Source organism: Halomonas qinghailakensis (genome assembly GCF_025820815.1).
In the GTDB taxonomy this organism is placed as follows: Bacteria; Pseudomonadota; Gammaproteobacteria; order Pseudomonadales; family Halomonadaceae; genus Vreelandella; species Vreelandella qaidamensis.
Genome location: NZ_CP096973.1, coordinates 1,953,674 through 2,011,344, shown reverse-complemented (window position 1 = coordinate 2,011,344; position 57,671 = coordinate 1,953,674). Strand labels below are relative to the sequence as shown.

Here is a 57,671-nt window from a genome sequence, read left to right as displayed (position 1 = left end):
ACATGATGAAGCGATGGTTAGCAGAAAAAGGCATCCCCTTTTTTCCCCTAGGCTGGTACGTACTTCACTATGTGGAGCGAGTGATTGGATATCGGTTCGATGCTATTGCTCCACTGCATACATTAGCGCACATCTCTTGCCCTGTACTGTTAGTGCATGGCGACAGTGATTGCGTAATACCTCAAACAGACGCTTATAAATTGGCGAACCAAGGGGGTAACGCTGTTCTGCGTTTAGTGCGTGGAGGGCACGACTTAACACCAAGCATGACGCAGCACAGTGATGAACTGGTGGCATTTTTACAGGCATCTGTCGCTTCGAAGGAAGCGATGTGCCTCGCAAGTTAGCCTTCAGTTCATCACTTTCTTGCTAACGTACTATCTACACCCATTATCAGTCGCCTGGGCCACATTCCATGCAACGCTCAGTAATGCTTGGCCCTTGCTTTAGATTAGCCTGCAAATCACGCAGCCCCGACCTTACGCCTTCTTCAATAACAGGATGATAAAAGGGCATTGCCAACATTTGGCTAACGGTCAGCTTTTGCTCTAAGGCCCAGGCAAGCAAGTGGGCAATATGCTCCGCGCGAGGCCCTAACATTTCAGCCCCTAAAAAGAGCCCGCTGCCGTGCTCTGCGTAAAGCGCTAAATAGCCATGGTTTTCACCCATTACGAGCGCCCTGCCTTGGTCGTCAAACGACACGCCGCCTTCGGCAATACAGTCACACCCGCCGTAGCGCGCCTCTAGCGCTGCACGGCTCTCCCCCACAATGGCCATTTGCGGCTCGGTAAACACCACCGCGAGCGGCACATTACGCTGCCCCACTTGCACATCATCTAGGCGGGCGGCATTGCGTCCGGCAATTTTGCCTTCGGTGATCGCTTCATGGAGTAGCGGAACGGACTGGTTGGCATCGCCCGCGATGAAGATAGGGCTATGTGTGTTGTCCTGAGCTAAACACTGCGTGGTGAAACGATTAAACCGAGGAACACCACGCTCATCTAGCGCTATGCCTGCTTTCTCGATATCCAGCTGATCGACGTTAGGCTTACGTCCTGTTGCGGCTAGCACGTAGTCAAATATTTCCGTGATTTTTTGTCCGCTGTCCCGCTCATAGAAGGTAATGGCGACGCCATCGCCTTGGTGCTCAACCTGCTCAATGGTGGCATCAGGGTCTAGGTAGAGCTCTCGATTGAATGTTTCATCGGCCAGTTGCCTAAGCTTGTCAGACTGAAACGGCCCCACAGCACCGCCAACACCAAAGGTACGTGTGCGCACACCTAATCGACTAAGCGCCTGCCCTAGCTCCATTCCAATAACGCCCGGCCCCACCACCGCCACGGAGGCTGGCAGCGCATCCCAATCAAACACATCATCATTGATGATTAAGCGGTCTCCCGCCCCTTCCAGCAAACGTGGCCACGTTGGTCGAGAGCCGGTGGCAATGATAATGGCGTTGGCTGTCAGTTGGGTATGGTCACCAATGGCGAGCGTGTGTGGGTCGATAAACCGCGCGTGCCCCTGCAGGCGGTGTGACTCGGGAATCGACTTCATGGAGGACAACACATTGCCAACGAAGCGGTCGCGCTCGCCTCTAACCCGAGCCATCACCGCATGCCCGTCAACCGCCACCTCGTTAATGGTGACACCGAACATTCCTGCATTTCGAGCGCTATGGGCCGTGTTTGCAGCTGCGATCAGTAGCTTAGAGGGCATGCACCCCACCCGAGCACACGTGGTGCCATACGCACCGGACTCTATTAAGACAACATCATCGGTGTGCTTACGCGCAGCATGCCAAGCACTAAGCCCAGCGCTGCCCGCACCAATAATGGCGACCTTCGTTTGCTGTTGTTGCATAACGCGTGTTCCTCTTCCTTCAGCACAGTATGTTTAAGCGGCGGGTAAAGGGCGGCCGACACGGGGTATTAAAAACACTCACAGAGACATCATTAGTCACTGTGTTAGGCGCGCACAGTAAACTAGCAAGTCGCCCCACTCGCCGACTTAAGGGAACGAATCTCGAAACGTTAATCCCAAGCAGCTCCCTCCAGCGCATCCAGTGGAATTTTTAAATAACGCTTACCGTTGGCCTCTGGCTCTGGCAATCGGCCACCTCGGGCGTTCACCTGCAAAGAGTGTAGGATTAGCTTAGGCATCGGTAATTCGCTATCACGTTTATGACGTAAAGCGACATAGTCCGTTTCACTGACACCTGCTAGATGCGGGTTGCAATCGCGTTGCTCCGCCACCGTACTTTCCCACTGAGGCTCTCGACCATCGGGCATATAATCATGGCCGGTAAACAAGCGAGTAGCGGCTGGAAGCGCCAGAATTTGCTGAATAGACGCCCATAGCACGCTGGCATCTCCGCCGGGAAAGTCCGCTCGTGCAGTGCCGAAATCAGGTTGAAAGAGCGTATCGTGAACAAATGCCGCATCGCCGATCACATACGTAATAGACGCAAGCGTATGGCCTGGGGAGTACATAACTCGAGCCTTTAGCTCGCCAATTGTGAATGTATCGCCTTCGGCAAACAACGTATCCCACTGGCGTCCATCGGTGGGCATATCAGGCCAGTGGTAAATCTCTTTCCACAGCGCCTGCACCTTGGTGACGTGCTGGCCAATCGCCGTTGGAGCGCCGGTTTTTTCTTTCAAATATTGTGCTGCAGAGAAGTGATCAGCATGAGGATGGGTATCCAGTATCCACACCACTGATAAACCTTTTTTATTGATATAGGCCAGCAATTCGTCAGCATGGTGGGTCGCCGTTGCCCCTGATTTCTCATCAAAATCTAAGACAGGGTCGATAATGGCACACTGCTTCGTTGCGGGGTCACTGACCACGTACTGGACGCTAAAGGTGCGCGGATCAAAAAAACCGGCAACATCAGGCGTCCCCATAGCGGTATGATCAGAATGCGCAAAAATATTCATGCGTTATTCTCCCTAAGATTGGCTGAAAAGCGGCGTAATGACTGACCGTAGTCAGCCATTTGCTCATCATCAACAGCGGTTAAACGGATTTCTTGCAGAAGTACCAGTCGGTGTATTCGTAGCCTTCTGATTGACGAGCCTCAGCATCGTGAGTCGTGTGGGGAGGCGGCACGATAACGGGTTGACCCGGCAACCAAGCTTCAGGCGTTGCAACGCCATGCTCGTCACTGGTTTGTAATGACTTAACCAAGCGAAGCACTTCCTCTACGGAGCGGCCATTACTCATTGGGTAGTACAGCATCGCCCGCAAAACGCCTTCTGGATCAATTACAAAGGTGGCACGTACCGCCGCTGTATCACTAGCGCCTGGCTGAATCATGCCGTAGGCGTTGGCCACTTTCATGCTCAAATCAGCAATGATCGGGAAGGTAATCTCAACACCAAAGTTCTCCTTGATGCTGCGGGTCCATGCGATATGCGAATGGATACTGTCGATAGACAAACCCAGTAACTCTGTATTCACCGCGTTGAACTGATCAGCGTAGTTTGCAAAGGCCGAAAACTCTGTGGTGCATACCGGCGTAAAATCAGACGGATGGGCAAAAAGAACTAGCCACTTCCCACGATAGTCACTTAACGACTTTTCACCGTGTGTTGTTTTAGCCGTGAAATCCGGAGCCGGACGGTTAATCTGGGGCATAACGGGCTGAATAGTATCGTTCGACATCATCAATTCCTGTAGGATCAAATCTATTTGCAGGAATAACGATAGCTCATTTTGTTATATATAGCGAATAGACACGCCCTATTGCTGCAATAGAGATGCTCGTCTCCAGCATGCACTACGGCTAACGTCTTTTTACCTATCAAATGCAGCCAGCACAGATCCAGCCTTGCTAAAGCCTAGTCAAATGGAGCTAACATAGCTTTTTTATTAGAAATAACGCTGCTGTGAAGATGGTTGGAGAAGCATCTCATAACGATATCTACCACAGACAAAAATTTAGCGCATGCTGATGCGGGACTTTTAGCGTGGGTATTAATCGATACTAAGGTGTGTCTAAATGCCTCATGCAAAAAACTTATGTATGCCCTAAGCTTCCTAAAGAGAAAATAATATTATTTCCTTAGGTCATTTTGGCCTTAATATCGAACGTCTTACGAAAAGCACTATGGTCGAGATAGTAAATCTCTTTTTCAGTGCCGTGCTAGCTCTTAGTAGCATGAGCTAATAGTAGGCGTAGATACCTACAAAGTAACCAAGTAACCAAGTAACCCACAGATTGGCTTTCGATAGGAATAATATGTACGGCGCTGTAGAGAGTGAGTCGCTATTATTTTTTAGGGAGACTAAGCAGACGCCTTGCTTATTCTATCCCTATCAATAGAACGTAATTCAGCATTAGTACTTATTTTATGATAAGGAGATGATCGCATGAGCAGTAACAATACTATTGGCCTGAAAAAAGCTAGTGCTAGTCAGGTGGCCAAGAAGCTCAACGAGCTACTTGCTAACTATCAAATTTTCTATATGAACGTGCGTGGATATCATTGGAATGTAAAAGGTCGTCAGTTTTTTCAGCTTCATGAGAAATTTGAGGAGCTTTACACAGACCTGCTAACTAAGGTCGATGAAGTTGCTGAGCGCATTCTCACTCTTGGCCACCAACCAGTACATGCCTACAGTGATTACGTCAAAATTGCCAAGATCCAAGAGGATAAAAATGTCCAAGACGGCGAGACATGCGTACGTGGGGTACTCCAGGGCTATCAGGTCTTAATTGAGCTACAGCGTGAGCTTCTATCATTGGCTTCAAATGCTGAGGATGAAGGAACAGCTGCCCAAGCCGGTGACTATATCCGCGAGCAGGAAAAGACCGTGTGGATGCTTACTTCTCACCTCTCGTAGTAAAAGTAAAAATTGATCACAACCACGCCCGACTCAATATTTTTCGTGGTTGTGGTCGAAGAAAGGTAAGACTGTAAGATTAAAAGCAATGAGGATTATCACCTCATGCTAGAAACCTTTATTAATTTATAAAAAATAGCTGTTAACCTATTAATGGAAACTAGAGTGAATTTTTCAATGGGGAAATAAAATGAATTCTAGCGTTCACGCTTCTCGACTACAAAACTTTCCAATCTCATGGTTTTCTCTTATTATGGGAATGACAGGATTTACTATTGCTTGGCACCGAGCAGAATCCTTGTTCAATATTACAATAAAAATTAGCCCAATTCTTCTTACCACCACTTTAGTCATTTTTGTTGTCTTGCTAGCACTTTATATTACTAAAATAGCAAAGTATCCAAGCCAGGTTAAATCTGAGCTTTCTCACCCCATAAAGCTTAACTTTTTTCCAACTATATCTATTGGAATAATATTATTAAGCATTGCTTTTTTGCCATACAGCAACCGAGCTTCCTTCATTTTATGGTGTGTTGGTGTAGTACTTCATCTTGGTTTCACGCTGTATGTTCTATCAGCTTGGTTGCATCAGACCCATTTTGAAGTTACCCATATAAACCCAGCTTGGTTTATTCCTATCGTGGGAAACATTCTTGTACCTATTGCTGGCATAGAGCATGCATCACTTGAACTTTCATGGTTTTTCTTCAGCATCGGGCTTATTTTCTGGGGTGTACTTCTGACCATCATTTTCTATCGAATGTTCTTTCACCAGCCCTTGCCCGCCAAGCTGCTGCCTACGTTATTCATCCTAATTGCACCACCAGCGGTGGGATCCATGTCGTGGTTTCAACTGGTAGGGGAAATCAACGCATTTGGCCGTATCCTCTATTATATCGCTCTATTTCTTACCTTAATGCTACTAACTCAAACAACGCGATTTATAAAGCTTGATTTTTTCTTATCCTGGTGGGCTTATTCATTCCCAATGGCAGCTATTACCATTGCTAGTTTTTTGATGTTTGAACAGCTACAACTACCATTTTTTAAAGTGCTAAGTCTCAGTCTTTTGGGGTTATTAACACTTTTGATTAGCATGCTTACAATAAAGACTTTCCAAGCTGTACGTATACGGTCAATCTGTGTTGAAGATTAAAATAAACGACATCACAGCCATATTAGCGATAGCGGGCTTCAGCGCCGTCTTGAGCCGAATACTGACATACTGACGCCCGCCCACCTGCAAAAGCATGGTCTATGATCATGAGACGCGAAATGACTCATCATGTAGAAATCACCCAAAAAAACCGGCTTCGCCATTTGTTTTTACGATCCACATAAACCGTGGCAACGGAGCCCATAAGAGAGTATTGATGGCTCTATTCGCCAATATTTACCGAAAGGAACTGATCTCTGTGTGTAACCTAGGGCGAGCTAGATGAGATTGCTTTCGAGCTGAATATACGCACCCACAAATACTTTGAACCCGAAATATCCAATGGAAGTGAAGAGCGAGCTAATGGCTAAGCACCGTGAAAGTCCAATCCACCCGCTATTTAATAATGTGTGTTGCAATCAGAGTTTGCATCCGCCCCGGTAAAACGTTTTAGGGTGGCTAGCAATGTGCCGAAAATGCGCATCTACCCAATTTATATTGCTTAACCTCAATATACCAAGAATGGATAAATTTGCCTTTTTTGAGCAAGCTAATAATAACAAAATGTTACGATCGATTCCTGCAGTGTTATTAGCCGCATCAGCTTTACAAGGAAATGTTGATAGTAATAAGCCACTTAGGAGGGCTGGGCGGACTATACGGTTAAGTTGATCAACATCGCTGACGCTACTCGTTACATGCAACAGCTGCATGGATGCTTGTTAAATTTGGTAAAGTGGCTCAATCATAGCAATTTTTCTTAGGTTACATTTTATGCAAAAGCTCTCCATCATCTTGGTTGAGGATGAGCCAGGCGACGCTGGCTTAATTCGCTATAACCTAAAGTTCAGCGGTGGGGAGCACGATTTCCACTGGGTCACTAGTCTCGAAGAACTCGACACGCATCTTAGAGCAATGACAGCTGCTCCTGACGTTATTCTCCTCGACTTGAATTTACCTGATTCAAGCGGGCTTGCTACTGTCTCACGCTGCAAGGCAATGGCTCGCGAGACCCCTATTGTGGTGTTAACTGGCCACGATGATATGGATTTCTCTCTTCAAGCCTTAGAGGCCGGCGCTCAAGACTATCTGATCAAAAACGACATAGCGGCAGCCGCCCTTGTACGTGCTATACGCTACGCAATGGAGCGACACCAGCTAGAACGGCGCTTACAAGAATCTGAACAGCTGACGATGGCCGCTATTGAAGGCGGCAACCTTGGCATTTGGGAGTGGAACTTAAAAACAGATGCCTGCTATACCAGCGAGCGACTGCTGAATAATCTTGGGTTCGATGCTGACGACGAAACCGTACCGCAAACGTTAGCGCAGTGGGTGGTACGCGCGCACCCTGATGATGCAGCCTCTATCAACCTAGCACTCGAACGCCATGTTAATGGAGAGGAGAAGCGTTACCAAAGCGAATTCCGTGTGAAACACAAGCTAGGACACTGGGTCTGGGTATTCGAATCTGGTCATTTGATTAGCTGGGATGCAGGAGGGAATCCGGAGCGTGTGGTCGGTATCCAGCAAGATATCACCTCACGTAAAGACATGGAGGAACAGCTGCGCAACCTGGCTATGCATGACCCACTAACAGGGCTTTTCAACCGACGTAGTTTCATGGAAGCCATGGACAGCGAATACGGCCGTGTCAAACGGAGTGCCAATTATCACACCACTATTTTAATGCTGGATATTGACTACTTTAAGTCCGTTAACGACACCTATGGCCATTCAGCAGGCGATGACATTCTCAAAGCCTTTGCCCATACAATCGCCGATAAGCTGCGTGAAAACGATGTATTCGGTCGTTTAGGTGGTGAAGAATTTGCTATTTTACTTCCCGATACGGGTTATGACGGCGGCACTCATGTAGCAGAAAAAGTACGCGCCGTCGTTGAAGCCATGCGCGTGCAGTCAGGGGAAGAAGTCATTGGTGTCACTACCAGCATTGGTGTCGCCCTGCTATCTACTGACGACAAGCGGCCTGATGGCGCCATCGCCCGTGCAGATGCGGCGCTTTATCGCGCCAAACAGAGCGGCCGCAATCGCGTTGAACATGATGAAGGTACAACTGACGCGCCAACAGCGCCGGCATAACACATTGATATTGCACCTTGACACATCGAAGGACACCTCATGCCTTTACCTGCTCGCCATTGTTCGCTGATAAGGTGGTTGTTGGCTGCAGCGTTAATATTTTCACAGGCTGTTGTCGCAGCTCCTTCAACAACGCTAGGTGTGTTTGCCTACCGTGATGTTGGGACAGTTCGCGAACAGTTCTCTCCCATTATAGAGGCAATACAGGGCGCACTTCCCCACCATCAAGTGCGCATGCAAGTGTTATCACTTGAAGCGCTGGATGACGCGCTTAAAGCGGGCGACATAGACTTCATCCTCACTAATCCACGCCATTTCTTGGCCGTCCGCCAGCATTATAATGTCAGCGGCGCGTTGGCGACACTTCAGACATACCAGGGGGGGCACCACCTAAGCTCTCTCGCGGGAGTTATTCTATCTCTAGCGGAGGACAATATAGAAACGTTGTCTGCGCTGGAGGGGCGTGTCATCGGCGTACCCGGCAAACGCTTTCTTGGGGGATTTCTCGCTCAAGCTTATGAGATCCATCAGCAGGGATATGATCCTGAGCAATTTGCTAACTATCAAGAATTAGGGTCTCACGACGCTGTTATGCAGGCACTTCTGAACGGCGAAGTTGACGCCGGCTTTGTGCGCAGCGGTATTTTGGAGGACTGGATAGCAAGCGGACTTTTAGCGCAAGATACGCTCACTGTCGTGCAAGCTCACGACTTGAATCCAGGCTTTCCACTTGCTCACTCCACCCGACTCTATCCAGAGTGGCCGTTTGCTGCTATGCCACATGTCTCCATAGACGATATCCGGCACGTCAGTCGGGCCCTGCTTAGCCTGGAAGATGCTGAGCCGAAGGAGAGCGAATCCATTGGGTTTAACCCACCCCAGGACTATTTACCAGTTGAGCTGGCAGCGCGTACGTTAGGTGTTGCCCCTTTCGCAACAACGCAACTATCTCTCTGGCAGCAGCTGAACGCTCGCTTTGGCGATGCTATCTGGCTACCGGTCGCTCTGACAGCAGCATTCGTGCTGTTGCTCGCACTTTTTATTGTGCTTTATATACGCAAGTCCCGCCTCTTTGAACGCTTTACCGCTCTTTTCTATTACTCACCCAGTGCCAAGCTACTTTTGCATACCGACGAGAGGGGACATTTTGTTATTGCAGAAAGTAATTATGCCGCACACACATTGTTTAAAGCACACAGCAGTGACGATTTAATTGGTAAGGACATTGTGGACCTTTCGCCCAAGACGCAGCCGGACGGGCAACTCTCCACCACTCGTGCGAGGGAATTACTGACGCTTGCGTGCGATGAACGTCAGCAGTTCATCTGGGAACATACGGATTTGCAAGGCGCCTCCGTTATTGTTCAAGCAACGTTAATTAAGTTTACAAACAGCAAATTACTAGCTGCGTTGCAGCAAAAACCGATATTTTTAGTTGCTCTGCACGATATTACCGAACAGGAGAGCGCCCGTAGAAGACTAGAAGAAGAGCGTAACGCACTGCAGAACATCCTTTGGGGCACTGCCGCTGGCACTTGGGAGTGGAATATCCAAACGGGTGAAACACGTTTCAACGAACGCTGGGCTGAAATGGTAGGGTATCGCCTAGATGAGCTAACACCCACCACTATTGATACGTGGATGGCCTTCTGTCACCCAGACGATCTCAAGCGTTCAGAGACACTATTAACTGAACATTTTGAAGGCAAGCGTGACGCTTACGATTTTGAAGCCCGCATGCGCCACCGTAACGGTCATTGGATCTGGGTTCAGGATCGCGGTCGCGTTATCACACGCAATGAATTCGGCGAGCCGGTATGGGTCGCTGGTACCCATAGCGATATCACTGCACGCAAAGAGGCCGAAGCAAGGGCCAAATCGGCTATGGATCAAACGCGTAAGCATGCGGCGCTGCTGCCTGGCATGTTATATCAGTTTTGGCTCCACCCAGATGGTCACAGCGCCTTCCCTTACGCTAGCACAGGCATTGAAGATATCTACGGCGTCTCGCCTGAAGAGGTTCAAGAAGATGCTAGTGAGGTGTTCAATTTTATCGCCCCCGAAGACTTACCAGCAGTTGCTCATAGCATTTCTACCTCGGCCGCCAAGTTAACGATGTGGCGCCAAACATATCGCATCAACCATCCTGGCGGCCATCAAATCTGGGTCGAAGGCATCGCTACACCTGAACGGCTGGAAGATAGCAGCACCATGTGGCATGGGTACTTGCGTGATGTCACCGACGAGCACACAACGCAGTTGCAACTTGAACAGTATCGCGAATCGCTTGAGCGCTCCAATAAGGAGCTTGAGCATTTTGCGTACGCCGCATCGCATGACCTCCGTCAGCCATTACGCATGGTGACAAGCTACGCGCAACTGCTTGAACACCATCTTGGCGGGCTCGATGAAGATGGAGAGATGATGCTGCACTATATGCGCGATGGCGCAAAGCGAATGGACAACATGCTGCTATCACTGCTTGATTACTCTCGCGTTGGGCGCAAGGGACAACCAATGCAAGAGATGTCGTTGAGAAATGCCCTTGATGAAGCGCTGCACTTTTTGACTCCTGATATCAAGCAAGCCAATGCCGCAATCGAGGTGACAGGCGACTGGCCCACTGTTTATGCAAGTCCTGACGAGATGACACGGCTATTCCAAAATCTAATCAGCAACGCTCTGAAATACCGCTTAAAAGAGAATGAAGCCGTTAAAATCACTATCGATAGCACAGCATTAATCGATAGCGCAGCATTAATCGATAGCCAGCAATGGCAAATCAGCGTAACGGATAATGGCATTGGCATCGCCCCGGATCAAATAGACCGCTTATTCAAGGTTTTTCAACGCCTACATACCCGAGAGCAGTACGAGGGCACTGGCGTGGGTTTAGCCATATGCCGCAAAATTGTTGAACGCCACGGCGGGCAAATTTGGGTGGAATCCGAAGGGGAAGGCAAAGGAAGTCGTTTCACGCTAACACTCCCAGCGCACCACACCTCAGAAGGAAAACATGATGCGGTGTAATGTGCGCCTTCACTGTATTCTGTGCGCCCTCTACCTCTCTTGGTTGCCAGTAACGGGGTGGGCCATGCCAGACTTTAACGCGTTTTTTGAGCATCACTCGACGCCTATGTGGATGCTGTCAGTCGATCGGGGAGAAATTTTGGCCGCTAACCGAGCCGCAGAGGAGTTTTATGGCTTCGAGCCGCTAACAGGCATGAACATCAACCAAATCAATATGCTCACGCCAAAGCAAATAGAAGACGAGCTCCAACGCGCTGCCAAAACCGAGCGTAACCACTTGTACTTTCGACATAGGCTAGCCAATAACGACATCAAGGTAATGGGTGTCTACACCAGTCGCTTCATAGTGGATGGACGCGAGGTTCTCATCTCTTCGCTTTATGATACCAGCGACTTTGAAAGCTCTGCCGAAAGGCACTATATCGAACGTGTAGAAGAGCAAGTTGATCTGCAGACACAGCAGATTCAAGCTTCAAAGCAACGTACGCTTTGGCTAGCGATGGGGGCGACCCTCCTGCAATTTTGTGTCATTGCCATTCTGGTGATTATTTTGCATCGCTTACGTCGTTCTCAACAAGACAACCGTCGCTTAATCAACGAACTCTCCTTTCGTAATCGGGAGCTTGAGCGATTAAGTCACGTTATGGCACATCACTTCCAGGAACCTAGTCGGCGACTCGTCAGCTTCGCCCAGCAGTTATCTCAACAGCTCGCCCAAAAACAGCGTCATCATCTGTCCCAAAAGAGTGCTCACTCGGTGACAGAGGAAGATAACAAAGAGATGCAAATGGCTGTTGACTTTATAGAGAGTCAGGCCAAAAAGCTGAAAGAGCTGGTGAATGATATTCAGCGCTACCTTAGTCTTGACCTCCAGCCGAAGCTGGAAACAGTGGAACCAGATTGCCTCATTGATGCGGTCTGCCACTCTACCCCTGAGCTTGCAGAGCTAAGGCGTAAGGGCGCAATAGAAATTCCTCAGCGACTGCCGTCAGTAAGTGCAGATGCGCGTCAGCTCAAAATGATTTTTCACGCGCTTTTACAGAACGCCTGGCTATATCGTGCTCCAGAGCGCAATTTAAAAGTTCGTATTACGGCACGCACGATGGCCGGTCGCGTTCAGTTTCGTGTTGAGGACAATGGTAGCGGGATTTTGCCTGAGTATCGTGAACAAGTAATGGAGATCTTCACGCGCTTGGTACCGAGCAGCAAACAGTATCCTGGTACTGGGATGGGGCTCGCCCTGGTAGTAAGAGCCCTACGCAATATCGAAGGGCATATCGCTATCGAAGAAGGTATCTCAGGCGGCACAGCAATTATTTTTGATCTACCACTAGCAAGGTGATGCGTTTTGGAAATTAAAAGTGATTTTACCGTTCTTCTTGTTGAGGACGAGGCAGCCGATGTTCATTTAACGAAAATGGCCTTCAAGCAGAGTCGCCTACTGGTCAACGTATGCGATGTTGGTGACGGCGTTGAAGCGTTAGCTTTTCTTCGGCGTGAAGGAAATTACCATAGCGCCCCATGGCCAGATATTATTCTGCTTGATCTCAATATGCCACGGATGGACGGCAAAACTTTTCTTACTCACTTAAAGCAGGACGAAAAGCTAAAGCGCATTCCTGTGATAGTCCTTACCACCTCAGAGGCGGAGTCAGACATTGTGGAGTCTTACGAACTTGGTTGCTCTGGCTTCGTAACAAAGCCTATGGATCTTTCACAATTTCTGAGGGCCATTCAGAAAGTGGAAGATTATTGGCTGACGCTGGTTAAACGGCCTTAAATGAACTTGCTCCAAGAATATCGACGAGTGATAGCTTGATCATGCCGTTCAAACCACACTAGTTAGTCATCCATGTTGAGTTTAGGCCGTACTATTTTCACCTTATATCACAAAGTTATTTAAGCTTAGCAATAACATCTTTTCGATGCCTATCTTAAAAACTTATTGCCCAGGGCAAAGATAGTTGTGCGGCGAGACTGTTACCATCAGGTTCACATCGCCGCTCTCTCAATTAATTGCCGTCTATTATATATTCTCAAATAATCACCTCTTCTAGAGAGCTTCTATGCTTTAGTGATACTAGCCTAGGCGAAAGTCTACTCCAAGCCATCAAGTAGCCACGCCCTCTATCTAGCAATTAGAAATCTCTTGCAAGAGTTCCTGCAGGGCCTAACTAGTAAGTACCTTTATCAGAATATAGATACCGAGTGGTTAACCACTTTATCCTAAGATTCAATACAGAGTTGCAAAATGCAAGAAAATCGCACTTTGCAATTAAAGACTTGCAAAACGCGAAACAATCCTAGATTTAAAGGCCTTATAAAGAGATTACCACCATCAAAAAAAATTAAGCCATTGTTAGTATTAAAAAAATATAAAGATGGCACTACTCCTGCTATTAGCTATACAACAACAGGAGGAACAAACCATGAAGTTCCCATCACCTCAAAAGATAACCGCCGCCATCGCGTTAAGTGCTTCAATTAGCGGCTGTGCTTCGATTGGGACTGCTCCTATCGCACCCCGCGAAGGCTCCCCTGTAATGACCAATCACACACCTTATAGTCGCTGCCTCAGTGCCCTAAGCCAGCAAACAGGCACAAATCTCCCCACTGTCAGCGTCGGGCAAATTCTCGATCAAACAGGTCAAGTCAGCTACTCAACCATTACCGATAGCCGCACATTAACGCAAGGCGTATCAGAAATGCTGATTAGCGCGCTGTATAAAACACGCAAAGTTAGGCTGGCAGAGCGCCTAGATATTCGTATTCCTCTGGCTGAGCGTCAGTTACAAGATGCCGGGGCAATGCAAATACCTACTGCACCTCTTAATGTACAACCAGTTAATTTTGTCATTTTGGGTGCGCTTACGGAGCTTAACTATAACATTCTCACCCAGGGAGCCCGCCTTTATGTCGGTTTAGTAGGAGGAGGGACTCGGGAAGCGGTGATTAATGTCGGTTTAGACCTCAGAGTCATAGACACCAATACTTTCCAAACAGTTTATGTCACCAGCTTACAAAAGCAGATTGTGGGCAACCAAGTAGAAGCCGGCATTTACCGCTTCTTTGACAATCAGCTTGTTGAATTCGATGCCGGGTCAGTGAGGAATGAGCCTCTTCAACTTGGTGTTCGATCCGTCGTGGAAATGGCTGCTTACCAGATCCTGACGGAAGGTCTCGGCCTGCCCATTGCTGACACTGAAGAGTGTCAAGTGGCAGACGGGCATTATCCAGCGGCTTACTAAGAGGACGCCGTCATGAAAACTCTAAATAAAACTGCACTGTCCGTAGCCATCGCCTTTGCTGGCATCACTGTGATCTCAAACGCCCAGGCCTTCGACTCAGTCACCTGGGTATGGGATGCCACCGTGAACAGCACGGTAGATACATCAGCGCTCTCGGATGTAAATGTGACACCAGCCGGCTTAACGCAGACTGAAAATGATCAGGTTGGGTTTGGCGCGATGACCTCAACCAGCTTAGTCACGGCTGTTGACAACTTAATCGTTCCCATCATCAGCGGTAATGCCATTGACGACTTAGGGTCAATTGAGAGCGTGGCCACCTCGGTAGGTAACAATGCCTCGATCGAGTCCGATGTTTCAATGCAAACGGATAGCAGCCAGCTGTATGCAGGAGCCGGACTGAGTGTAGACCCCCTCATCACCACTGCCCTCGTGCCTGGCAGTATTTTAGCAACGTCTTCAGTGTTAGGCGCCACTAACCTCACCGTTGATAGCACGGCCACAGGTGTAGGCAACAACTTGAGCCTCGATCTAGCTACCACGTCAGACCAAGATGCTTTCGCCATTGCTAACAACGAACAGCTCTCCGTAGCCCTTGTAACCAGCACGTCAACGGTGGACGCGGTGCTATTTAGCGGCATCACTGGCATGGCAGGCACTACGGTGCCCTCGGTCTCTTCGGCCGCCACCTCTGTGGGCAATAACCTATCCGTTAAAGTGGATGGAAACTTCTGAGCTTAAACACCACCAAAGGCGCCTATGCCGCGCATGGGCGCCGAGGAGACAACATCATGCAACGTTTCTCTGGAAAAAAACAAGCTCAGACCGCGGTTATGCTGAGTGCTGGGCTAATGCTCCTCTTAGCGTTTGGCCATTCACTAGAAGCAAGAGACCGTGACCCGCTGATAGGGCCATATCCCTATGACTTTCCAGAGCGAGCCAATACTCAAAGCTCGCTAATTTTACAGGAGGCACGTTGGAGGCAAGCCCGTGAAAGAAATAGCAACGCGCCTGCCGCTAACCGACAGAATACCGTTGCAGGCCTTGAACCAGTGGCCGCTGATTCCTCGGAAGATACTATTATTGTAAATTCATCTACCTCAATTGCTGTGGGTAACTGGCAGCAGATTGAAATGACTCTTGGCGATGGAGCAGAAGGATTAATCATGACAGAAAATCACCAAACCAACAAAGCAGAAGCAAACTCTTTATCCAAAATAAGAAACTTACTCAACATGCAAGAAAACAGCAGCGACTTAATACTTTTAGATGAAAACATTGAGGAATAAATTACTATTAATTGATGATTTTTAATTAGTTAAAAATGTGAACAAGTGTGTCCCAACATGCCCATGTTAAAAATAGTGATATGCTGAAAGCAGATTTCATTTAATCTGGCAGCAATCAGTAGGGGCACCATTATGGGCACTCTTATTTCTACTAAAAAAAACCAACAACCGATTAACCCTGCCCACAGTATTAACGTTCTAGAAAATCAAACAGATCGTAAACAGCAATATCTTGTGCTGATTGTTGAGGACGATGAAGATGCCGCCTCACTTTACCAAGCAATACTAATGCCTCACTACCAAAACGTAAAAGTAGCGAGAAATGGTTGTGATGCAGTCTCTACGCTAATGACACATCAAGGTCCAGCAGCGGTTATCTTAGATTACCAGTTACCGGATATGACCGGCATTGATGTCATGACCACATGTCGAGATCTAGACATCCCTACTGCTTGTCTGATTATTTCTGCCAACGATTTATCAGCAGAAAATGCGTCTTGTGGCGAGATCGTTCGCCTTGTAAAACCGCTGGGTTGCAAAGCACTATTGGATTGGACGGGAAGGCTAATCGAAAAACTTCATCAACAACCATCTCATTCTGCTTCGAACGATGCTTCCCCCGAAGCCTTATTACTAGGTAAAAGCAAGGTAATGCATAATTTACGGCGGCAAATCCCACTATTAGCTCTCTCCAGTGCTCCGCTCTGGCTACATGGGGAAAGCGGTACCGGGAAAGAGCTGGCGGCACGTAGTATCCACTATTGCAGCTCTCGCTCAAATGGGCCGTTTATTGCTGTTAACTGCGCAGCTTTTCCTGAGTCACTGATTGAATCCATGCTTTTTGGACACATCAAGGGGGCTTTTAGTGGTGCCACACGCGACCAAAAAGGTTTTTTTGAAGCTGCCGATGGTGGAACTCTGTTCCTTGATGAAATAGGTGATATGCCACTGACGTTTCAAGCGAAGCTATTGAGAACCTTACAAACCGGTACTATTTTACCTGTAGGCAGTACCAAGCCAATTTCAGTTGATTGTCGTATTGTGAGTGCTTGTCACAGAGATCTCACAATAGCGGTAAACCAGGGTGAATTTAGAGAAGATCTTTATTATCGGCTTAATGTACTTAGCATCAAGCTCCCCCCCTTAAGAGAGCGCGATAATGATGTTGTCATAATTGCCAATAAGCTATTGTCTAATATTACAAATGAAGAACATACCCTTCCCTGCAAGCTTACAAACAGTGCTATTCATTTCTTGAAAGAACATTCTTGGCCCGGAAACGTAAGAGAACTTGAAAACACTCTCAGACGCGCAGCCATTCTTTATCAAGGAGTCGAATTACAAGAGAAACACTTAATCTCCGACATAACCCGTGGGGCATATCATTTATCTTCAGGACCAGACATTATGTCTTTTAGCACATCGGGTAAAACTCTAAAAGAAATTGAAAAAAATATCATTGAAACCACAATTTCAGAACATAACGGATGTATCGAAACTGCTGCTAGAATTTTAGGCGTGGCCCCCTCGACACTTTATAGAAAGCGTAAAAAGCCAATGTGAAACGATATATTTTTAATGCTGAAAAATCTACCGCAACCCACTGATATCCAGAGCATCCACAGTTTTTATTTTGGCAACTTTTAGATCATCAATTAAAGAGAGCAAATATTCTTCACTATCATCGTCATATCTTTCAAGTCTTTCGGCACAAGCCGCTATAGAAATGCAGCCTAAAGACAACGCAGCCCCTTTTAGAGAATGAGCCTCATTGCGAAGTAACCCATAATCTTTTAACACACATGTATTATGCAATTTGACGATCCGCGTCTCTAAACGAATTAAAAAATTATCAATGAGAGCACTGAGGGCAATTGGATCAAGCATTTCTTTTAGCTCTTCACACACTTTATAATCCAATACACCTCCCTCTTTAGGAGTATAAAAAAGTTTGGCATTTTCTACACAGAGTGAGTTGTTAGGTCCACACGGCTCATCTCCAAGGGCAATGTATTGTTTGATTAAATTATGCAATTCTACCCGAGTGAACGGTTTAGTAATGATATCGTCCATACCGCTCTTAAAACAAAGGTTACGGTGTTCAGGCATGACATTGGCAGTCATCGCAACAATGGGTAATCTCACCAATGAGTTTGCGGCTTCAAAGGCACGCCAACGTAACGTAGTCTCAGGGCCATCTAGGATTGGCATCTGCATATCCATTAAAACAAGATCAATTGTCGAGTATTTTTCTTGAAGAAACTCTAGCGCTAATTGGCCATTATTAACAATTGCAACGCGTAGCCCTAACTGTTCCAGCATTGCTTTGGCCACAGTTTGGTTAATCGCATTATCCTCCACGACTAATATGTGGTGATGGTTCGCCAGAATCATTTGTTGTTCGCTACAACAATAATCATCAACACATTCCGCTTCAACTAGTGGTAGCCAAAACCAGAAGTGGCTACCCCGCGCTACTTGGCTGGTCACGCCTATTTCTCCACCCATTGCATGAACAAGACGCTTACAGATGGCAAGTCCCAGCCCCGTACCTTCATGACGACGCGAAATCGACGAATCCACCTGAGAAAAAGCTAAGAAAAGGCGCTTCTGATCTTTAACAGCAATACCGCCCCCTGTGTCATGCACCTCAAACAACAACCGACCATTTAAATCTACTGAGGCGTAAAACTTAACAAATCCCTTATCTGTAAATTTTAAAGCGTTATTAATCAAGTTCATGATGACTTGACGTAGGCGAGCAGCATCACCCGCTACATAAGTCGGCAACGACGTATCAATAGAGTAACTGAATACGACTGGCTTAGTATTATCCTGCAGCGCATAGCCTACACAAAGTGACTCTATACACTCTTTTAGATCAAAAGGCCGCGTATCTAAATCCAGCTGACCGTTCTCTATTTTGGTGTAATCTAAAATATCGCTGACAACAGCTCGTAAACTATCAGCGCTTCTCTTAAGCGCCGACAGATAAGAATAGGCCTTCGCCGTATGGACTTCTTCACTCAACAGATCAGCCATCCCTACCACGCCGTTCAAAGGCGTGCGAATTTCATGGCTCATAATGGCCATAAATTCAGACTTAGCCTGGCTGGCAATTTCAGCACGCTTAGCGGTTTCTCTAAGCTCTTTACTCTTTTCTTCCAGTGCTTGAGCTTTGTGAAGACTTGTCTTTACCTCTCGAAATAATGCTCTCACCAACACCCCACCAGAGATCGTTAATGAAAGCAATATGATCAACGCCAATGCATACAGCCGTGTCATTGCCTGTCGTTCAGATGCTCTCAGCATAGCAACATTGGCATTAGTATCTATTAGTATATTTCCTGTATAACGCTGTAGCTCGACTACTTTGATCAAAAGTTCTTCAATCGTAATTTCATTAACAACGTCTAAACTACTCCATAACGGTGAAACAATAACATCTATTTCTTCAATCAGCTCACTAGCTTTCTCTACTAACTCATTTACACCTTCAATTTTAGAGACCGCTAAATAAATATCGCCACGTTGAAAAAGAGTCTTTCTGCTATATAATATTTCAAACCGGAGTAGAAGATCATCAACAGAGTTGTTACCAACTTTCATATCTACTAGTGTAAGATGAAGCTCTCTAACTTCTCTATCAAATTGATAGCTTGTCCACACCAAATTTGCTAACAATCTATTTTCAATTGCATGCTGGCGTTGATAAATAACACCACCAATAATAATCGCAGAAAGGAAAAAAAGGATCGCAGAAAAAGTAGCGCCTCTCACTCGACGAGAAAAATAGTGCTTCAGAATAGGCAACATAATGTATACCTGACAACATCTCTCCCGCTACTCAACCTCTATCCGCTTAACCTGCCATACGGAACGGGTGAGGATCTCTTCGCTTAACAGGGAAGGGTTATCATCAAAAGGATAAATAACAAACAGCGGTCCATGGTCTCTGATTCTGAGTAGCTGACCATTCACACGCATGGCTAAGATGACTTCGTAGTCATAAAAATCACTGACCGGTACCATCGCGAAGTAGTCATTCAACGCTACGACCTTCAATAGTTCACCTTCAACACCGACAGCTTCTATTAGCGCCTTCCCTAAGGGGCCTTCAAAGCTCACGACGCCATCATGCCAAGGCGTGCTAGTCTGGGTAGTATGCTGAGTCAACGCTTCTAGCATCTCGCTATCGAAGTGAGCCTCACTTCCCACATTGGTCTGAGTAATATTGCCTGTCACTTTCAGAATGACGCTGCCCGTAGGAGCATCGAGAGCTTGTGCATTGTTGGTAGTCAACGCAGCCAATGACAAAAAAAGTGCGTTTATAGTAAAAAACTTAAGCATCACTTAACCTCCAAAGCTGTAAAACCAGTACAGGCTGTGACAGAAGCACTAACTATAACCACTTGTGTCGCGCACCCACCAACCTAACCACTTGAAATTTATGTTTTTTCAGCAGATATCAGTTAGCAGATTTTTTTCATAAAAAGACACACTACTTCGAAGAACACGTCATTGGCGCACCATACCTAAAATAGTACGGTATTTTTAAACATCATAGCAGCAAATAGCGTTGATGCTCCCAAGACACCACCTTGCTGTAAATGGACAGCACAGTCTCATTAGCCTCCCCACAACGTGACTATTTTGCGTCCTGCTTTTGGCCAGATTTGACCTCTTGACAACGCAAACTATTTGCTCGTTTGATTGACCTATTGAAAAAGCGCGGAGTGTTCACCCCTCAACTCAACACTCTTCAGACACAAGCGCAGCTGTTAGGCCGCTTCGATGTGGATGATAGAGTTCTCCAGTGTACAGCGACAAATTGTGACGTTTGAGGTGGAGACGCTGTAGTGCACAGCTGCTTATCGCTAGAATCACACAAACTGCCAGCCCCTGACCGGAGAACACCATGCCATCCCCCCTCGTGACGACCCAATGGCTGCAAGACAACCTAGACAACGAACGGTTAGTGCTTATTGATGCGAGCATGGCGACTGTCATTGGTAAAGACCCGATCGTTTATGACCGCCCGATGTGGATACCGGGTAGCCGCCAGATCGATCTCGAAGGCGTGCTCTGTGACACCGGCTCTTCTCAGACCCACGCCTTTCCAGCAGAGGAACAAGTCACTGAGGAAGCTCAACGGCTGGGCATTACGACCGACAGCCTCGTCGTACTGTACGATAATCAAGGCATCTATTCGGCGCCTCGGGCCTGGTGGATTTTCCGGTCAATGGGCGTTAAACACGTTTTTGTTCTGGATGGAGGACTGCCACAGTGGCTAGCCGAAAAGCGGGACGTTGTTTCTACTATCGCTGAGAATACCGCCACACCTAGCAACTTCGTCGCCAACCTTGATCGCAGCCGGGTGCGAGACTCAGCGTACGTTTTGCACCATCTGGACGATAGCCGGGTAACCGTTATTGATGCCCGATCACGTTCACGCTTCTTGGCACAGGTGCCTGAACCCCGCCCTGGGGTGCGCAGTGGTCATATCCCCAACTCTCACAACCTGCCGTTTACAGAGGTGCTAGAGGGAAATTGTTTTAAACCTGCTAGCGAGCTGAAGGCCATCTTTATAACGCTTGCTCCGCCCCTCCAATCTAGCAGTGAACCCCAATTGGTATTTTCCTGTGGCTCGGGCATCACCGCCTGCATCATTTTGCTGGCTGCCGAACTGGCGGGATACCATCAGCTATCGCTGTACGACGGTTCTTGGGCCGACTGGGGACGCGATGAATCACTCCCAGTGGCTTAGGTTTTGTATGAATGGCTCTGGCCAATAGCAATGGATGCTTCAAAGAGGTAATACATGACGACGGGTAAACCAAAAGAGCATCACCGTACGAGTAGAAAACAAAATCAAGCAATACGAGGTCTCATTGAAGTGACTACAATCACTTTTTGGCATGGGATCAAGACCACTACGTCTTTGAATGGCTAGTTATTTATAGGCGAGAGATTGCAATGCGGATGCTGCTAATTGAAGACCACCCTGCTCTCGCTGAAGCCGTTGCCAGCGCTCTGGTGAAAGCTGGATTTGCTGTGGACAATGCGTATTCTGCAAACAGCGCGCTGGCGATGCATCAAGCGGCTTCCTACGATCTAGTATTGCTGGATCTGGGTCTGCCAGATGGAAATGGCTTGGACCTGTTGCCTTCCCTTAGTGCTAATGGACAGACACCCATAGTTGTACTGACTGCACGTGACCAGCTCTCTGAGAGGCTGGCCGGGCTAGATAGCGGAGCTGACGACTACATTGTCAAACCTGTTGAAATGCCAGAACTTATTGCACGCTGCCGTGCCATCTTGCGACGGCCAGGCAAGCGCATCAATAAAGTCTTAACGTATGGCCTCCTGGCCTTTGACACCTCAACGCGAACAGCAACCGTTGGCGATATTCCTTTGCCTTTGGGCCAGCGTGAAATAGGCGTCCTGGAGCAGCTTATGCGAGCGCAGGGGCAGGTGCTATCACGCGAAGCGCTGGAGGCTTCGGTGTACAGCTTTGATGATGAGGTTGGCCCCAACGCATTAGAAGCGGCCATATCGCGCCTTCGGCGAGCGCTCAAGCCAACAGACTGTGAACTAACGATTGTAACCATTCGTGGTGTCGGCTGGATGCTGATAAAAGAGCAAAACCAATGAGCTCCCGCCAGCCCACACTGGCCAAAAACCTAACGTATCGGCTTACCTGGATATTGCTGTTTGCCATCGTGATCAATGTCATCGTGGTCGGTATCTACTACAGCTCTGATCGAGAGTCGCTAGAAAGAGAGGCTATTGAGAAACAGCTGTCTTTGTTGACTAAAGCCTTTGATGACACTGACCTAAACATCCGCTCCCAGGCAAAAACACTCTTCCGTTCGCATCCGCAGGGGTATGCCTTTGCATTACTAGATCATCAAGGCAATCTGCTTGACGCTGAAAACGAAGCATTGATTCCCCAACAGGCATTGCACACAGATCTCTTTGCTCAACACTGGCAAACACGCCTGACGACCCCAGAAGGGGTTACCCTCCTGATGTCTCAGCCTGTCGAGCTACCGTCAGGTACGGCAAGACTTATATTTGCCATGCACAATGATCCTGGCCATCTCATCCTACGCGCCCTCGCCAGCGAATTTCTAACCCATATCTGGATACCCATTTTGCCGGTTGCCGTAATGATGATTGGTGCCAATCACTTCATGATTCGTCGCGGTCTCAGGCCGGTCAGACATGCTGCCAACTGGGCACGTACCATTCAACCTGGCATACCCGCTCCTCCCATTGAAGAGGAAAATTTGCCTGCTGAAATTGACGACCTGGTTCACTCTACGCAGCGCACCCTGGAGCGTTTGAATATTGCCCTTCTGGCCGAGCAGCGCCGGGGGGCAGAAATTGCTCATGCATTACGTACTCCTATTGCCGTCTTGACCGCACGACTCGCACTGCTGCCTGCCGGAGATAACACCGAAAAGTTATGCACTGACCTAGCGTCACTTGCCAGAACCGTTCATCAAGTATTGGCTTGCTCAAAAGCGGACGCGCTTGATATATCGTCAGAGTCTCGTTGCGAACTCAACCAGATTGCTACCCGAATAACCGCGAACTTAGCTCCTTTCGCCTATGAAAGAGGAGTGACGCTTTCATTACGCCCGCATACCAATCCGGTTATTGTACGTGCCACTCAGGAAGGTGTTGAACTGGCGCTGGTCAATCTAGTTGAGAATGCAGTTTTGCATTCCGGTACTCAAATCATCGAGATAACGGTGGGCCCCGGTGCCACGCTCAGCGTACGTGATGAAGGCCGTGGTATTCCAACTGAATCTTTTCACCATGTCTTTGATGCCTTTTGGAGAGGCGAAGAGGCTGCTGAAGGAGGCAGCGGTCTTGGTCTGGCTATTGTGCAACGCTTACAGCTCGCACAGAAAGGCAGCGTGACGCTTTCCACGTCTCCTAAGGGCGGTGCTGAATTCACGCTTTTCTACAGCACTGAGAATGACGCTAGAAAATAGGGAGTCGTCAGGTTCCCGTCAGCTTGACGCAGTAAGCTGCAAGGGTCAGTCACGATTAGCCCACAATCCGATTTAGGGGGCACCATGAAAGACTTAAAGCAAATCAATTTACGAAATACCAACGAGTGGCTCTCCGGCGATATTGACATCCGAGTACCTAAAAAATGGCTTGTCATTGCCGCCGCCGTTTTTGTCATTCTTGTTTTGCTTGCCCTGAATTAAGCGAGGAACTAAAAAATGAAGGCATTCACTATCGCCATATTGGCATTGCTACCTCTATCACCACTGATGGCAAATCAGATAACACCGATAAGCGAAGCAGAAAAAGGCAGCATAGTGACATTGTCAGGCACGATAGAACGTATTTCTGACACTGATGAATTTCGCCTGTCAGACGATACGGGCAGTATTAATATTTATGTAGGTCCTAACTGGGTGCCTGCCCAAATAGGCGAAGCCATTCAGGTGATGGGATTTGTAGATGATGGCTTTGGCCCACGAGAGGTATATGCACGTCAATTGACACGCGCCGATGGCAGTGTGGTCGAGTTTGAACATCGGTACGATTAATTTGTTGATTTTTCCTATACGCCTATGACAGCAGTCAGGCTAACGCATATAGCCTGACTGCTTCATGGCTAATACGTCTATATCAATACCTCTTGGCCGCAGAAACTGAGTGCAACACCTGAGCATTTCGCTAAGGTGTTGTCCCATGTCTTACCTCGAACTCAGTATTGAAGAACGTGCCAGCATCCAAGTGGGTCAAGCCCAAGGGATGAGCCTTCGGCATATTGCCCAGCTCCTGGGGCGAGCTCCTTCAACCATCTCTCGTGAAATACGCCGTAACCAAATGGCCCAGAACGGTTACTGCGCCCGGTACGCCCAGCGTCAGCGAGAAAAGCGTCGAGAGGTCTGTCGTCCTGCGCGTAAGCTTTTGCCAGGCACCGAACGGTTTGATCTCATCGTGCATATGTTGCGGCGACGCTTGTCTCCCGAACAAATTAGCGGCAAGCTCAAGACGATGAAACTACCTGATTTGCGCGATGCCTACGTCTGCCGAGAGACCATCTACACGGCCATTTATGCCTTGCCTGTTGGCCACCTTCGCAAGGAACTGATTCACTGCTTGCGACAAGGTAAAACCACACGCAAGCCTCGTCGTGGCGAAGTGGATCGACGTGGACAGATCCCTGACATGATCAGCATTCACTTACGTCCGCCCGAGGTCAGTAAGCGTGAAATGCCTGGCCACTGGGAAGGCGATCTGATCAAAGGTAAGAATAACGCGTCCGCGGTAGGCACCTTGGTAGAGCTTAGCAGTGGCTATCTGATCCTCGCAAAAATGGACGACGCCACCGCCACATCCGCCGTAGCAGGTTTTAGTGCCGCCCTGAACCGAATGCCGACCACCGCTCGAAAAAGCATGACCTATGATCAGGGGCGTGAAATGGCACAGCATGCAAAAATCACTCAAGAAACGGGCGTTGCGATTTATTTTTGCGACCCCCACAGCCCCTGGCAACGTGGGGCCAATGAGAATATCAATGGTCTTATCCGTCAATATTTACCGAAAGGAACGGACCTTTCAGCACATAGCCAGGAAGAGCTGGACGCCATTGCCTTTGAGCTGAATATGCGACCTCGAAAACGCTTTGGATTTAAATGTCCGATAGAAGTGATGAGCGAGCTGATGGTCAAGTACCATGAAAGCCCATCAACCATCCAATGAGTGTGTTGCACTCAGAGTCTGCATCCGCCCCTTATTAATTATAATATCTACCTATCGAGAGGACACCGCTAAGACAGATTGGAGTGCTACTGCCGAACTATACAGCTCATCAGCACGGCTTGGCGTAAGCGTCTTGAACCAAAATTGCGCCACTAAGTGGTCTTGGTAATCCCAAGACACGGCCTTGCCATAAATAAACAGCACGGCCTCACTAGTCTCACCACAATGTGAGCACGTCTGAAGAGCTAACGTGGCATGGCAATCGGGCTTTGTATTATTGGAACGAAAGAACACTCCACCACAAGAACAAGCTATCCCCCCTTTCATCGACAAAGATTTAGACAAATTTGCCTCCATCACTGGGCCTCGCCACTAATCTAAGGGGAAGGTCACAAGCTGCAACCAGTACCTAGACCTGAAAAAACGCAGCACACTGCATTCACGATTTTTTAAAGCATAGTCGATTATTATGCATATTCAGTTGGCCTAATATCGCCAAATTTCATCGCTCGCCTGTCATCCCAGCCAGATTCCTTGTTCGATGGCCAGATTTACGTTTTATGCCATCTGGCTATATAAAACCGATTGCTAGTGACTCACAAGGTGTCTATAGTTGTTGTTAACACGGCCCCTATCGGTGAGACTGCTATGCAGTAACATCGCTTAGGGGTTTTTTATTGCTGTTCTAGCCATTCCCACTGCTGCCAACCTTCTATTACTCCCATGCCTTGTAGGTTTAGGCCTACGGCGTGCAAGTCTGGAAAACTGCTTAGTAAATCTGCCAAGCGAGTCCACCATGTGCTTGTAGGATTCACCGTCATCAATAGAAACTGAACAATGCAGAGCAGCAGGAAAGGGCGCGCTTGAACGTGGGCATCCTGCCATCCCTGAAAAAACAAGTTAGCTTCACCATGGCTAGGCTTGCGCGGCTGGTCAGCCATATTGCGGTTCCATAACCGGCTGTGATGGGCACACACATTGCGTAAATAGTTCAAGCTGCGAAGCCAGGAAGCGAATACGCGCCCATTGCTAATGCCATAGCGTGCCGCAATAGCATCCTGCTCCCGTTCACGCATTCCACCGAACAGATGGGAAAGCGTACCGAAGTCCCACACTTCACTGGCTATCCATATCGGCAACGGCAATCCGTACTTCTTTTTATGGTGATCGATAAACGTTTCCCGAGAGCGGTTAATCAGGCGCGCATGGCTTTCCTGCCATTTATGCAGAGGAGTTACGCCTGTTTTCTGGTCAATTTTATAGGCGAACTCATCATGCAACAGTGAAGGGTTCAAATAGGCATACGGATCTAGCCGCCCCAGCGTATGGGCGATGTCTACCCGCAGCGCCACTTCGATACGCTCAAGGCCATCCAGTGCCAGTAGTCGCAACCGCTTATCAAACACATACAGGTCGACGGCTTGCTGAAAGGTAGTGCCATGCTTAAACGCATCTAACGCTAGGTAATCCGTTTTGCCTTTTTTGAGCAGGCGCTTACCGCTTTTATTTAAAGGCGTGCATACGCCTGAGCGCTGACGAAAAGCAAACCAATACCCGCTCAACCGGTAATAGCCAATCCGTTGGAGATGCGCCAGAGCCCGCTGGTCGTCTGTCACCGTTAGGCCACGATCTTTTAGCTGTTGTAATTGCTCCAGGTGGCTGAGCCAGGGCTTGGTGTAGTCGGTCATCCTTCCAGCGCTCCTTCCACCACCGCCCCCGCCAACTGGCAGCGGGTGTCGCTGGCCTGGGTCAGGCGCTCCTTGAGGTGGTCGCAGAGGGCCATCAGCTCATCGACTTTTTGGACGATGCGGTGTTGTTCAGCTAGTGGAGGAAGTGGAACAGGTATGCTCCTGATTTTTCCAACGCTAAGGTTGTACAAGCCGCTTGAAGTTACAGCCAAGCGCTTCATCTCAACTATTCCCGATGGCGAATTCAAATATAGAGCAATGTAGTCACTGGTTTCAGGAACGATAGGCCGAACTCTCATCAAATGATTCTGATATATGCAATCAGGCACTCGACCATCCCAGATGGCGCACCTTCCAATTTCCTCAGCACTGCCGTTTCCTTCGACTACGAGAATGTCACCTTTCTTTAAGCCGTATTGGCTCAGCTCATCGTTAAACAGCTCGAATTCTGGAAGATCCGAACAATCCATCAAAAAGCCTCTTTGGACATCTGCAACACGAAGATATGGATACTTGTTCTCGAGAGGACGGCGCTTCGGTTGCTTTTGAATGCCGCCTTGGACGTGGCTCAATTCGTCGAGACTAGTTGACACCCAATGCATAGGCACCCGCTGGTGGGGGGCATCCCCCTGATAAGTCAATTTCAACTTTGCCTGCGCTTTAATCTTTTTGTTTTTTATCAGAAGAGCTTTGTCGGTCTTGATACGTTCCACAAGTTTGGCTACCGACTCATCTCCCGCATCCTGCTCCACCAGCCGCCCCATTACCGCCAGTTGCAGAATGGTCTGCTTGAGCTTATCGATGCTCTGTTCGGTGGTAAACAGCGTATCGAAGTGCTCGGCGAGGCGCGCCCAGTTGTCGGCCAGTTCGGTGGCGTCCTCGGATTGGGTTAAGGTGCAAAGTAGTGTATCCACGAGGGTTTCGTGGGCGTCAAGTTGGTCGCTGGCGTGCTGTTCCAGCCGGTCACAGAGGGCCATCAACTCATCGACTTTTTGAACGATGCGGTGTTGTTCTTCTAAAGGGGGGATGGGAATCAACATCTCTCCCATATCGCTCAAGCGAAAACTATTTTTTACACCACGTTGTGGCTCATCAAACTGGTTTTTTGCACATGGGCTTCTCAAAAACTCTGCATAATAGCGGTTCCTGCAAAGTGAACTGATTCGAACTAAACAAGAGTGCTGATTTATATAAGCCTCGCCAAAGCCTTCAGGTATAAGGCCAAGGTTACCTACATCTCCTGTGATAGAAACCACCAAGTCACCACCCTGAAGTGATGTTCGTGCTCCCTCACCACCAGTGGGTGGTGAAACGTATTTTACATTGTCCAACCTAAGTTTATAGTCAACGCGAGAAAGGTTGCCCATGGTGATGAATATTGCGCCGGATTCGGAGTAATACTTTGCCCAGTCACGAGACCCTGAAGTTATCAATTCAGAGATTTCCCATATTCTTGCCCACTGCCAGAAATTGGGAAGCTCAAAAGGTACATCTTCCTTCGTTACTGCAGGCAGCCTTTTGGGCTTCTTGACCTTTCCTTGTCTAGCGAGCGTCGCTTTCTCTTGGGAAATTTTTTCGAGCAGAACACTGGCGTGTTCATCATTTGAATTTTGATCGACGAGCTTTCCCCTGACAGCCAGCTCCAGAATCAGCTCCCGTAGCTTCTTGATGCCAGTCAATTTAACTTTACCGTTGCTCCCTCGGCCCGCCATGGATTTCTGGGTGACGGCTTGCGTCCACAGATCCAGATGGTCGGTGATCAGTTCATGCGCGCTCATACCGGCTCTCCTGCATCGCGGGTCAACGCATCATCGAGGATGGTTTTCAGCTGGTCGCGCAGTTCCTGAATCTCCGCCTGCTGCTGCTGGTACTGGGCCAGCAGTTCCTCCGGGTCGTGGGTGATGGTTTCACCCTGCCAGGGGTTTTTGATATCCAGGTTGTAGTTGCGCGCCTTGATCTCGCCCATCGAGACCTTCCAGGCCTGATGGGTCTCCTCACGACTGGCAAAGCCATCGGCTTCATCGCCCCACCAGTCAATTTCAGCCTGGAATTCGGCAAATTTCATCGGGCGGGTCTTGCTGTAGTTCTTGTAGCCTTCCGGGTAGGGGTGTTCGTAATACCAGATGTTCTCGGTCGGCTGGCCCTTGGTGAAGAACAGCAGATTGGTCTTGATGCCGGTGTAGGGATTAAACACGCCGTTGGGCAGGCGCACGATGGTATGCAAGTTGCACTCCTCCAGCAGCTTTTCCTTGAGGCGGGTTTTCATGCCCTCGCCAAACAGAAAGCCATCCGGCAGCACCACGGCGGCGCGGCCGGTGTTTTTCAGCAGTTGGATAAACAGCGTCATGAACAGGTCAGCGGTTTCCCGGGTGCGGAAAGCGCTGGGGAAGTTGGTTTCAATGCCATCTTCTTCCATGCCACCGAACGGCGGGTTGGCCACAATCACATCCACCCGCTCTTTCGGCCCCCAATCGCGCAGCGGGCGGGCCAGGGTGTTGTCGTGGCGGATCTGGTTGGGTACTTCAATGCCGTGCAGAATCATGTTGGTGGTGGCCAGCAGGTGCGGCAGCGGCTTTTTCTCAACCCCGTGGATGCTGTTCTGCAGGGTCTGTTCGTCCTGCGGCGTTTTCACGTAATGGCGGCGCTTGTGCTCAATGGTGCACGTTAAAAACCCACCGGTGCCGCAGGCCGGGTCCATCACGCTTTCTTCCAGCTTGGGATTGACCCGGTTGACCATAAATTCAGTCACCGCCCGCGGGGTGTAGAACTCACCGGCGTTGCCCGCGCTTTGCAGGTCTTTGAGGATCTGTTCGTAGAGTTCACCCAGCTCATGGCGCTCGGCGGACTTGTTGAAGTCGACACCGCTCTGCAGGCGGTTGATCACCTGGCGCATCAGCTGGCCGGACTTCATGTAGTTATAGGCATCCTCGAACACATTGCGAATCACCACGCCGCGAATATCGTCGCCCTGGGGCTGTAGCTGCTGCAGGCCGGGGAAAAGGGTGTTATCGATAAAATCCTTGAGCTCGTCACCGGTCATGCCTTCCGGATCGGCGGCCCAGTTACGCCAGCGCAGCGGCTCGGGGATCGGCGAGCGGTAGTCGTCGTTGAACATCTCCCACTCTTGCTCGCGGTCGTCAAAAATTTTTAAAAACAGCAGCCAGACCAGCTGGCCGATTCGCTGGGCGTCGCCGTCAACGCCCACGTCTTTACGCATAATGTCTTGAATGGACTTAATGGTGCTGCTGATTGACATAGTGAGGTGTGTTCCGTTGGGGGTGTTATCTGTTGACATGTTAATAGCGGCCTGCACAGGGTGCAGACCGCCAGCAAAAAGGCAATGGTATCAGGCGGGGGTCTGGTAAAGCGCGTCTTCCAGTTCATGCAAGGCGCGTTGGTAGCCCGGCTTGCCGCCAAAGGCGTTGATCAGCTCCATGGGGGCACCCAGCTGGCTGAAGGGTGAAAGCGTCAGCACTTTGGGGTCTTCGATGGGTGCTATGCCCGAATCGGCGTATTTATCCACCAGGGATTCAAGCACCTGACGGGCTTGGCCTTCATAGCGGTTGAAGATATCGCGCTTTCTGACCTGCTCGGCGCGCTCGCGGCGGGTCAGCGGTGGGCGATCAAAGGCGATATGGCAGATCACATCGAAGGGGTCGGGCTCTTCGCCCCATTTCTGGCCCAGCTCGGCGACCAGGGCATCCCAGAAGATGCCTTCCTCGGCCAGTTCATCGAGGATTACCTGCTTGCGCTCGGCATCCTGCCAGCGGCGCAGGAACGCATCCAGGGAGGCGAACTGGGCTTTCATCTGCTTGCGGGTGTAGTCACGCAGGCTTTCGGTGATCAGCTTGCCATCCGGCCCTAGATACTGCACCCGCTCGGCGACAATGCTGACTTCCACGTCATCCACCACGTATTTGCGTCGTGGCTCGGGGCCTTCGGGTGTGCCCAGGCCGCCCGCATCGTCAGACTCCCAAGTGGCGTTGTCGCCTACGTCGTAATCGGCCCAGTCCGTCTCGACGCCTTCTGCGGTTGTGTCTGATGTATCTTGTGGGTCTGGCTGTTCTTCATCCAATGTGCTGTCTTGCTCGTCTTCCGGCACGATAGGGGCATCATCGGAATAGGGCTGGTAGACCTGCACCGGTTCGCCATCGAAATCCGGATCGGCAAACAGTTCGGTGGCTTTCTTGAAATCCAGAATGGTGAACCAGTGCTTATGGTAGTCGTCGTTGATGCGGGTGCCCCGGCCAATAATCTGTTTGAACTCGGTCATCGACTGGATGCGCTGATCAAGCACAATCAGCTTGCAGGTCTGGGCATCCACACCTGTGGTCATCAGCTTGCTGGTGGTGGCAATCACCGGGTAGCGTTGTTCCGGATCGATGAAATTATCCAGCTCGGCCTTGCCTTCCTGCTCATCGCCGGTAATCCGCATCACGTATTTACGATTCTCGGCTACGCGCTTGGGATTGGTGTTGACCAGCGCCTGACGCATACGCTCGGCGTGGTCGATGTCCTCACAGAAGACGATGGTTTTCTGATAGGGGTCGCTGCTTTCCAGCAGCTCGGTAATCTTGGCCGCCACCAGAGTAGTGCGTTTTTCCAGCACCAGCTGTTTATCGAAATCCTTCTGGTTGTAGATGCGGTCTTCAATCTCCTGGCCGAGCTTATCCCGCTGGCCCTTGCTCGGCCGCCAACCTTGCAGATCTTTGTCGATATCCACCCGCACCACTTTATAGGGGGCCAGAAAGCCATCCTCGATACCCTGCTTGAGCGAGTAGGTGTAAAGCGGCACACCGAAGTAATCGATGTTGGAGACTTCCTTGGTCTCTTTGGGTGTAGCAGTCAGGCCGATATGGGTTGCTGCGCTGAAATAATCCAGAATCTTGCGCCAGGCGGAGTCTTCCGCTGCGCTGCCGCGGTGGCACTCGTCGATAACAATCAAATCGAAAAAGTCTGGCGAGAACTGCTTGTAGATGTTCTGCTCTTCTTCGCTGCCGGTCACCGCCTGATACAGCGATAGGTAGATTTCGTAGGACGCATCCACCGTGCGGTTGGTGACCTTGGTCATCGCCTGACCAAAGGGTTTGAAGTCGTTGTTCTTGGTCTGGTCGACCAGGATATTGCGATCCGCCAGGAACAGGATTCGCTTCTTCTGGCGCGACTTCCACAGCCGCCAAATGATCTGAAACGCGGTAAAGGTTTTGCCGGTGCCGGTCGCCATTACCAGCAGAATACGGTTCTGCCCCCGTGCCACGGCTTCAACGGTACGGTTGATTGCCACCCTCTGATAATAGCGCGGAGTACGGCCACTGCCGTCATCGTAATAGGGTTGTTCAACCACCGGGCGAGCGGCGGGCTGAATGCCTTTGTACTGGCAATAGCGCTCCCAGAGTTCATCAGGCGATGGAAACGCATCTAGCGTCAGGGTAGTTTCAGTTTGCCCACCCAGCCCAGTGCGGTCGTGAAACAGGAAGCCGTCGCCATTGCTTGAAAACACAAAAGGCACATCCAGCGCATCGCTATAGGCCAACGCCTGCTGCATACCATCGCCCAGGCTGTGCTTGTTATCCTTGGCTTCTATCACTGCAATCGGCTGGTTTTTCTGGAAGCTCAGTAGGTAATCTGCCCGGCGCTTTTTGCCCCGGGTATGCAACCGCCCCCGCACGATAATCCGCCCGGCGGTAAAGGTCACCTCTTCACGAATTTGCGTTTGGATATCCCACCCCGCCTGTACAAGGGCCGGGGTAATGAACTTGGTGCAAATATCGCGTTCGCTGAGGGCCTTCTTATCCATGGCAAATCCTACTCGTCTGGCGGGCTGGGCATTGATTACCCAAAGCTTACGATACTCAGTCGAATTAAGCATCTTGTGCTAAGTGGACGTGAGAATATCGATAGTTATACCCACAAGCGACACACTGGCTAGCAGAACGCTAATAAGCGTGTGACACACCTGTGTCAGATAAAAGCCGCAGGTCAACGGCTGAGTAGCAGGGCTTGAAGGCAATATTGGCAGGCGTGGCACATGGATGACACAGATTTGACACAGCCAAAACAAAAGGGCTTACGCGTTAACGTAAGCCCTTAATATGTTTGGCGCGCCCGGTAGGAATTGAACCTACGACCTTCGGCTTCGGAGGCCGACACTCTATCCAACTGAGCTACGGGCGCTTTGGGTGCGTATCGTACCCGTGTGGGCGCGCTGTGTCCAGCTGCCTTGCGGTTTTACAGCCGCTTTGATTGACCGTTTTCGTCTCTCTGGTGCATGCTTTCGAAGCACTGCCAACCCTTAGTAAAACTGGGAACACACTATAATGAAAAATTTTGCACGTAACACGCTGGCATTGGGCATTTCACTGGCGCTGGCAAGCGCTGCGAACGCCGCTGATTTTGCTGATATGGACCCCGTCACCCTGCGCTTGGCCCACGTGGTCAACGAGCAAGATGGCTTCCATATCGCTGCTACCAAGTTTGAAGAACTGGTGGAAGAACGCACCGAAGGCAAGGTCAACATCGAGATCTACCCTAACGCCTCATTGGGTGACGAACGCACGCTGCTGGAAGGTATGCAGATCGGCACGGTGGATATGGGGGTGATTACCAACGGGCCGGTGGCTAATTTTGTGGAAGAGATGGCGGTCTTTGAACTGCCGTTCCTGTTCCCTTCACCAGAAGCCGCTTATGGCGTGCTGGATGGCCCCATTGGCCAGGAGCTGCTGGATAAGCTGTCTGACGTGAACCTGAAAGGCTTAGCCTACGCTGAGCGCGGCTTCCGCAACCTGACCAACAGCGAGCGGGCGGTGAATTCACCGGAAGATCTGGATGGCCTGCGTATTCGCGTGATGGAAAACCCGGTGTACACCGATACCTTCCGTGAGCTGGGCGCTAACGCTATTCCCATGGCGTGGACAGAAGCACTGACCGCCATGCAGCAGGGCACCATCGACGGTCAGGAAAATCCGGTGAACGTGATTCATTCATTCAAGCTGGATGAAACCCAGAACTACATGACCCTTTCCCGCCATACATACGCCCCGGCCATTTTTGTAATGGGCATGCCCGTTTGGAACCAACTGCCAGAACAGGCACAAACCGTACTGAAAGAAGCTGCCCAAGAAGCCGCCGAGCATGAGCGCCAAGTGAACGCCGATATGGAAGCCGACCAACTGGCGGCGCTGCGCGAAGCGGGTATGGAAATCAACGAGACACCGGATATGGAAGCCTTCCAAGCAGCCGTAGCGCCTGTATATGAGAAGTACGGCGAGCAGTTTGGTGACTACCTGCCACGCATTCGGGAGGCGCTGAATCAGTGATGGCCTTTGCACAGCCTCTTTTGACGCTGCTGCAACGCATTGAACGCGGGCTGGATGCCATCATCCGGCCCGTGGTGTTTGCGGGCATGGCAGCATTGATTGGCGTGATTACTCTGCAGATTGTGTCGCGAGTGCTGTTCAGCGCCGTCGGCTGGACGGAAGAGGTCGCGCGCTTTCTGCTGGTGTGGATTACGTTTTTAGCCAGCACGCTGGCGTTCCAGCGCGGGCGGCATATCGCAGTGACTTTTGCCGTGGATGCGCTTCCTCTGTCCCTACGCAAGCTGGCACGTTTGGCGGCGCTGGCAGTGGTGCTGGCGTTTATGATTGCGCTAATCGTGATTGGCTACCGCTATATGCAGGTGCAAAGTTTTCAGAAGTCCGCCTCGCTGCGGCTTTCGATGACCTACGTTTACGCGGTGATCCCGCTTTCTGCGGCCATTATGGCGTGGTACGCCCTGGTGGATATGATTGACGTGCTGGTGAACGGTGAGCCAACGGCCTCTGCTCCGGAGGCGCCGCTATGACCCTAGTGCTGTTCGGGCTGTTCTTCCTGTTTATGCTGCTGGGCGTGCCGATTGCCTTTGCAATTGGCGCAAGCACGCTTTATGCGCTGTACCAGTCGGGCGTGCCACTGATGGTGGTCACCCAGCAGATGTTCCAGGGCATTAACGCGTTTGCCCTGGTCGCGATCCCGATGTTTATTCTGGCCGGTGACTTAATGGCTCAGGGTAAGGTCAGCGAGCGGTTGGTAAGCTTTGCCGATTCGCTAGTCGGCTTTATGCGTGGCGGGCTTTCGACTGTATCGGTGATGGCGGGCATGTTTTTCGCGGCTATCTCTGGCTCTGGCGCAGCAACCACCGCTGCGGTGGGTTCAAGCCTGGTGCCAGAACTTAAGCGTAAAGGTTACGACCCCGCTTCGGCGGCCAGCTTAATTGCTGCCAGCGGCACGATTGGCGTGGTGATTCCTCCCTCGGTGCCGATGATTATCTACGCGGTGATTGCTCAGCAGTCGGTTTCAAAGCTGTTTTTGAACGGTTTTTTGCCGGGGCTGGCTATGGGGCTGGGGCTAATGGCGATTGCCATCACTCAGGCCTATAAGCGTCAGTACCCCAAAGGCACACCGCTGTCACTGCCTACCATTTGGCGCACGCTAAAAGCGGCTAGCTGGGGGCTGATGACGCCGGTGATTATTTTGGGCGGTATCTTCTCGGGTATCTTCACACCTTCGGAAGCGGCGGTGGTGGCGGTTAACTACGCGCTGCTGGTATCACTGTTTGTGTACCGCGATTTAACCCTGCCCCAGGTGTATAAGCTGCTGATTCGCTCGGCGATGACCACCGCAGTCATTATGCTGGTAATTGCCATGTCGGCAGTACTCAGCTGGACGCTTTCAAGCTGGCAGGTACCCGGCGCGATAGCCCAAGCAGTGTTGTCGCTTTCCACTAACCCCTACGTGATTATGCTGCTGGTCGTGGCTGTGATTCTGCTCACGGGGGTATTTATCGAGACCGCCAGCGCATTGATTATTCTTACCCCAGTACTGCTACCGCTGGTGCTCCAGCTGGGAATCGACCCGATCCACTTTGGTTTGATTATTGTAGTGGGATTGTCAATTGGCATGATTACCCCGCCAGTGGCAATCAACCTCTATGTGGCTTCGTCAGTCACTCAGCTACCGCTGGAGCGCATCACCCAGGCAATTATCCCGTATCTTTTAGGGCTAATTGGCGTGTTGCTATTGGTGGTTTATGTACCGATCCTGCTCGGCTGGTCGGGTAGTTAGCAAGCAGTTAATAGTGAGCTGAAATGCGTTGATATGAAATGCGTTGATATGAACAAGGGGCTTGCCATTTGGCAGCCCCCTTTGTTTTTACTGCGCATCGTGTGTTTTTTGCTGAGCGCGATTTATAAACAACGTAAGGCTTAAAACTCTTCCCAGGCGTCGTCGCCTGCTTTAACAGGGGCTTGCTTAGAAGAGAGCGCGGGGCGCTTGAGTTCCTGGCGTGCACTTGGCGCACCAGAAGGCAGAGACTGACGCGGTTGATTTAACGCTGGCTGTGTCGATGAGGTTTGTGGATCATCGCCGCCAAGCACGAAGGAGTTGATCAACTCGTTAAGGTGTTCGGCATGGCGACGCATATCAGCAGCAGCGGCGGTAGACTCTTGTACCATGGCAGCGTTTTGCTGAGTCATGGTGTCCATTTCCGCAACGGCAGTGTTGATCTGGCCAATACCGCTACTCTGCTCCTTGGCGCCCGCACTAATCTCGCCGATCACATCGGTCACTTTGGAAACGCTTTCAACAATGTCACGCATGGTAGCGCCAGCGTTACGCACAAGCTCGGCACCAGCGTGGGTGTGCTTAACAGAGCTATCAATCAGCGTGCGAATCTCTTTTGATGCATCGCTAGAACGACTGGCAAGTGTGCGTACTTCTTGCGCAACCACCGCGAAGCCACGGCCATGTTCACCTGCCCGCGCAGCTTCCACCGACGCATTCAGCGCCAAAATATTGGTTTGGAAGGCAATCGCATCAATCATCGTGATGATATCGCTAATGCGCGACGCTGAATCATTGATGTCGTGCATCGTCCGCTCAACCTGACCCATGGCTTCTTCACCCTGGTGGGCCACTTCAGCGGTGGACTGAACCAGCTGATTAGCTTGCTGGGCGTTATCCGCACTGTGGTTTACGGTCGAGGTGATCTCTTCCATAGAGGCCGACGTTTCTTGCAGGTTAGCGGCAGCCTGTTCGGTGCGGGTAGCCAGCTCTTCTGAGCTATGGGACATCTCGCCTGCTGAATGGTAAACACTGACAGTGCTACGACGCACGTCACGCAGAGTGTCCTGCATTCGTTCAACAAAGGCGTTGAACTGCACCGCAAGGTTGCCCACTTCATCATTGCTTTCTACCGCTAGGCGGCGGGTAAGGTCACCACGGCCCTGAGCAATATCGTGCATGGCGCTAGCGGTGCGCTTAATCGGTCCTACGGTGCGGCGCACAAAACCAAATGCGAGCAGTGCTACTATCACAAATAAGACAGCACCCAACAAAATCGCAGACAGAATAGATTGGCGTAAATTGGCAGTAGCGGTAGCTTCCAGCTCGGCAACCGTCACATCAACATCAGTGACATAAACACCAGCACCAATCATCCAGCCCCACTTTTCTAAACTCTCTACATACGAGTGCTTAGGCTCAATCTCACGGGTACTTGGGTACTCCCATACGTAGCTATGGAAACCGCCGCCATTTTTAGCTACTTGAAGGATATCGCGAATAAGGTAGCTACCATCCGGCGTTCTTACGTCCATCATGTTGGTCCCTTCGCGCTCTGGCGCAGGGGCTGTCACAATGTTGTTGCCCTCGAAATCATAGATAAAAACGTAGTTATTACCTTCAAAGCGCATCGCGCGCACCAGCTCTGCTACCTGCTGTTTGGCTTCCTCATCGTTGGCACCTGCCCGTTCATAAATAGGCGAGATAGCGGTTGTCGCTACTTGCACAATGTCACGCACCGCGTGGCGGCGTTCTTCAATCAGCAGCTCGCGCTGGTTTGCCAACGTATCGCGGGTGTTTTGAGTACGCTCATAGGCGTTAAACGCAACTAATCCCACGGTCACCATAAAAAGAGGCAGTAGAACAAGAGTGAGCACTTTAGCTTGTAAGCTAAGGCTTCGTTTTTTCGTAGTCGAAGGAGCAGTGGCCATTCAGGTTTCTCTATAGGTCGTAGGAAAAATTTTAGTAATATTGTGCAGTTACTATCGACCTAACAAGGATTAACTTTAGCCAATTATTGTTCTTTTTTTAGGGTGCTCAGATTGATGGATTGACGTTTATGGCCTGCTTATCCAGATAGGAACCTCTTCAAAAGGTAGAAGCTCAGCATCTGTGCCTTTTTCATGTTACGCAACGGCACCTCGCCCAAACTTACCCAATTGAAACATATGCTTATCTGACTAGCTGTGATTTAGTTCTCAAGCTAAACCAGAAGACAGTCAGCGCCCTTCACTGCCTCATTATCGGTTAAGCCACGGACATCCATGCAAGTGCCGCATAGCAGTACCTACCTCAACAACACATCGAGAAGCGGAGTTGAATGTGTCCCGGCTACATCGGATACACCCACTTTTTGTTTCTTAACAGTTAAGAAACGCTCAAACTCGTTATTTCATAACCTACGTTAAGGTTATCTTTCGGCTATCCGTTCACTGTAGGTGGGTGGTGGCCAGGGACGGCCCGTTTTTAGCAAGCAGCTAGCCACCTCAGTTTTGCCTGCTCTGCCCCTATTAACTAGTGGGGCAGTGCAGTAACCACCTTTTCAATGCTTATGCCGTCGCCACCTGGGGCCGACGTTCATCCAACATGCCTTTATCAAGAATAAAACGGATGATCTCCTCAAGCCCAACACCATCGTAGAGATTGGTAAACACAAAGGGGCGTTCGCCGCGCATTTTCTTCGAATCCCGCTCCATTACCTCCAGCGAAGCATGTACCTGCTCGGCAATATCGATTTTGTTGATAATCAGCAGGTCTGACTTAGTAATGCCTGGCCCGCCTTTACGGGGAATTTTATCGCCTGCGGAAACGTCAATCACGTACAGCGTGAGATCGGAAAGCTCAGGACTGAAGGTGGCCGATAGGTTATCGCCACCAGACTCTACCAGCACCAGTTCTAGTTTTGGGTGGCGGGCGTGTAGCTCATCGATGGCCGCCAAGTTCATCGAAGCGTCTTCGCGGATGGCGGTATGCGGGCAGCCGCCGGTTTCCACTCCCAGGATGCGGTCAGCGGCCAGTGCATTGTGTTTGAGCAGAAAGTCAGCGTCTTCACGGGTGTAGATGTCGTTGGTCACGACGGCGATATCGTAATAATCGCGGAGCGCCGAACAGAGCTGCTTGAGCAGTGCGGTTTTACCGGACCCCACTGGCCCACCCACGCCTACACGTAAACAGTGCGTCATTGTTTTCTCCTAATAGATAAACGTTTAACTTCTAAACAAGCGTGAATATTGCGTTTCGTGCAGAGCGCTTGCCAGCGCCACGCCGGGCAGTATCGGGCCAAGATCGTCATCGTCGAGCAATAGTGCTTGGTCGACAGCGTCCACCAGTTCACCGCGCAGCTGTTCAATAACGCGCTGAGCGGCGGTATGGCCTAGGGGCAGTGCTTTGCAGGCTACTGCCAGTTGGTTTTCCAGCCACGCCCAGCCAAACCCTAACAGCGCCTGACGCGGGGGCACGCCACGCATATGGGCAGCATAGCTAAATAGCGTCACGTAGCCTGCCTGGGTAGGTAATAAAGGAGGCAGACAGTCTTCACTTTGCTCATCCTGGCGGGGTAGTAAGTCCAGGCTGCCTAACAGGCGCTTAAGTGAAGCACCCAGGCGGCTATCCTCAGCCGCTAGTTCAGCGGTTTCGCGGGTGGCTGCCAACCACTCGTCCCACTGGGCTATTGCATCGCTGTCCTGCTGCTCAAAGGCGGTGTACAAGCGCGCGATCAGCGGCAATTCACAGCGGGTTAGGCCATCTTCCAATACGCCAGAAAGCCACTCAGAAAGGCTTTTTTCATCACTTACCCAGCCTAGCTCAAAGGCACTTTCCAACCCTTGGGAAAACGCAAAGGCGCCGATGGGCAGCGCGGGGCTGACCAGTTGCATTAGCCCTAGCAGGGCTAAGTCATGGTTTTCTGGTAAGGCACGTTCAGTGGGCATGATGATGCTCATGCGTGTGTGAATGATCATGCGGATGCTCATGGTCGTGGGAGTGCCCATGACCATGAGAATGCCCGTGAGAATGCCCGCCGCCACCTACTTGGTTATAGGCGCCAGGTTCTGGGTCGAAGGTGGCGTTGTGATGCTCAAGCTCAGCCCCCAGTAATTCCGCCAGCTCTTCTAGCACATGGTCGGGGGGGAAACGCACCCAGCCGCCCTTCTCGTCTTCGCCCAGCGCTAACTGTACATGGCGATTGCCAAGATGATATGCCAGCCGTGCAAGGGGTAAGCCGGTGCTAACTCGCGCGGTCACCACCGGCTCGATGGCAGCGCGTATGCGCACCACCTCGCCACTTTCAGCTTTTAAGCCTTCGCCATCGCGCAGCACCGGGCCACGGTCTAGAAACAGGCCCAGCTCGCGGCCGCTATCGCTTTGGGCTTTTAGGCGCCCGCGAATGCGCAGCTCAAAGGGCAGCGTCAGCGTGTCGCTGGCAGCGCGCTCTTCCACCGGCCCTAAACGTTCTATCAATTTCAGCATCTCTACCGTCCTTTCGCTATCTATGAGGCTGTGCCGGGGGTAGGCCTACGAGAGGGCGCTGTGAATACATCCCTGTACGCTACTTTTGCCATCCATGGCAAAAGACCCTCTCTTCGACCTCCCCCGTCACCTCTACCTAAATGAAATAGCCCCAATTAAAACAAATGATAACGCTGGGCTAGCGGCAGTTCGGTGGCGGGCTCGCAGGTGAGTAGCTCGCCATCGCAGCGCACTTCATAAGTTTGTGGGTCAACGGTGAGCTCTGGGCAGGCGTCGTTGAGTTTCATATCTTTTTTACGCACGCCGCGTACGTTTTTACAGGCGGAAAGCGTGCTGTGCAGGCCCAGACGCTCTTTAATGCCTGCGTCAATCGCCGCCTGGCTCACGAAGTTGAGCCGCGTTTGGCTGGCGGCCTTTCCAAACGCCCCAAACATAAAGCGATAATGCACTGGCTGAGGCGTGGGAATAGACGCATTGGGGTCGCCCATGGGCGCTGCCGCAATCATGCCGCCTTTAATGATCAGCGAGGGCTTTACACCGAAGAATGCAGGCTTCCAGAGCACTAAATCCGCCAGCTTGCCAACTTCGATAGAACCTACCTCATGGGCAATGCCGTGGGTAATGGCAGGATTAATGGTGTATTTGGCGATATAACGCTTGGCGCGCAGGTTATCCGCGCCCAACGCTTCATCTTCGGGCAATAAACCGCGCTGCACCTTCATTTTATGGGCTGTTTGCCAGGTACGGCAGACCACTTCGCCCACTCGCCCCATGGCTTGGGAGTCCGAGGCAATCATCGAGATCACGCCCAAGTCGTGAAGAATATCTTCGGCGGCGATCGTTTCACGGCGAATACGTGAGTCGGCAAAGGCCACATCTTCAGGAATGTTGGGGTCTAAGTGGTGGCAGACCATCAACATATCCAGGTGTTCGTCGATGGTGTTAACCGTATAAGGCCGCGTCGGATTAGTGGAAGACGGCAGCACGTACTCTTTTGAGCAGGCGGTCAGGATATCCGGCGCGTGACCGCCGCCTGCCCCTTCCGTGTGGTAGGTGTGAATACCGCGCTCTTTAAACGCCGCCAGGGTGTCTTCCACAAAGCCGGATTCATTGAGCGTGTCGGTGTGGATCGCGATCTGCACATCGTACTTTTCTGCCACGCTGAGGCAGTTATCAATGGAAGCAGGCGTGGTGCCCCAGTCTTCGTGGAGCTTTAGCCCCATGGCACCCGCTTCCAGCTGCGCTTCTAACGCCTCTGGCAGGCTGGCATTGCCTTTGCCCAACAGGCCAATATTCATCGGCAGGTCGTCCACCGCTTGCAGCATTTTGCCAATATGCCACGCGCCAGGCGTGCAGGTTGTCGCATTAGAGCCCGTTGCGGGGCCAGTGCCGCCGCCCAACATAGTGGTTACGCCGCTCATCAGCGCTTCTTCTACCTGTTGGGGGCAAATAAAGTGAATATGCGCGTCAATACCGCCAGCGGTGAGAATCTTGCCTTCGCCTGAGATAATTTCAGTGCCGGGGCCAATCACTATATCCACATCCGGCTGAGTGTCGGGATTACCTGCCTTGCCAATCGCCGCGATGCGTCCGCTTTGCAGGCCAACATCGGCTTTCACAATGCCCCACCAGTCTAAAATCAGCGCATTGGTAATCACCGTATCCATCACCGTGTCATCAACACGCTGGCTTTGCCCCATGCCATCGCGGATAACCTTACCGCCACCGAACTTCACCTCGTCGCCGTAGTGGGTAGCGTCTTTCTCCACCTCGATCCACAGCTCGGTATCGCCCAGGCGCACTCGGTCGCCCACGGTGGGGCCGTACATATCGGCGTAAGCTTGCCGACTGATTTTGTTAACCGGTTTCATTGCTTACCTCCATCGAGCGCACCCATCACATCGCCACGGAAGCCGTAAATTTCGCGCTTACCGACGAAGGGAATTAGCGTGACCTCGCGGGTCTGGCCAGGCTCAAAGCGAATCGCGGTGCCCGCTGCCACATCTAAGCGAAAGCCACGGGATTTGCTACGATCAAACACCAGTGCGGGGTTGGCTTCAGCGAAGTGGTAGTGAGAGCCGATCTGAATGGGGCGGTCACCGGTATTGGCCACTTCGACGCTAATCCGCTCGCGACCCACGCATAGCTCAATATCACCGTCTTTTAACTGGTACTGTCCTGGAATCATTGGGCCGGAAATCATGGCAGCCTCCTGGTTGCTGACGACTAGTTGATTGGCGTGTGAACGGTCACAAGCTTGGTGCCATCCGGAAAGGTGGCTTCTACCTGCACCTCATCCACCATTTCCGCCACGCCATCCATCACGTCGTCACGGCTAAGGATTTCACGGCCGTAGCTCATTAAATCGGCGACACTTCTGCCGTCACGGGCACCTTCAATGATTTCAAAGCTGATCAGCGCCACGGCTTCGGGGTAGTTAAGCTTTAGGCCGCGCGCTTTGCGGCGCTCGGCAAGCTGGGCAGCAGAAAACAGCAGCAGCTTGTCTTTGTCTCGTGGGGTCAGTTCCATAGCGTATGTCTCCAGCGGTGCATCAAATTAGGTTAACCAAATGCGCGGCGTGTGGGCGGCACGTGAGATCCAGCGCGGGCGTAATAAGTGCCAAGCCTGTTCACACAGCGCCCAAGCTTCATTCCGGGAGTTTCCTAGGTAACGTAATAACAGTACGCCCTGGCGAACGGTGACCGCCCAACGCGGGTTGTCCGGCAGCGCTTCGCGTAGTTCATCAATTGCGGCACCGGCATCTTCTAAGCCAACTGCCCACAGCGTGGCTTGCACCGTGGCGCCCCCCTGCCCCCAGCGCCCGTTAAAACGCGGATGAGCAGGGTCTAAGGGCTGGCGTTCAAGCCACAGCGGTTTGCCGTCCAGGGTTAAACGAAAGTGCTGTTCAATACGGCCGGTTACATAGGGAAGTTCACTGGCGGGGCGGCCCAACGCCATGATCTCCCAGCCCAGGCAGCGGGCGCTGCCATGCAACGCAATGTGCGTTCGCTGAGTACCTTTGGAGCCATCAAAGGCGATCGTTTCTTGAGGAAGCCACTCAAGGATGCCGCCATCTTCCACGTTCAGTTCGGTATCTTGGTTCCAGGCGACGCCTTGGCTATCAGCTTTATATAGTTTGTTGGCTGCAGGCGTGGTGAGCAGCGCATGTGCGTCACGCTCGATGTGGGCACGGATCGTCAGTGCGTCACCACTGACCAAGCCACCAGGCGGGTGCAGCACATAGACATGGCAGGCCTCTGTGCTGCCTTCGGGGTAAAACGGGCGTTGCACTCTCAGTGGCCCTTGGTGGCGCGCCTGCACCAACCGAGTGATGCCATTGCGGTTAGCAAAACGCAGCGCCAGCGATGCCGCCCAGAGGCGCTCTTCGTCAAAGCGGTGACCTGAGCCAGCAGCAGGTGTCGCGAGTTCACACAGCATCATGGGCGCATTTACTTCCTGTTAATAAGCATTTCATTTTCAAATGCAAGGAATGCGCCAAAATGGTGAAAAATGTGAATACGCTGCTAAAGCGCCCGTATAAGGTGAAAATAGGCAATCTAACGATGCCTATTGCGCACCAAAAAGTATCAAAAAAAGGCCAGTCGCACCGAAATGGATCATCTACGCGTTTTTAACCACTACCCGATCACGTCCACCGCGCTTTGCTTGGTAAAGCGCTTGGTCAGCGCGCTGAATAGCTCGCTGATAATCAGGGTGGCCATCGTGGAGTGTTACGCCAACGCTGACGGTCACATTAAGCAGCGTATCGGCGGTGGCTAGCATAGGTTCTTTAGCGACTGCCCGTCGTAGACGCTCGGCAAATAGTCGGCTGCCATCCTGGTCGGTATCCACCAATACAATCAAAAACTCTTCGCCGCCCATACGAAAAACATAATCACCGCCACGAGTAGAACGATCGAGAATACTCGCTACCTGCTGCAATACATTGTCGCCGGCGTCATGGCCATGGGTATCGTTAATCGACTTAAAGTGGTCAATATCTACCATCAGCAGGGCAAAGCGTTTTTCCGAATGGCGGGCAATTTCAATTTCCCGTCCCAGCACCACTGAAAGAAACTTACGATTCAACAGTCGCGTCAGGCTGTCGCGTCCTGCTTCTAGCCCTGAAGCGCGCTCTAGCACGTCGTCTAGCAGCATAAGAATAGTGCGTGCTGCATCGCGAATATCACTTAGGGCTGTGAGCCGTTGGCCCATGTCATTCTGATCAAGTGCAGCCAGCCACTCATGATCTACTTGGCGAATATGGCGCGAAATCGTGGCGATTTCTGGCGAGCCTTCAAAGGCATGGCAGGCTTTGTGAAAATACCACAGGCCAAACTCTGATTTGGAAAGCTTGGGTAGCATTGCGGTTTCCTGTTGCGCGGCAACAGCAAACATCAGCGCATTTTCCCAGTTTAATAACGCCGAGCGCTGCCGCTCGCGTTCGTCTCCAATATTCTGGGTAAGGGAAAACAGCTTGTACGCTTCTTCGGTGCGCGCATTGCGATCATTGGCGACGGAGTAGGCGTGGCTCATGATTTCCATGGCCATATCAATATGATCCGAGACGTAAACAGACGCATCGCCTGGCGACAGCGGCGCGGTGAGCGTGGCGTTAATTTTTTGGTAAAACGCCTGCTTTAGCTGCCTTGCTCCGTTAAGCACTAAGTTAACGGGGATATCGACACGGGCATGCACTTGTCCCACTTTTTCTTGTTGTTCTACCAGAGCATGAAAATCGACGTGCTCAACAGCAAACATAGCGTTTAGCCAGCGCCGCATAGAGGGGTTTAAGCGCTCGTGTACTTGATCATTGGAAAGAAAAAGCGACGCGTGCGGATCTTCTAGCATGACGCTGTAGAAATGATCTGCAAAGTAATCACAGTAGCGCTCGACCAGTATTTTCACTGCTTGGCGTAGCGATAATGGCGTACGCTCTAACAGTTCTTGCCATTCGGCGGCGAGCTGATGTTTATCTTTATAGCGCATTGCGCACCCAATTATTATTACGAAAACAAGCCATATTACACGCAAAATAATAGTGCCAATACGCACACAGCTCAGAGTTTTTAATAATAAGCTCGCCGCTTTAAGTTAATTAAAGGGCGAGCAACAGGCTGTGGATAACTTAAACGGTCAAATGCTGCTTTATCAGTTCATTGGAAAGCTCTGAGATATCGCCTTTAGCGACCGGTCGGCCACGATCCATAATCACAAAGCGGTCGGCATATTTGCGGGCAAAAGGCAGCTTCTGCTCCACCAGAAGTACCGTTAAACCATCTTCCTTGATCAGTTGGCGAATGACCTGACCGATTTGCGCCACAATATTGGGCTGAATACCTTCCCCTGGCTCATCTAAAATCAGCAGCTTGGGCTCGATGACCAGCGCACGACCAATGGCTAGCTGCTGCTGTTGCCCGCCTGATAAGTCACCACCACGGCGATGCTTCATCTCTTTTAGAACAGGAAACAGTTCATAGATACGCTCAGGGATTTTTTTTAGCCCATCACTGCGCGCTGCAAGGCCGGTGCGTAAATTCTCTTCCACCGTGAGCAGCGGAAAAATCTGCCGCCCCTGAGGCACAAAACCAATTCCCAGGCGGGAGCGAGCTTCAATGGCTTTTTTGGTCAGCTCAATGTCGCTGCCCTCTCCCTGATAGCGTAGTTGACCGCTTTTTACGGCTACTTCACCCATAATAGCTTTCATCAAGGTGGTCTTACCCACCCCGTTGCGGCCCATCACACAGGTACACTGGCCGGTAGGCACGTCGAGGTCTAAATCCCACAAGGTGTGGCTTTCCCCGTAAAACTGGTTGAGCTTTTCAATTGCCAGCATCAGGCAACCTCCTCGTCGTCCGCGCCCAAATACACCTCAACCACGTTGGGGTCGCTTGAAACCTGATCCATACTGCCCTCTGCCAGTACGCTGCCTTGGTGCAACACGGTCACTTTACGGGCAATAGAACGTACAAAGCCCATATCATGCTCTACCACGACCACCGACTGCTTACCCGCAAGGCCCGTCAGCAACTCTGCGGTACGCTCCATCTCCTGTTCCGTCATCCCGGCCACGGGTTCATCTACCAGCAGCAGGCGCGGGCGCTGCATTAACAGCATGCCAATTTCCAGCCACTGCTTTTGGCCGTGGGAAAGAATCCCTGCTGGCTGGTAGCGCAGCTCGGTCAGGCCAATCGTTTCAAGTACCTCATTGATACGGTCTTTAATTTCACCAGTCATGCGGGCAGTCAGCGTGGGGAAAATACGCTTGTCGGCGGCCATCGCCAACTCCAGGTTTTCAAACACGCTCAGCGCTTCAAATACCGTGGGCTTTTGGAACTTACGACCAATCCCCAAGCTGGCGATATCCGGTTCATTCATTTGCAGTAGATTATGACGGCTACCAAACCACACACTGCCTTCGTTGGGGCGCGTTTTGCCAGTAATGATGTCCATCATGGTCGTTTTACCGGCCCCGTTAGGGCCGATAATGCAACGCAGTTCACCATCATCAATGGTCAGGTTTAAGTTGTTGATTGCCTTGAAGCCATCGAAACTCACCGAGACATCTTCCATATACAGAATCGGGCCATGACGCACATCTACCGGTGAGGCCTGAGGGGCCATAAAATCAAACACCCGATCCCGCGTGGTTAGCGATTGCAGCAAGCTCATGCGGTAGCCTCCTTCGGCAAGGTCTCGGATTTTTTGCGGCGTTTTAGGTGGAGCAACAACCCCGCCACGCCTTTAGGTAGAAACACGGTGACCAAGACAAACAGCGCGCCTAGGGCAAACAGCCACGCATCAGGCATTACACCCGTAAAAATCGTTTTGGCATAGTTGACTAAGATCGCACCGATAACCGCCCCATAAAGCGTGGCACGGCCACCCAGTGCCACCCACAGCACAATTTCAATCGAGAAAATCGGCGAGAACTCACTGGGGTTGATAATCCCTACCTGAGGAACATAAAGCGCGCCAGCCAAGCCTGCCAGCATGGCGGAAACTACGAATACAAATAGCTGGAAGCGTTCGACCCGATAGCCAATAAACCGCGTGCGGGCTTCGGCGTCACGGGTTGCCACACACACCCGGCCTAATTTACTGGTAACAATCGCTCGGCACAGGATATAACCCAGTGCCAATGCAACGCCGGTGGCAATAAATAGACCTAAGCGAGTGTCGTTGCTGCGGAGGTTGAAGCCCAGCAGCTCGCGAAAATCGGTTAAACCGTTGTTGCCACCAAAGCCCATCTCATTGCGGAAGAACGCCAGCATCAGGGCAAAGGTCAGCGCCTGGGTAATAATCGATAGATACACCCCAGTGACCCGCGATCGAAAGGCCAAAAAACCGAATACCAAGGCCAATAACCCAGGGGCTAACAGCACCATAGCAAACGCAAACCAGGCCATATCAAAGCCAAGCCAGTACCACGGCAGGCTGTCCCAACTGAGAAACACCATAAAATCCGGTAGTACCGGGTCGCCATATGTACCGCGGTCACCGATCTGGCGCATCAGGTACATGCCCATGGCATAACCGCCAATGGCAAAAAACGCCCCGTGACCCAGGCTCAGAATGCCTAAATAGCCCCATACCAAATCCACCGCCACTGCCAGTAGCGCATAGCTTAAGTACTTGCCGAACAGGTTCACGGTGTAAGCATTGACATGTAGCGGGTGACCTTGAGGTACTGCGAGATGCAGTACTGTCACGATCAACAGGGCGGCAAACAGCACGCCAAGAAAGATCTGCGTGGCTCGCTCACTAAACGGGCGAGTTAGCCAAAACTGGCTTGAAGATGATTGCGTCATCATAGGTTAGCCCTCCGCAGCCCGGCCCTTCTGCGGGAAGAGTCCACGCGGGCGTTTTTGAATAAACAGAATGATGAACACCAGGACAATAATCTTGGCCAGCACCGCACCTGCCCAGGGCTCCAGCACTTGGTTAATAATGCCCAGGGAAAGCCCCGCCACCAAGGTGCCCCAAAGATTACCCACGCCACCGAAAACGACGACCATGAAGGAATCAATAATGTAGTTCTGGCCCAGGTTGGGGCCGACATTGGTCAGCTGTGATAACGCAACGCCTGCCAAGCCTGCGACGCCAGACCCTAACGCGAAGGTCATAATATCGACCCGGGTGGCACGGATACCCATAGAGCGTGCCATGGCACGATTTTGGGTCACCGCGCGCACTTCAAGCCCTAGGCGCGTGCGGCGCATAATCAACATCAGCGCGGCAAACACCACTAGTGCAAACCCGAGTACAAACATACGGTTAAGGGTCAGCGACAGTGCATCGTTAATCACTAAGGAGCCGCTCATCCACTCTGGCGTTATGACCGTACGGTTTAGCGGTGAAATCACCGTTCGCACCAGCTGCTGTAAAATCAGGCTAATACCGAACGTCGCCAGCAACGTTTCCAACGGGCGCCCCTTCAGGAATTGAATGACACCCCGCTCAATGGCAATGCCCACAAGCGCGGCCACTAAAAAGCCTGCAGGAATCGATAGAATTAGCGCCAATCCAGGCTGGCCGGGCAACAGTTGCTGCATCATCCAAGTGGTATAAGCGCCCAGCATGATCAGCTCGCCGTGGGCCATATTAATGACCCCCATCACACCAAAGGTAATGGCCAGGCCAATCGCTGCTAACACCAGTACCGAGCCAAGCGAAAGACCGAAATAGAGCGTTTCCAGACCACGATTAATTTTCAGCTGCTGTTCGATACCTGCCAACGCCCCAGCAGCGGCGTTGGCTATCACCGGATCGTCACTATTCGCTGCGCGACTTAGCGCCACGCGGGCGCGTGGGTGAAGGCTACCCGTAAGCGCGTCTATACCGGCCATCTCTCCCTGTTCGGTACGATAAATTGCCACTGCTTGAGTTAAGCGAGTACGCACGTACTCATCATCAGCTTCAGCAATCAGTGGCGCTAGCGCTTCGGCCAGTTCGCCGTCTACTTCACCAAGTAAGCGGTCAGCGGAAGTGCGGCGGCGCTCTACATCGGGTGAATACAGATCAACCACGGCAATAGCGCTGCGTAGCTGGTTGCGCAAATTGTTATTAATTCCGATACGATCCAGATCGCGACGAGACATCTCGCCAAGCGGCTCGTTAGTTAACGCATCGGCCACCGGCCAGTCGCGGCCACGGTTATCGAGCACCACAACAAAACGACCGTCGTCAGTGCGCTGTAAGCGGCCATCTAGCAACGCCTGCAGCCAGTCACGAGCGCGTTCGTCGTCGCTTTGTACAATTGCGGTAATCGCCTCACCTTTTGCAGGAAAGGAGCGTACATCCAGCGCTTCAAGTAGCTCAAGCGCAGCGGCATCGTCAGCATCAACAACAGCGCTTGTTTGTGCCTGGGCGGTGACTGTGATGCTTAACAACAGCAGGCACAGCAACCCGAAGGAAAGGAAACGCCTCATGGGGTTCTTCCTTTGGTTATATTAGAAACAGTGATCTAAAAAAGGGAGGTAGCGTGCTCCCCCACCACTCAACGTTTAGCCAAGCAGCGAGGGATCTTCTTTTACTCAGCGAGGGCCGCTTCGGCTTCTTCTGCTGCGGTGCTACCACCACACGAGCCGTTCACCACGTTGAAGTTGCCGCACTCCATGGGTTTGCGCCAATCGGCAATCAAATCACGAGAGCCAGGTAAGTAGTCAGACCACGCATCGCCCGCCACCGTAGAAGGCGTTTGCCAGACGATATCGAACTGGCCGTTGTCTTGAACTTCACCAATCAGTACTGGCTTGGTGATGTGATGGTTGGGCATCATCGCCGCATAGCCGCCGGACAGGTTAGGTACGGTGACGCCGATAATCGCGTCTTTCACCGCATCCACGTCGGTAGTTCCTGCTTTACGCACCGCTTCGGCCCACATGTTGAAACCAATGTAGTGCGCTTCCATGGGGTCATTGGTGACCGCTTCTTCGTCGCCGGTGTATTCAATCCATGCGTCGATAAAGTCATAGTTAGCGTCGGTATCCACACTCATAAAGTAGTTCCACGCCGCTAAGTGGCCGACCAGCGGGGCCGTATCGATACCGGAAAGCTCCTGCTCACCCACCGAGAAGGCAATGACCGGAATATCAGCGGCATCAATGCCTTGGTTGGCAAGTTCGCGATAGAACGGAACGTTGGCATCACCGTTAATGGTTGAGATCACCGCTGTTGGTTTGCCCTCTTCACCGAAGCGGCGCAGTTCCGCCACGATGTTCTGCCAATCGGAGTGGCCAAACGGCGTGTAGTTGACCATGATGTCTTCTTCAGACACACCATGCTCATCTTTCAAGAACGCTTCTAAAATACGGTTGGTGGTACGTGGATAAACGTAGTCGGTACCTATCAGTGCAAAACGTTCAATGCCCACTTGATTGATCAGGTATTCCACCGCAGGAATGGCCTGTTGGTTTGGCGCAGCACCGGTATAGAAGACGTTTTCAGAGGACTCTTCACCTTCATACTGCACCGGGTAGAACAGCAGGCCGTTAAGTTCTTCCACTACCGGCAGTACCGCCTTACGGGAAACGGAAGTCCAGTTACCAAAGATGACGTCGACCTCTTCTTGCGCTAGAAGCTCTCTAGCGCGTTCAGCAAATAGCGGCCAGTTAGAGGCTGGATCAACAACAACCGCTTCAAGCTGGCGTCCAAGGAGGCCACCCGCTTCATTCTGCTGCTCAATGAGCATTTCAACGGTATCTTTCAGAGCTGACTCACTAATCGCCATGGTGCCTGAAAGCGAGTGGAGAATACCGACCTTGATCGGATCGTCATCTTGAGCGATAGCCTGGGCACTGGCACCCATAACAGCGGCGGCAATTAAGGCAGTGGCGAAACGGCCAACGATACGAGGGTGTGTCTTGCGCTGCAATGTGGTCACTTGAACCTCCTTGCGCCCCTATGGCGGGGCTCGTTATTTGAGCTTCGCGGCCAAGGACTCCCGTTATGTAACGTGGGTACGGCCATTACGGGGCTTGGTGCATCCACTAGCTCCTAGCTTTTGCAAGGTTTGCGCCACACTACAAAAAGAAACATTAAAAAAAATAAAATCAAACGGTTAGCTTTAAAAAAAGCAGCCCAATCTACAGGCATCGCACTATCGTGGCGCGCCAATATTCAAAAAATGCACGCTGTTTATGCACCACAACGGCACCTCGCACCAATAGAGCGCCTTCCATCTCACGCGCCTATTTATTTCACCCATTTTTTTCATAAAAAAAGCGCCCTAGGAAACCCTAGGGCGCTTTACACGCATGTCGGTGTTCTATTCAGCGGTATTCAAACGCTTAGTGCGGCGCTTTTTCAGCAGTGGCAAACCAAGCGACAGCACAGCGATAACCAGCAACGATAGGGAAATCGGCTTGTCGATAAAGGTCATCCAATCACCACCGGAGATCTGTAACGCGCGACGCATGGACTCTTCCATGATGTTGCCTAAAATTAGTGCCAGAATCAGCGGCGCAGCGGGGAAACCGAACAAGCGCATCCCTAGGCCAACCAAGCCAAAACCAAGCAGCAGCAATAAGTCGAATACGCTGAAGCTCATGCCGTAAACACCGATCATGCAGAAGATCAAAATCAGTGACAGCAGCAACGGCTTGGGCAGATCGAGAATTTTGGCGATCAACGGAATCAACGGTAGGTTAAGCACCAGCAAGAAGATATTGCCAATGTACATACTGGCGACCACGCCCCAGAACACATCCGGGCGCTGTTCGAGCATCATCGGGCCAGGATTAACCCCCATCACCAGCAGTGCGCCAAGCAGTACAGCGGTGGTGCCTGAACCCGGCACACCCAAGGTTAACAGCGGTACAAACGAACCGGTACACGCCGCATTATTCGCCGCTTCCGGGGCAGCAACGCCTTTGATGTTGCCTTTACCAAACGTATCGCCGTCTTTGGCAATGCGTTTTTCCATGCTGTAACCCAGAAATGAGCCGATGGTCGCACCTGCGCCCGGTAGAACACCGGTGAAGAAGCCCAAGACTGAACTGCGGCTAACCGGCCCGGCAATCTGCTTCACTTCACTGCGGGTCAACTTCAACGAACCAATGGCATTACGCGGCGCTTCTTTACCACCGCCACCGCGCAGTAGCATGTAAAACACTTCGGCTAACGCGAAGATACCCAGCGCGACGACAAGAAAGTCGACTCCGTCGAGCAGGTGAATAGAGCCAAAGGTAAAGCGCTCGGTGCCGGTTTGCATATCAATCCCGATGATCGAGATCATTACCCCAATCACAGCCGCAATTAACCCTTTGACCAGCGACTTATCGGATAACGACACAACCGCCGTTAGCCCCAGTACCATCAGTGCGAAGTATTCAGCAGGGCCAAAGCTCACCGCCACTTTGGAGAGCAGTGGCGCAATCAACATCAAGAAAACAACCGAGATGGTACCGCCAACGAAGGAGGAGTAAGCGGCAATCGCCAGCGCCTTACCTGCCAACCCTTGTTTGGCCATCGGATAGCCGTCAAACGAGGTGGCTACCGTTCCTGCTACACCAGGGGCATTAAGCAAAATAGACGAGGTGGAGCCGCCAAAAATAGCACCGTAATACACCCCGGCCATCAAAATCAGTCCTGAAGAAGGCTCCATAGCGAAGGTAATTGGAATCATCAGCGCCAGCGCGCTAATCGGCCCAAGGCCGGGCAACATGCCGATAATAGTGCCAGCAAAAACGCCGGCAAAGACGTAAGCGATATTGATAGGCTCAAGCGCGATGCCAAAGCCATACATTAGATTGTTAAAGGCATCCATGGGAGTGTCTCTCTTTTAAACCCGCTAACAGTGGGCAAGCGCGGCTTGGTTAAAACGGCAGCACGCCAGTGGGTAGGTAAACATCCATTACCCGCGTCATGGTCAGATACAGCGCCAGCACCACCCCAAGCGATGTTGCCAGATTGACCCCATGGCGGCGGTAGCCGTAGTAAGCGGTTAGGCCAACGCACAGCAGCGTCGAAGCCAGCACAAAGCCCAGCGGCACGAGTAATAACGCATACGCTGCGATAGCGATGGCGGTGACAATCACCCGCGCCCAAGGCGTAAGCAACAACGGCCCCTGGGTTTCGGTTTGATCAATCTGATCGACACCCGCAATAGGACCAGGACGCTCAAAAAATAAGCACGCCGACAGCAATAGCAGGGAAACACCTAACACTTTTGGAAACAGATCAGAATCCACTGGGCGGGGCAGCGGAAAGTTTGGAATTTGCCAGGCCATTGCCAGATAGGCAGCCGCCACTAACGCCAACACAAGCGCTAGCCATTGGTTGATATTGAATCGAGTCATGGGAAAGCTCTCCGAAGATGTCATTGCTAAATAGCAAGACCCTTGCGGTTTCAGACGGATGATCCCGGTGGCAAGCTGCCACCGGGGGAGCCTTTGGGACGAGCGCTTACTGGCGCATTAGCCCCAGGTCGGTCAACACACTGCTGAACTGCTCTTGTTGCTCATCCAGGAAAGTAGCGAAGGCGTCACTATCCTGGTAGGCATCAATCCAGCCAAGCTGGTCGCTTGCTTCGCGCCATGCCTCAGTTTCGAGCATCTCGGCGAAGAGCGTCTCGTAATATTCAACCGCTTCGTCAGGCATTTCCGGCGCACCCATTACGCCACGCCAAATGTCGAAGGTGTAGTCAAAACCCTGTTCTTGGTAGGTAGGAACTTCGGCTAGACCGCCACCCAAACGTTCTTCAGAAGAAACGCCCAAGGCGCGCAGCTGGCTACCTTCGCCTAGCTGACCTACTGCTTCACCAGCACCGCCAATCACCGCCTCAATATGGCCGCCCATTAGGTTGGTCATAGCATCACCACCACCCGAGAAGGGGATGTAATTGACCGCGGAGGCTTCCATACCCGCTGCAGAAGCAAGGCCAGCCACCGAAATGTGGTCCATGGAACCCGGTGCGCTACCACCCCCCACGCTAAGACTAGGGTTCTCTTTCAGCGCCGTGAAAAGGTCATCCAGAGTTTGGTACTCAGAATCTGCCGCCACCAAAATGATTGAATAGTCGGTATTAATACGCGCTATCGGGGTGAAATCGGTGTGGTCGTAACGCGAGGCGCCTGCCAGGGGTACTAAAATCATCGGCGGACTGGTAGCAAAAAGTTTATGCGGATTGCCGCTGTCACGAGCTACTTGAGCCCAAGCTACTGCACCGCCGCCGCCAGGCACGTTAATGGCTGCAAAGCTTTCGTCGGCCAACGCTTCTTGTTGAATAACGCGGGACATGGTGCGCACAAGCGTATCCCAACCGCCACCGGGGTTAGCAGGGGCAACAAATTCGATCGAACGGCTAGGGGTCCACTCTTGGGCATTGGCAGACGTCGTCATGGCGAGGACAGCCATGGGTAAAGCAAGCACGGCAAAGCGCTTAAGAGGAAGCGTGTTCATGGGCGTTCTCCACAGGTGTTTGTTTTGTTACGAACGTATATTTGTGTGGTTACGCAATGAACGTTAAAAGACTGTCCTCTACTACAACAAGCTTATGATGATTAATAACAAAATGTGCTTTTTGTGCGTTTTGTTCATTTTGTTCACCGCCTGCTTATCACGGCACGTTTACAGTGATTCCAGCCAGGTTGAGGAAGACTCCAGCAGCCGATAACGCCGTTCGGGACGGCCAACATCCCCATAGCCAATTTCGGCGTTAACCGCCTGCTCAGCCACTAAGAACTCCAAGTAACGCCGCGCTGTTGAGCGACTTGCACCCATTGCCTGCGCTACCTGCATCGCCGTTTGGGAATCCTGTTCGGCTGCCAGAGAGTCCACCACACGACGCAGCGTTAAGCGATCTATGCCCTTAGGCAACGTCTGCGCTGCTAGCCGCTGAGGCTCGCCTGGCTGCAGCCGTGCGAGCACCTGGTCCAGCTCGTCTTGACTCATTTCAGCCCTATTCGCCAATGCCTCTCGCTCGCGACGAAAACGCGTCAGCATTTGCGTCATACGCGTCGCTTCAATCGGTTTAATCAAATAATCAAATACACCACCACGCAACGCTTCGCTGATAGTTTCCACCTCGCGGGCGGCGGTTACCATGACGATATCCACATGCACATAGTCGCGGCGAATCGCCCATAACAGTTCCAAACCTTCCACATCAGGCAAATACGCATCCAATAAAATCAGTTGGATAGCATCGGCATGCTCGGCCATCAGCGCTTTTGCTTCGCTGCCGTTGCGTGCCATCCCCACCACATAAAAACCGTCGCTCTGCTCAATAAAAACCTTATGAATATCGGCAATGCGAAAATCGTCTTCGACGACCAAAATACCGTATTGCGCCGTAGACATAGTTATTCCTCTTACTGGCATCGTTATTATGATTAGGACATCGCGGTGACTTGGTCACAAAGCGAGCGATCCAACACGGCAATAAAACACGCACCGCCTAATTCGCTCTCTTCCAGAGTCACCTCACCACCATATTGACGGCACAACCGCGCGACCAAGGCTAAACCAATACCACGATGCTTGCCGGTTTTGGTCGAAAATCCTTCTTGAAAAATTGATTGTGCATGCTCACCCGGGACGCCTGGGCCGTTATCTTCTACCTCAATCAACAACTGCTCACCCAAATCCGTGAAGAACAGCCGGACTTTAGGGGTATCACTGTTTGGGCCATTAAGTGCAGCATGGCAGGCATTATCCAGTAAATTGCCCACAACGCTCATCATGACCTCTTGCCCAGTGACCGTCAGCGGGCAGGAGAGCGAGCTCTGTTCATCAATTTCCAGCGCTACCCCCAGCTCTCTGGCTCGCGTCAATTTACCCAGCAGCGTACCGCTTAATACCGCGTCAGCCACGTGGCGCATTAAAAAGCTCATTTGCGCTTGGGCACGTTCGGTTTCGTGATGAATCAGCGCTAGCGCCTCGTCAACGCGGTTAAGCTGCAACAGGCCAGAAATGGTGTAAAGTTTGTTGGAAAACTCGTGGGCCTGAGCACGCAGGATATCGACATCACGGCTTGCCTGGGTAAGTGCATGGGAAAGATCAATAATTTCACGGCGACTGCGAAACGTAGCAACGGCACCTTCAATTTCGCCTTCGTGCAAAATGGGCACACGGTTAGCCACCACAGGATGGTCACCCAGCCACATTTCTTGGTCAAATTCCTGCTCGCCGTGCTTTAGCACCTCAATCAAGCGCGAGTTGGGCACTACCTCTCGAATTGGCTGACCCAGTAAGACCTGTTCATCGGGTAGCCCTAGAAATCGTCGCGCCTGCTGATTGACTAAGGTGATCTGGCCATCGCGGTTAACGGCTAGAATACCTTCATGGATGGATTGTAAAATCGCCTCTTTTTCCATGGCTAAGCGCGCTATTTCGTAGGGCTCTAAACCAAGTATGACCTTTTTAAGATGCTGCGATAGCCAATACGCCCCTGCAAAACCAAGCAAAATCATCAGCGCCACCAGCGCCCACCCTAAGCTGGTATAGCGGGCCACATCCATATCAACCCGCTCTAGCATGAAGCCCACTGAAACCACCCCAATGATATTGCCTTCTTCATCCCAGATAGGGGTTTTACCACGCATGGCAGTCCCTAGCGTTCCAGTAGCTTCCGATACGTATGACTGACCGTAAATTAGCGCCTGATCGTTATCCCCTCCCACCATGGGCTGACCAATACGCTCAGGCACTGGGTGCGAGTAGCGAATCGATTGGGCATTACCGACCACCACATAGCGGGCACCGGTTTCCTGGCGAACTCGCTCAGCAAGCGGCTGAATAATCAGCGAGGGGTTGGGTGTCGAGAAAGCATTAATAATGTGCGGCATCCCCGCAACGGTCTTGGCCACTGCCAATGCCCGTTCACCCATTTGCTGGGTAATAATCTCTGCTTTACGGTGATTCAGGTAGGTACCCTGAGCAAGCAGCATGCCAGCCAACAGCAGGCCGACCAGCAGCATAACTTGCAAGCGAAAACTGCGCTTATACCAGCGGCGTTTAGCGCGAGTACGGCGCCAGCGCTGTAATTCAGCCAACGTACGGGGGC

48 protein-coding genes and 1 tRNA gene (2 of these 49 running past the window's edge) are annotated in these 57,671 nt (G+C 51.3%); 20 read left to right on the top strand and 29 right to left on the bottom strand.

What is annotated here, in order from left to right:
- Positions 1-347 carry the 3' end of an alpha/beta hydrolase gene (locus tag M0220_RS09480; protein ID WP_264017473.1) on the top strand. The gene continues 547 nt to the left of window position 1, outside the view, so the window shows 347 of its 894 coding nt (coding positions 548-894); the start codon falls outside the window, past its left edge; it ends in the stop codon at positions 345-347.
- Between the two features lie 46 nt (positions 348-393).
- Here the strand turns inward: M0220_RS09480 and M0220_RS09475 are convergent, their stop codons facing one another.
- From M0220_RS09475 to M0220_RS09465, 3 genes are all read right to left on the bottom strand, one after another.
- The gene (locus M0220_RS09475; RefSeq protein WP_030070972.1) at positions 394-1,860 is read right to left on the bottom strand and encodes a dihydrolipoyl dehydrogenase; all 1,467 of its coding nucleotides are present in this window, start codon (positions 1,858-1,860) and stop codon (positions 394-396) included.
- A 170-nt stretch (positions 1,861-2,030) separates the two neighbouring features.
- Positions 2,031-2,939: an MBL fold metallo-hydrolase gene (locus tag M0220_RS09470; protein WP_264017472.1), complete on the bottom strand. Its 909-nt coding sequence runs from the start codon at positions 2,937-2,939 to the stop codon at positions 2,031-2,033.
- 79 nt (positions 2,940-3,018) lie between these two features.
- The gene (locus tag M0220_RS09465) at positions 3,019-3,666 is read right to left on the bottom strand and encodes a peroxiredoxin (RefSeq protein ID WP_030070975.1); all 648 of its coding nucleotides are present in this window, start codon (positions 3,664-3,666) and stop codon (positions 3,019-3,021) included.
- Between the two features lie 708 nt (positions 3,667-4,374).
- Between M0220_RS09465 and M0220_RS09460 the strand changes: the two genes are divergently transcribed.
- From M0220_RS09460 to M0220_RS09415, 10 genes are all read left to right on the top strand, one after another.
- Entirely contained in the window at positions 4,375-4,848 is a 474-nt protein-coding gene (locus M0220_RS09460; RefSeq protein WP_030070977.1) for a Dps family protein, read from the top strand.
- Between the two features lie 190 nt (positions 4,849-5,038).
- Complete coding sequence (locus tag M0220_RS09455) at positions 5,039-6,004, top strand: SLAC1 anion channel family protein (protein WP_030070979.1); 966 nt, start codon at positions 5,039-5,041, stop codon at positions 6,002-6,004.
- A gap of 774 nt (positions 6,005-6,778) precedes the next feature.
- Entirely contained in the window at positions 6,779-8,107 is a 1,329-nt protein-coding gene (locus tag M0220_RS09450; protein WP_051690130.1) for a GGDEF domain-containing response regulator, read from the top strand.
- Positions 8,108-8,146: 39 nt separating this feature from the next.
- Complete coding sequence (locus M0220_RS09445) at positions 8,147-11,137, top strand: PAS domain-containing protein (RefSeq protein ID WP_264017471.1); 2,991 nt, start codon at positions 8,147-8,149, stop codon at positions 11,135-11,137.
- A 64-nt stretch (positions 11,138-11,201) separates the two neighbouring features.
- Positions 11,202-12,479 carry a sensor histidine kinase gene (locus M0220_RS09440; protein WP_198023699.1) on the top strand — a complete coding sequence of 426 codons (1,278 nt, stop codon included), beginning with the start codon at positions 11,202-11,204 and terminating at the stop codon, positions 12,477-12,479.
- A 6-nt stretch (positions 12,480-12,485) separates the two neighbouring features.
- Positions 12,486-12,917, top strand: coding sequence for a response regulator (locus M0220_RS09435; RefSeq protein WP_030070988.1), 432 nt, complete (start codon positions 12,486-12,488; stop codon positions 12,915-12,917).
- A 649-nt stretch (positions 12,918-13,566) separates the two neighbouring features.
- Positions 13,567-14,385, top strand: coding sequence for a CsgG/HfaB family protein (locus M0220_RS09430; RefSeq protein WP_030070990.1), 819 nt, complete (start codon positions 13,567-13,569; stop codon positions 14,383-14,385).
- Positions 14,386-14,397: 12 nt separating this feature from the next.
- A complete protein-coding gene (locus M0220_RS09425; protein ID WP_030070992.1) occupies positions 14,398-15,120 on the top strand; it encodes a hypothetical protein in 723 nt (240 codons plus the stop codon).
- A 56-nt stretch (positions 15,121-15,176) separates the two neighbouring features.
- Positions 15,177-15,674, top strand: coding sequence for a hypothetical protein (locus M0220_RS09420; protein ID WP_264017469.1), 498 nt, complete (start codon positions 15,177-15,179; stop codon positions 15,672-15,674).
- 132 nt (positions 15,675-15,806) lie between these two features.
- Complete coding sequence (locus M0220_RS09415) at positions 15,807-17,237, top strand: sigma-54-dependent transcriptional regulator (protein ID WP_264017468.1); 1,431 nt, start codon at positions 15,807-15,809, stop codon at positions 17,235-17,237.
- 27 nt (positions 17,238-17,264) lie between these two features.
- On the opposite strand, the gene M0220_RS09410 is transcribed toward M0220_RS09415, so the two are convergent.
- Complete coding sequence (locus M0220_RS09410) at positions 17,265-19,490, bottom strand: ATP-binding protein (protein ID WP_264017467.1); 2,226 nt, start codon at positions 19,488-19,490, stop codon at positions 17,265-17,267.
- 27 nt (positions 19,491-19,517) lie between these two features.
- Positions 19,518-20,024: a hypothetical protein gene (locus M0220_RS09405; RefSeq protein ID WP_030070999.1), complete on the bottom strand. Its 507-nt coding sequence runs from the start codon at positions 20,022-20,024 to the stop codon at positions 19,518-19,520.
- Positions 20,025-20,592: 568 nt separating this feature from the next.
- Here M0220_RS09405 and M0220_RS09400 point away from each other — a divergent pair.
- From M0220_RS09400 to M0220_RS09375, 6 genes are all read left to right on the top strand, one after another.
- Complete coding sequence (locus M0220_RS09400; RefSeq protein WP_264017466.1) at positions 20,593-21,441, top strand: sulfurtransferase; 849 nt, start codon at positions 20,593-20,595, stop codon at positions 21,439-21,441.
- 209 nt (positions 21,442-21,650) lie between these two features.
- Complete coding sequence (locus M0220_RS09395; RefSeq protein WP_264017465.1) at positions 21,651-22,328, top strand: response regulator transcription factor; 678 nt, start codon at positions 21,651-21,653, stop codon at positions 22,326-22,328.
- The gene (locus tag M0220_RS09390; protein WP_264017464.1) at positions 22,325-23,680 is read left to right on the top strand and encodes a sensor histidine kinase; all 1,356 of its coding nucleotides are present in this window, start codon (positions 22,325-22,327) and stop codon (positions 23,678-23,680) included. Before M0220_RS09395 ends, M0220_RS09390 begins: the two co-directional genes overlap by 4 nt.
- A gap of 84 nt (positions 23,681-23,764) precedes the next feature.
- Positions 23,765-23,902, top strand: coding sequence for a hypothetical protein (locus M0220_RS09385; protein WP_198023700.1), 138 nt, complete (start codon positions 23,765-23,767; stop codon positions 23,900-23,902).
- Between the two features lie 15 nt (positions 23,903-23,917).
- Entirely contained in the window at positions 23,918-24,250 is a 333-nt protein-coding gene (locus M0220_RS09380; protein WP_030071007.1) for a hypothetical protein, read from the top strand.
- A gap of 145 nt (positions 24,251-24,395) precedes the next feature.
- Entirely contained in the window at positions 24,396-25,412 is a 1,017-nt protein-coding gene (locus M0220_RS09375) for an IS30 family transposase (RefSeq protein WP_264017463.1), read from the top strand.
- 674 nt (positions 25,413-26,086) lie between these two features.
- On the opposite strand, the gene M0220_RS09370 is transcribed toward M0220_RS09375, so the two are convergent.
- The 5 genes from M0220_RS09370 to M0220_RS09350 all read right to left on the bottom strand — a co-directional run bounded on the left by M0220_RS09370 (position 26,087) and on the right by M0220_RS09350 (position 33,274).
- Positions 26,087-27,100, bottom strand: a complete 1,014-nt coding sequence (locus M0220_RS09370; RefSeq protein ID WP_264017462.1) for an Abi family protein — start codon at positions 27,098-27,100, stop codon at positions 26,087-26,089.
- The gene (locus M0220_RS09365) at positions 27,097-28,878 is read right to left on the bottom strand and encodes a restriction endonuclease subunit S (RefSeq protein WP_264017461.1); all 1,782 of its coding nucleotides are present in this window, start codon (positions 28,876-28,878) and stop codon (positions 27,097-27,099) included. The genes M0220_RS09370 and M0220_RS09365 overlap by 4 nt, the downstream gene beginning before the upstream one ends.
- A complete protein-coding gene (locus M0220_RS09360; protein WP_264017460.1) occupies positions 28,875-30,356 on the bottom strand; it encodes a type I restriction-modification system subunit M in 1,482 nt (493 codons plus the stop codon). The genes M0220_RS09365 and M0220_RS09360 overlap by 4 nt, the downstream gene beginning before the upstream one ends.
- Before the next feature lie 90 nt (positions 30,357-30,446).
- Entirely contained in the window at positions 30,447-32,897 is a 2,451-nt protein-coding gene (hsdR, locus tag M0220_RS09355) for an EcoAI/FtnUII family type I restriction enzme subunit R (protein ID WP_264017459.1), read from the bottom strand.
- A gap of 300 nt (positions 32,898-33,197) precedes the next feature.
- Positions 33,198-33,274: transfer RNA gene (locus M0220_RS09350), tRNA-Arg, on the bottom strand.
- 143 nt (positions 33,275-33,417) lie between these two features.
- Here M0220_RS09350 and M0220_RS09345 point away from each other — a divergent pair.
- Genes M0220_RS09345 through M0220_RS09335 form a run of 3 tightly spaced genes read left to right on the top strand, consistent with a single transcriptional unit; the run spans position 33,418 to position 36,199 of the window.
- Positions 33,418-34,416 carry a TRAP transporter substrate-binding protein gene (locus M0220_RS09345; RefSeq protein ID WP_264017458.1) on the top strand — a complete coding sequence of 333 codons (999 nt, stop codon included), beginning with the start codon at positions 33,418-33,420 and terminating at the stop codon, positions 34,414-34,416.
- Positions 34,416-34,940 (top strand): TRAP transporter small permease, encoded by a 525-nt coding sequence (locus M0220_RS09340; RefSeq protein ID WP_264017457.1) that lies wholly within the window; start codon positions 34,416-34,418, stop codon positions 34,938-34,940. The genes M0220_RS09345 and M0220_RS09340 overlap by 1 nt, the downstream gene beginning before the upstream one ends.
- The gene (locus tag M0220_RS09335) at positions 34,937-36,199 is read left to right on the top strand and encodes a TRAP transporter large permease (protein ID WP_264017456.1); all 1,263 of its coding nucleotides are present in this window, start codon (positions 34,937-34,939) and stop codon (positions 36,197-36,199) included. The genes M0220_RS09340 and M0220_RS09335 overlap by 4 nt, the downstream gene beginning before the upstream one ends.
- 140 nt (positions 36,200-36,339) lie before the next feature.
- Here M0220_RS09335 and M0220_RS09330 read toward each other — a convergent pair whose 3' ends face one another.
- The 19 genes from M0220_RS09330 to M0220_RS09240 form a co-directional block, all read right to left on the bottom strand.
- Complete coding sequence (locus M0220_RS09330) at positions 36,340-38,127, bottom strand: methyl-accepting chemotaxis protein (RefSeq protein WP_264017454.1); 1,788 nt, start codon at positions 38,125-38,127, stop codon at positions 36,340-36,342.
- A gap of 618 nt (positions 38,128-38,745) precedes the next feature.
- A complete protein-coding gene (gene ureG / locus M0220_RS09325) occupies positions 38,746-39,378 on the bottom strand; it encodes an urease accessory protein UreG (protein ID WP_030071039.1) in 633 nt (210 codons plus the stop codon).
- Between the two features lie 24 nt (positions 39,379-39,402).
- Positions 39,403-40,125, bottom strand: coding sequence for an urease accessory protein UreF (locus tag M0220_RS09320; protein WP_264017453.1), 723 nt, complete (start codon positions 40,123-40,125; stop codon positions 39,403-39,405).
- A complete protein-coding gene (gene ureE, locus M0220_RS09315) occupies positions 40,115-40,663 on the bottom strand; it encodes an urease accessory protein UreE (protein ID WP_264017452.1) in 549 nt (182 codons plus the stop codon). The genes M0220_RS09320 and ureE overlap by 11 nt, the downstream gene beginning before the upstream one ends.
- Before the next feature lie 155 nt (positions 40,664-40,818).
- Positions 40,819-42,534, bottom strand: coding sequence for an urease subunit alpha (ureC, locus tag M0220_RS09310; protein WP_264017451.1), 1,716 nt, complete (start codon positions 42,532-42,534; stop codon positions 40,819-40,821).
- Positions 42,531-42,851: an urease subunit beta gene (locus M0220_RS09305; protein ID WP_264019211.1), complete on the bottom strand. Its 321-nt coding sequence runs from the start codon at positions 42,849-42,851 to the stop codon at positions 42,531-42,533. The genes ureC and M0220_RS09305 overlap by 4 nt, the downstream gene beginning before the upstream one ends.
- Positions 42,852-42,889: 38 nt before the next feature.
- Positions 42,890-43,192, bottom strand: a complete 303-nt coding sequence (locus tag M0220_RS09300; protein WP_009723133.1) for an urease subunit gamma — start codon at positions 43,190-43,192, stop codon at positions 42,890-42,892.
- A gap of 27 nt (positions 43,193-43,219) precedes the next feature.
- Positions 43,220-44,104 (bottom strand): urease accessory protein UreD, encoded by an 885-nt coding sequence (locus M0220_RS09295; protein ID WP_030071050.1) that lies wholly within the window; start codon positions 44,102-44,104, stop codon positions 43,220-43,222.
- Positions 44,105-44,284: 180 nt separating this feature from the next.
- Positions 44,285-45,652: a diguanylate cyclase gene (locus tag M0220_RS09290; protein WP_264017450.1), complete on the bottom strand. Its 1,368-nt coding sequence runs from the start codon at positions 45,650-45,652 to the stop codon at positions 44,285-44,287.
- 139 nt (positions 45,653-45,791) lie between these two features.
- A complete protein-coding gene (gene urtE / locus M0220_RS09285) occupies positions 45,792-46,499 on the bottom strand; it encodes an urea ABC transporter ATP-binding subunit UrtE (protein WP_264017449.1) in 708 nt (235 codons plus the stop codon).
- Entirely contained in the window at positions 46,499-47,335 is an 837-nt protein-coding gene (urtD, locus tag M0220_RS09280) for an urea ABC transporter ATP-binding protein UrtD (RefSeq protein ID WP_264017448.1), read from the bottom strand. Before urtD ends, urtE begins: the two co-directional genes overlap by 1 nt.
- Positions 47,332-48,477 (bottom strand): urea ABC transporter permease subunit UrtC, encoded by a 1,146-nt coding sequence (gene urtC / locus M0220_RS09275; RefSeq protein ID WP_264017447.1) that lies wholly within the window; start codon positions 48,475-48,477, stop codon positions 47,332-47,334. Before urtC ends, urtD begins: the two co-directional genes overlap by 4 nt.
- A 3-nt stretch (positions 48,478-48,480) precedes the next feature.
- A complete protein-coding gene (gene urtB, locus M0220_RS09270; RefSeq protein WP_030071060.1) occupies positions 48,481-50,094 on the bottom strand; it encodes an urea ABC transporter permease subunit UrtB in 1,614 nt (537 codons plus the stop codon).
- A gap of 101 nt (positions 50,095-50,195) precedes the next feature.
- A complete protein-coding gene (urtA, locus tag M0220_RS09265; protein ID WP_030071062.1) occupies positions 50,196-51,548 on the bottom strand; it encodes an urea ABC transporter substrate-binding protein in 1,353 nt (450 codons plus the stop codon).
- A 384-nt stretch (positions 51,549-51,932) separates the two neighbouring features.
- A complete protein-coding gene (locus tag M0220_RS09260) occupies positions 51,933-53,432 on the bottom strand; it encodes a tripartite tricarboxylate transporter permease (RefSeq protein WP_030071064.1) in 1,500 nt (499 codons plus the stop codon).
- A 49-nt stretch (positions 53,433-53,481) separates the two neighbouring features.
- On the bottom strand, positions 53,482-53,964 hold the full coding sequence (locus M0220_RS09255; RefSeq protein WP_264017446.1) for a tripartite tricarboxylate transporter TctB family protein: 483 nt from the start codon (positions 53,962-53,964) through the stop codon (positions 53,482-53,484).
- A gap of 106 nt (positions 53,965-54,070) precedes the next feature.
- The gene (locus M0220_RS09250) at positions 54,071-55,066 is read right to left on the bottom strand and encodes a Bug family tripartite tricarboxylate transporter substrate binding protein (protein WP_264017444.1); all 996 of its coding nucleotides are present in this window, start codon (positions 55,064-55,066) and stop codon (positions 54,071-54,073) included.
- Between the two features lie 168 nt (positions 55,067-55,234).
- A complete protein-coding gene (locus M0220_RS09245) occupies positions 55,235-55,966 on the bottom strand; it encodes a response regulator (RefSeq protein WP_030071069.1) in 732 nt (243 codons plus the stop codon).
- Positions 55,967-55,998: 32 nt separating this feature from the next.
- Positions 55,999-57,671 carry the 3' portion of an ATP-binding protein gene (locus M0220_RS09240; RefSeq protein WP_030071071.1) on the bottom strand. Its footprint extends 13 nt past the window's final position, so 1,673 of the gene's 1,686 nt are visible here — the last part of the coding sequence; its start codon lies off the right edge, out of view; its stop codon occupies positions 55,999-56,001.

Bases quoted from the DNA above. Each gene is read 5' to 3' on its own strand.
- M0220_RS09475 (WP_030070972.1), bottom strand. From the start codon at position 1,860: ATGCAACAACAGCAAACGAAGGTCGCCATTATTGGTGCGGGCAGCGCT.
- M0220_RS09470 (WP_264017472.1), bottom strand. From the start codon at position 2,939: ATGAATATTTTTGCGCATTCTGATCATACCGCTATGGGGACGCCTGAT.
- M0220_RS09465 (WP_030070975.1), bottom strand. From the start codon at position 3,666: ATGTCGAACGATACTATTCAGCCCGTTATGCCCCAGATTAACCGTCCG.
- M0220_RS09460 (WP_030070977.1), top strand. From the start codon at position 4,375: ATGAGCAGTAACAATACTATTGGCCTGAAAAAAGCTAGTGCTAGTCAG.
- M0220_RS09455 (WP_030070979.1), top strand. From the start codon at position 5,039: ATGAATTCTAGCGTTCACGCTTCTCGACTACAAAACTTTCCAATCTCA.
- M0220_RS09450 (WP_051690130.1), top strand. From the start codon at position 6,779: ATGCAAAAGCTCTCCATCATCTTGGTTGAGGATGAGCCAGGCGACGCT.
- M0220_RS09445 (WP_264017471.1), top strand. From the start codon at position 8,147: ATGCCTTTACCTGCTCGCCATTGTTCGCTGATAAGGTGGTTGTTGGCT.
- M0220_RS09440 (WP_198023699.1), top strand. From the start codon at position 11,202: ATGCCAGACTTTAACGCGTTTTTTGAGCATCACTCGACGCCTATGTGG.
- M0220_RS09430 (WP_030070990.1), top strand. From the start codon at position 13,567: ATGAAGTTCCCATCACCTCAAAAGATAACCGCCGCCATCGCGTTAAGT.
- M0220_RS09425 (WP_030070992.1), top strand. From the start codon at position 14,398: ATGAAAACTCTAAATAAAACTGCACTGTCCGTAGCCATCGCCTTTGCT.
- M0220_RS09420 (WP_264017469.1), top strand. From the start codon at position 15,177: ATGCAACGTTTCTCTGGAAAAAAACAAGCTCAGACCGCGGTTATGCTG.
- M0220_RS09415 (WP_264017468.1), top strand. From the start codon at position 15,807: ATGGGCACTCTTATTTCTACTAAAAAAAACCAACAACCGATTAACCCT.
- M0220_RS09410 (WP_264017467.1), bottom strand. From the start codon at position 19,490: ATGTTGCCTATTCTGAAGCACTATTTTTCTCGTCGAGTGAGAGGCGCT.
- M0220_RS09405 (WP_030070999.1), bottom strand. From the start codon at position 20,024: ATGCTTAAGTTTTTTACTATAAACGCACTTTTTTTGTCATTGGCTGCG.
- M0220_RS09400 (WP_264017466.1), top strand. From the start codon at position 20,593: ATGCCATCCCCCCTCGTGACGACCCAATGGCTGCAAGACAACCTAGAC.
- M0220_RS09395 (WP_264017465.1), top strand. From the start codon at position 21,651: ATGCGGATGCTGCTAATTGAAGACCACCCTGCTCTCGCTGAAGCCGTT.
- M0220_RS09390 (WP_264017464.1), top strand. From the start codon at position 22,325: ATGAGCTCCCGCCAGCCCACACTGGCCAAAAACCTAACGTATCGGCTT.
- M0220_RS09385 (WP_198023700.1), top strand. From the start codon at position 23,765: ATGAAAGACTTAAAGCAAATCAATTTACGAAATACCAACGAGTGGCTC.
- M0220_RS09380 (WP_030071007.1), top strand. From the start codon at position 23,918: ATGAAGGCATTCACTATCGCCATATTGGCATTGCTACCTCTATCACCA.
- M0220_RS09375 (WP_264017463.1), top strand. From the start codon at position 24,396: ATGTCTTACCTCGAACTCAGTATTGAAGAACGTGCCAGCATCCAAGTG.
- M0220_RS09370 (WP_264017462.1), bottom strand. From the start codon at position 27,100: ATGACCGACTACACCAAGCCCTGGCTCAGCCACCTGGAGCAATTACAA.
- M0220_RS09365 (WP_264017461.1), bottom strand. From the start codon at position 28,878: ATGAGCGCGCATGAACTGATCACCGACCATCTGGATCTGTGGACGCAA.
- M0220_RS09360 (WP_264017460.1), bottom strand. From the start codon at position 30,356: ATGTCAATCAGCAGCACCATTAAGTCCATTCAAGACATTATGCGTAAA.
- hsdR (WP_264017459.1), bottom strand. From the start codon at position 32,897: ATGGATAAGAAGGCCCTCAGCGAACGCGATATTTGCACCAAGTTCATT.
- M0220_RS09345 (WP_264017458.1), top strand. From the start codon at position 33,418: ATGAAAAATTTTGCACGTAACACGCTGGCATTGGGCATTTCACTGGCG.
- M0220_RS09340 (WP_264017457.1), top strand. From the start codon at position 34,416: ATGGCCTTTGCACAGCCTCTTTTGACGCTGCTGCAACGCATTGAACGC.
- M0220_RS09335 (WP_264017456.1), top strand. From the start codon at position 34,937: ATGACCCTAGTGCTGTTCGGGCTGTTCTTCCTGTTTATGCTGCTGGGC.
- M0220_RS09330 (WP_264017454.1), bottom strand. From the start codon at position 38,127: ATGGCCACTGCTCCTTCGACTACGAAAAAACGAAGCCTTAGCTTACAA.
- ureG (WP_030071039.1), bottom strand. From the start codon at position 39,378: ATGACGCACTGTTTACGTGTAGGCGTGGGTGGGCCAGTGGGGTCCGGT.
- M0220_RS09320 (WP_264017453.1), bottom strand. From the start codon at position 40,125: ATGCCCACTGAACGTGCCTTACCAGAAAACCATGACTTAGCCCTGCTA.
- ureE (WP_264017452.1), bottom strand. From the start codon at position 40,663: ATGCTGAAATTGATAGAACGTTTAGGGCCGGTGGAAGAGCGCGCTGCC.
- ureC (WP_264017451.1), bottom strand. From the start codon at position 42,534: ATGAAACCGGTTAACAAAATCAGTCGGCAAGCTTACGCCGATATGTAC.
- M0220_RS09305 (WP_264019211.1), bottom strand. From the start codon at position 42,851: ATGATTCCAGGACAGTACCAGTTAAAAGACGGTGATATTGAGCTATGC.
- M0220_RS09300 (WP_009723133.1), bottom strand. From the start codon at position 43,192: ATGGAACTGACCCCACGAGACAAAGACAAGCTGCTGCTGTTTTCTGCT.
- M0220_RS09295 (WP_030071050.1), bottom strand. From the start codon at position 44,104: ATGATGCTGTGTGAACTCGCGACACCTGCTGCTGGCTCAGGTCACCGC.
- M0220_RS09290 (WP_264017450.1), bottom strand. From the start codon at position 45,652: ATGCGCTATAAAGATAAACATCAGCTCGCCGCCGAATGGCAAGAACTG.
- urtE (WP_264017449.1), bottom strand. From the start codon at position 46,499: ATGCTGGCAATTGAAAAGCTCAACCAGTTTTACGGGGAAAGCCACACC.
- urtD (WP_264017448.1), bottom strand. From the start codon at position 47,335: ATGAGCTTGCTGCAATCGCTAACCACGCGGGATCGGGTGTTTGATTTT.
- urtC (WP_264017447.1), bottom strand. From the start codon at position 48,477: ATGATGACGCAATCATCTTCAAGCCAGTTTTGGCTAACTCGCCCGTTT.
- urtB (WP_030071060.1), bottom strand. From the start codon at position 50,094: ATGAGGCGTTTCCTTTCCTTCGGGTTGCTGTGCCTGCTGTTGTTAAGC.
- M0220_RS09260 (WP_030071064.1), bottom strand. From the start codon at position 53,432: ATGGATGCCTTTAACAATCTAATGTATGGCTTTGGCATCGCGCTTGAG.
- M0220_RS09255 (WP_264017446.1), bottom strand. From the start codon at position 53,964: ATGACTCGATTCAATATCAACCAATGGCTAGCGCTTGTGTTGGCGTTA.
- M0220_RS09250 (WP_264017444.1), bottom strand. From the start codon at position 55,066: ATGAACACGCTTCCTCTTAAGCGCTTTGCCGTGCTTGCTTTACCCATG.
- M0220_RS09245 (WP_030071069.1), bottom strand. From the start codon at position 55,966: ATGTCTACGGCGCAATACGGTATTTTGGTCGTCGAAGACGATTTTCGC.